43 protein-coding genes and 2 pseudogenes are annotated in these 44,941 nt (G+C 73.5%); 25 read left to right on the forward strand and 20 right to left on the reverse strand.

Annotation, left to right across the window (positions count from 1 at the left end):
- Positions 1 to 283 (forward strand): annotated as a pseudogene (locus AKI01S_RS51850) (heavy metal translocating P-type ATPase); the annotation flags it as partial.
- Positions 280 to 732 carry a copper chaperone PCu(A)C gene (locus AKI01S_RS28240; RefSeq protein WP_067824584.1) on the forward strand — a complete coding sequence of 151 codons (453 nt, stop codon included), beginning with the start codon at positions 280 to 282 and terminating at the stop codon, positions 730 to 732. The pseudogene AKI01S_RS51850 and the gene AKI01S_RS28240, both read left to right, overlap by 4 nt.
- Before the next feature lie 15 nt (positions 733 to 747).
- Here AKI01S_RS28240 and AKI01S_RS28245 read toward each other — a convergent pair whose 3' ends face one another.
- Positions 748 to 1,440, reverse strand: a complete 693-nt coding sequence (locus tag AKI01S_RS28245; RefSeq protein ID WP_067824586.1) for a hypothetical protein — start codon at positions 1,438 to 1,440, stop codon at positions 748 to 750.
- Between the two features lie 213 nt (positions 1,441 to 1,653).
- Positions 1,654 to 2,919, reverse strand: a complete 1,266-nt coding sequence (locus tag AKI01S_RS28250) for a YncE family protein (protein WP_067824588.1) — start codon at positions 2,917 to 2,919, stop codon at positions 1,654 to 1,656.
- A gap of 148 nt (positions 2,920 to 3,067) precedes the next feature.
- On the opposite strand from AKI01S_RS28250, the gene AKI01S_RS28255 reads away from it, so the two are divergent.
- Together AKI01S_RS28255 and AKI01S_RS28260 are read left to right on the forward strand one after the other, a co-directional pair.
- Entirely contained in the window at positions 3,068 to 3,760 is a 693-nt protein-coding gene (locus AKI01S_RS28255) for a TetR/AcrR family transcriptional regulator (protein ID WP_067824590.1), read from the forward strand.
- Between the two features lie 28 nt (positions 3,761 to 3,788).
- On the forward strand, positions 3,789 to 5,072 hold the full coding sequence (locus tag AKI01S_RS28260) for a cation:proton antiporter (RefSeq protein WP_067824592.1): 1,284 nt from the start codon (positions 3,789 to 3,791) through the stop codon (positions 5,070 to 5,072).
- A 240-nt stretch (positions 5,073 to 5,312) separates the two neighbouring features.
- Here the strand turns inward: AKI01S_RS28260 and AKI01S_RS28265 are convergent, their stop codons facing one another.
- Positions 5,313 to 5,771: a MarR family winged helix-turn-helix transcriptional regulator gene (locus AKI01S_RS28265; protein WP_245681813.1), complete on the reverse strand. Its 459-nt coding sequence runs from the start codon at positions 5,769 to 5,771 to the stop codon at positions 5,313 to 5,315.
- 190 nt (positions 5,772 to 5,961) lie between these two features.
- Here AKI01S_RS28265 and AKI01S_RS28270 point away from each other — a divergent pair, with 190 nt between their 5' ends.
- The gene (locus AKI01S_RS28270) at positions 5,962 to 6,306 is read left to right on the forward strand and encodes an MFS transporter (protein WP_067824594.1); all 345 of its coding nucleotides are present in this window, start codon (positions 5,962 to 5,964) and stop codon (positions 6,304 to 6,306) included.
- Here the strand turns inward: AKI01S_RS28270 and AKI01S_RS54720 are convergent.
- On the reverse strand, positions 6,284 to 6,439 hold the full coding sequence (locus tag AKI01S_RS54720) for a hypothetical protein (RefSeq protein WP_369688747.1): 156 nt from the start codon (positions 6,437 to 6,439) through the stop codon (positions 6,284 to 6,286). The genes AKI01S_RS28270 and AKI01S_RS54720 overlap by 23 nt on opposite strands.
- A 21-nt stretch (positions 6,440 to 6,460) precedes the next feature.
- Here AKI01S_RS54720 and AKI01S_RS28275 point away from each other — a divergent pair, with 21 nt between their 5' ends.
- The 9 genes from AKI01S_RS28275 (at position 6,461) to AKI01S_RS28315 (ending at position 14,845) form a co-directional block, all read left to right on the forward strand.
- Positions 6,461 to 7,228 carry an SDR family NAD(P)-dependent oxidoreductase gene (locus AKI01S_RS28275; RefSeq protein WP_067824597.1) on the forward strand — a complete coding sequence of 256 codons (768 nt, stop codon included), beginning with the start codon at positions 6,461 to 6,463 and terminating at the stop codon, positions 7,226 to 7,228.
- Between the two features lie 138 nt (positions 7,229 to 7,366).
- Complete coding sequence (nirB, locus tag AKI01S_RS28280; RefSeq protein WP_084000336.1) at positions 7,367 to 9,919, forward strand: nitrite reductase large subunit NirB; 2,553 nt, start codon at positions 7,367 to 7,369, stop codon at positions 9,917 to 9,919.
- A complete protein-coding gene (gene nirD, locus AKI01S_RS28285) occupies positions 9,916 to 10,311 on the forward strand; it encodes a nitrite reductase small subunit NirD (RefSeq protein ID WP_084000337.1) in 396 nt (131 codons plus the stop codon). Before nirB ends, nirD begins: the two co-directional genes overlap by 4 nt.
- The gene (locus AKI01S_RS28290; RefSeq protein WP_067824600.1) at positions 10,295 to 11,539 is read left to right on the forward strand and encodes a uroporphyrinogen-III synthase; all 1,245 of its coding nucleotides are present in this window, start codon (positions 10,295 to 10,297) and stop codon (positions 11,537 to 11,539) included. Before nirD ends, AKI01S_RS28290 begins: the two co-directional genes overlap by 17 nt.
- Entirely contained in the window at positions 11,532 to 12,263 is a 732-nt protein-coding gene (locus AKI01S_RS28295; RefSeq protein ID WP_245681814.1) for a sirohydrochlorin chelatase, read from the forward strand. The genes AKI01S_RS28290 and AKI01S_RS28295 overlap by 8 nt, the downstream gene beginning before the upstream one ends.
- Positions 12,264 to 12,299: 36 nt before the next feature.
- Positions 12,300 to 12,851, forward strand: coding sequence for a cysteine hydrolase family protein (locus AKI01S_RS28300; protein ID WP_067824602.1), 552 nt, complete (start codon positions 12,300 to 12,302; stop codon positions 12,849 to 12,851).
- Between the two features lie 120 nt (positions 12,852 to 12,971).
- On the forward strand, positions 12,972 to 13,871 hold the full coding sequence (locus AKI01S_RS28305; RefSeq protein ID WP_067824604.1) for a LamG domain-containing protein: 900 nt from the start codon (positions 12,972 to 12,974) through the stop codon (positions 13,869 to 13,871).
- 129 nt (positions 13,872 to 14,000) lie between these two features.
- Entirely contained in the window at positions 14,001 to 14,597 is a 597-nt protein-coding gene (locus AKI01S_RS28310) for a hypothetical protein (protein WP_174567422.1), read from the forward strand.
- 17 nt (positions 14,598 to 14,614) lie between these two features.
- Complete coding sequence (locus tag AKI01S_RS28315; protein ID WP_067824608.1) at positions 14,615 to 14,845, forward strand: hypothetical protein; 231 nt, start codon at positions 14,615 to 14,617, stop codon at positions 14,843 to 14,845.
- A gap of 137 nt (positions 14,846 to 14,982) precedes the next feature.
- Here the strand turns inward: AKI01S_RS28315 and AKI01S_RS28320 are convergent, their stop codons facing one another.
- Entirely contained in the window at positions 14,983 to 15,909 is a 927-nt protein-coding gene (locus AKI01S_RS28320; protein ID WP_067824610.1) for an NAD-dependent epimerase/dehydratase family protein, read from the reverse strand.
- Between the two features lie 64 nt (positions 15,910 to 15,973).
- Here AKI01S_RS28320 and AKI01S_RS28325 point away from each other — a divergent pair, with 64 nt between their 5' ends.
- A complete protein-coding gene (locus AKI01S_RS28325) occupies positions 15,974 to 16,570 on the forward strand; it encodes a TetR/AcrR family transcriptional regulator (RefSeq protein WP_067824612.1) in 597 nt (198 codons plus the stop codon).
- 176 nt (positions 16,571 to 16,746) lie between these two features.
- On the opposite strand, the gene AKI01S_RS28330 is transcribed toward AKI01S_RS28325, so the two are convergent.
- From AKI01S_RS28330 to AKI01S_RS28350, 5 genes are read right to left on the reverse strand one after another with little or no spacing between them, the layout of a single operon-like run.
- Positions 16,747 to 17,334, reverse strand: a complete 588-nt coding sequence (locus tag AKI01S_RS28330; RefSeq protein WP_067824614.1) for a histidine phosphatase family protein — start codon at positions 17,332 to 17,334, stop codon at positions 16,747 to 16,749.
- 30 nt (positions 17,335 to 17,364) lie between these two features.
- A complete protein-coding gene (locus tag AKI01S_RS28335) occupies positions 17,365 to 18,936 on the reverse strand; it encodes a pyruvate, phosphate dikinase (RefSeq protein WP_245681815.1) in 1,572 nt (523 codons plus the stop codon).
- Positions 18,924 to 19,559 carry a transcriptional regulator gene (locus AKI01S_RS28340; RefSeq protein WP_067824616.1) on the reverse strand — a complete coding sequence of 212 codons (636 nt, stop codon included), beginning with the start codon at positions 19,557 to 19,559 and terminating at the stop codon, positions 18,924 to 18,926. The genes AKI01S_RS28335 and AKI01S_RS28340 overlap by 13 nt, the downstream gene beginning before the upstream one ends.
- 43 nt (positions 19,560 to 19,602) lie before the next feature.
- Positions 19,603 to 20,400, reverse strand: coding sequence for an ABC transporter permease (locus AKI01S_RS28345; RefSeq protein ID WP_067824617.1), 798 nt, complete (start codon positions 20,398 to 20,400; stop codon positions 19,603 to 19,605).
- The gene (locus AKI01S_RS28350) at positions 20,397 to 21,353 is read right to left on the reverse strand and encodes an ATP-binding cassette domain-containing protein (RefSeq protein ID WP_067824619.1); all 957 of its coding nucleotides are present in this window, start codon (positions 21,351 to 21,353) and stop codon (positions 20,397 to 20,399) included. The genes AKI01S_RS28345 and AKI01S_RS28350 overlap by 4 nt, the downstream gene beginning before the upstream one ends.
- A 91-nt stretch (positions 21,354 to 21,444) precedes the next feature.
- On the opposite strand from AKI01S_RS28350, the gene AKI01S_RS28355 reads away from it, so the two are divergent.
- The 4 genes from AKI01S_RS28355 to AKI01S_RS28370 all read left to right on the forward strand — a co-directional run bounded on the left by AKI01S_RS28355 (position 21,445) and on the right by AKI01S_RS28370 (position 25,593).
- Positions 21,445 to 22,569 carry a TetR/AcrR family transcriptional regulator gene (locus AKI01S_RS28355; RefSeq protein ID WP_067824622.1) on the forward strand — a complete coding sequence of 375 codons (1,125 nt, stop codon included), beginning with the start codon at positions 21,445 to 21,447 and terminating at the stop codon, positions 22,567 to 22,569.
- A 192-nt stretch (positions 22,570 to 22,761) separates the two neighbouring features.
- Positions 22,762 to 23,361: a hypothetical protein gene (locus AKI01S_RS50915; protein WP_157420204.1), complete on the forward strand. Its 600-nt coding sequence runs from the start codon at positions 22,762 to 22,764 to the stop codon at positions 23,359 to 23,361.
- Between the two features lie 624 nt (positions 23,362 to 23,985).
- Entirely contained in the window at positions 23,986 to 24,711 is a 726-nt protein-coding gene (locus AKI01S_RS28365; protein ID WP_067824627.1) for an HAD family hydrolase, read from the forward strand.
- 561 nt (positions 24,712 to 25,272) lie between these two features.
- The gene (locus AKI01S_RS28370; RefSeq protein ID WP_067824629.1) at positions 25,273 to 25,593 is read left to right on the forward strand and encodes a hypothetical protein; all 321 of its coding nucleotides are present in this window, start codon (positions 25,273 to 25,275) and stop codon (positions 25,591 to 25,593) included.
- Between the two features lie 80 nt (positions 25,594 to 25,673).
- Here the strand turns inward: AKI01S_RS28370 and AKI01S_RS28375 are convergent, their stop codons facing one another.
- The 7 genes and pseudogenes from AKI01S_RS28375 to AKI01S_RS28405 all read right to left on the reverse strand — a co-directional run bounded on the left by AKI01S_RS28375 (position 25,674) and on the right by AKI01S_RS28405 (position 33,608).
- Entirely contained in the window at positions 25,674 to 26,684 is a 1,011-nt protein-coding gene (locus AKI01S_RS28375) for a YVTN family beta-propeller repeat protein (protein WP_157420205.1), read from the reverse strand.
- Between the two features lie 318 nt (positions 26,685 to 27,002).
- A pseudogene (locus tag AKI01S_RS49520) lies at positions 27,003 to 27,473 on the reverse strand (hypothetical protein); the annotation flags it as partial.
- Between the two features lie 496 nt (positions 27,474 to 27,969).
- A complete protein-coding gene (locus tag AKI01S_RS50920) occupies positions 27,970 to 28,245 on the reverse strand; it encodes a hypothetical protein (RefSeq protein WP_067824635.1) in 276 nt (91 codons plus the stop codon).
- 87 nt (positions 28,246 to 28,332) lie between these two features.
- Positions 28,333 to 29,766: an RNA polymerase sigma factor gene (locus AKI01S_RS28390; RefSeq protein WP_067824637.1), complete on the reverse strand. Its 1,434-nt coding sequence runs from the start codon at positions 29,764 to 29,766 to the stop codon at positions 28,333 to 28,335.
- Between the two features lie 227 nt (positions 29,767 to 29,993).
- Complete coding sequence (locus AKI01S_RS28395) at positions 29,994 to 31,160, reverse strand: nucleoside hydrolase (protein WP_084000342.1); 1,167 nt, start codon at positions 31,158 to 31,160, stop codon at positions 29,994 to 29,996.
- 179 nt (positions 31,161 to 31,339) lie between these two features.
- Positions 31,340 to 32,338 (reverse strand): cation diffusion facilitator family transporter, encoded by a 999-nt coding sequence (locus tag AKI01S_RS28400; RefSeq protein WP_067824640.1) that lies wholly within the window; start codon positions 32,336 to 32,338, stop codon positions 31,340 to 31,342.
- Positions 32,339 to 32,435: 97 nt separating this feature from the next.
- Positions 32,436 to 33,608: an AMP-binding protein gene (locus AKI01S_RS28405; protein ID WP_067824642.1), complete on the reverse strand. Its 1,173-nt coding sequence runs from the start codon at positions 33,606 to 33,608 to the stop codon at positions 32,436 to 32,438.
- A 113-nt stretch (positions 33,609 to 33,721) separates the two neighbouring features.
- Here AKI01S_RS28405 and AKI01S_RS28410 point away from each other — a divergent pair, with 113 nt between their 5' ends.
- From AKI01S_RS28410 to menD, 3 genes are read left to right on the forward strand one after another with little or no spacing between them, the layout of a single operon-like run.
- Entirely contained in the window at positions 33,722 to 34,621 is a 900-nt protein-coding gene (locus AKI01S_RS28410; protein WP_067824644.1) for a 1,4-dihydroxy-2-naphthoyl-CoA synthase, read from the forward strand.
- A 31-nt stretch (positions 34,622 to 34,652) separates the two neighbouring features.
- The gene (locus tag AKI01S_RS28415; protein WP_067824646.1) at positions 34,653 to 35,579 is read left to right on the forward strand and encodes an o-succinylbenzoate synthase; all 927 of its coding nucleotides are present in this window, start codon (positions 34,653 to 34,655) and stop codon (positions 35,577 to 35,579) included.
- A 22-nt stretch (positions 35,580 to 35,601) separates the two neighbouring features.
- Positions 35,602 to 37,272, forward strand: a complete 1,671-nt coding sequence (gene menD, locus AKI01S_RS28420; protein WP_067824648.1) for a 2-succinyl-5-enolpyruvyl-6-hydroxy-3-cyclohexene-1-carboxylic-acid synthase — start codon at positions 35,602 to 35,604, stop codon at positions 37,270 to 37,272.
- Positions 37,273 to 37,782: 510 nt separating this feature from the next.
- Here the strand turns inward: menD and AKI01S_RS28425 are convergent.
- Both AKI01S_RS28425 and AKI01S_RS28430 read right to left on the reverse strand, forming a co-directional pair.
- The gene (locus AKI01S_RS28425) at positions 37,783 to 39,303 is read right to left on the reverse strand and encodes a hypothetical protein (RefSeq protein ID WP_067824650.1); all 1,521 of its coding nucleotides are present in this window, start codon (positions 39,301 to 39,303) and stop codon (positions 37,783 to 37,785) included.
- Positions 39,304 to 39,683: 380 nt separating this feature from the next.
- On the reverse strand, positions 39,684 to 40,496 hold the full coding sequence (locus AKI01S_RS28430) for a tyrosine-protein phosphatase (protein ID WP_067824652.1): 813 nt from the start codon (positions 40,494 to 40,496) through the stop codon (positions 39,684 to 39,686).
- A 267-nt stretch (positions 40,497 to 40,763) separates the two neighbouring features.
- On the opposite strand from AKI01S_RS28430, the gene AKI01S_RS28435 reads away from it, so the two are divergent.
- Complete coding sequence (locus AKI01S_RS28435; RefSeq protein ID WP_084000343.1) at positions 40,764 to 41,825, forward strand: fatty acid desaturase family protein; 1,062 nt, start codon at positions 40,764 to 40,766, stop codon at positions 41,823 to 41,825.
- 130 nt (positions 41,826 to 41,955) lie between these two features.
- Here the strand turns inward: AKI01S_RS28435 and AKI01S_RS28440 are convergent, their stop codons facing one another.
- Positions 41,956 to 43,200, reverse strand: a complete 1,245-nt coding sequence (locus AKI01S_RS28440; protein WP_067824654.1) for a M14 family metallopeptidase — start codon at positions 43,198 to 43,200, stop codon at positions 41,956 to 41,958.
- A 463-nt stretch (positions 43,201 to 43,663) separates the two neighbouring features.
- On the opposite strand from AKI01S_RS28440, the gene AKI01S_RS28445 reads away from it, so the two are divergent.
- Together AKI01S_RS28445 and AKI01S_RS28450 are read left to right on the forward strand one after the other, a co-directional pair.
- Complete coding sequence (locus AKI01S_RS28445) at positions 43,664 to 43,963, forward strand: hypothetical protein (RefSeq protein ID WP_067824656.1); 300 nt, start codon at positions 43,664 to 43,666, stop codon at positions 43,961 to 43,963.
- 156 nt (positions 43,964 to 44,119) lie between these two features.
- Entirely contained in the window at positions 44,120 to 44,929 is an 810-nt protein-coding gene (locus tag AKI01S_RS28450) for an Fpg/Nei family DNA glycosylase (protein ID WP_067824659.1), read from the forward strand.
- Positions 44,930 to 44,941: the final 12 nt, after the last annotated feature.

Below are 44,941 nucleotides of genomic sequence, written 5' to 3' on the forward strand. Positions count from 1 at the left end.
CGGCGTCGCGGTCGCGGGCGGCACCGACGCCGCCGCCGCGGCCGCCGACGTCACGCTGGTGCGCCCCGGCGTCGCGGGCCTGGCCGACGCGATCGGCCTGGCCCGGCGCGCCCGGACGACGATCACGACGAACCTGGCGTGGGCGTTCGCCTACAACGCCGTCACGATCCCGGCGGCCGCGCTCGGACGGCTCAACCCCATGCTGGCGGCGGTCGCCATGTCGCTCAGCTCCCTGCTCGTCGCGGGCAACAGCCTGCGCCTGCTCCGCGAGGGGAGACGATGAGCACCGTGCGCGCTTCGCTGGCGGCGGGGGCGGCCGCGCTGGCGCTGCTGACGGCCTGGACGGTCACCGGCCGGGCCGGCCGGCCCGCGCGCCCGCAGGTCACGGACGCGCGGGTGATGGCGCCCACCGCCGCGCGGACCGGCGCCTACTTCACCGTGCGCAACCGCGGCGACCAGCCCGACGAGCTGCTGGCCGTCCGCACCCCGCTCTCCGCCTCGGCCATGCTCTCCCGGCACGTCTACCGGGACGGGGCGGGCCGGATGGAGATGCTGGACCGGCTCGCCGTCCCGTCGCACACCACCGTGCGGATGACCCCCGCCACCGTCAACGTCATGATCCAGCCGCGCGAACCCCTGCGGGCCGGCCGGACCGTGCCGTTCACGCTGGTCTTCCGGCACGGCGGCGAGGTCCGCGTCACCGCGGTCGTCACCCCGCCCGGCGGGGGCTGACCGGCCCTGGAGGGGTCAGGCGCCCGCCACACGCCGGTCGGCGGGATCGGCGGGCGGGCGCCGCCCCTCCTCCTGGGAGGCGGGACGCTTCGGCCCGAAGAGGACACGCCAGAGGCCGATGGCCGTCATCAGCCCCAGGATGAGGAGGAGAGGGACGCCGGCCTCGCGGAAGCGGCCGCTGTCGGGGCCGTGCACGAACGTGCCCCGGTTGTCCGTACCGCCCTTGGGGGAGGAGACCCAGACCTTCTTGCCGACGGCGTGGACCTGCCGGTTGCTGTCGGCCCTCCTCGCGCGCGGACCGGGCTTGTAGACCACCTCGCGCGTCCCCGACGGGCAGGCGACCCGGTACTCCTGCCTGAGCCAGAGCTCCCTCGTCGACTTCAGCTCCGAGACCCGGCACGACTCGACCCGGCTGGTCCGCGCCGGAGTGATCAATGGGAGCAGGACGAGGACGGGGAACGCCGCCCAGAGGGTGAGGATCACCAGGCCCGCCTTGTGGCCGCCACGGTAGTGGACCTTCAACCGGACCAGGCCGACGGCCACGCACACGAAGAACCCGAAGCCGACCACGGCCACCGGCCACCGCCACCAGCCGGCCGTGTCCTCCGTCGCCAGCAGGACGAACAGGACGAGCGGGAACCCCACCCACCCGACCACCACCAGCGACCAGCCCTTGCGCGCGGCGGTCCCCTCCGGAGCCTCGGCCATCGACACATCCCTCCAGCGCCTCGGCAGGAACAGTGCCAGATCGCCCGGCGTCCGCGAAAGCCGACCTCGGACATCGCAGGTCGAACGGAGCACTCGCGGACCCCGTCGTCCGCGCCACCGGGCGACGGGCCGTTCAGCTCATCGCGGCCCCGGGGGACGACGAAGTCGTCCGGTCCGGAGGCGGGCGGGGACGCCTCCGGACCGGACGCGCCGCTAGCGGGTGGACGGGCCCGTCCAGCCCGCCGGGACGTGGGCGAGGCGCACGCGCTGGGGGTGGTCGCCGACGGCGACCGAGGTGATCTTCTGGCCGGTCGCGAAGTCGATCGCGGTGACCCGGTCCGCGCCGCTCTCGGAGACGACGCAGGCGCGGCCGTCGCCGCTGACGGTGGCCCAGTAGGGCTTGGCCGCGGTGACCAGCGGGCCGTTGTCCAGGGTGGCGCGGTCGACGACGGTGGCGTAGTCGTCCATGGTCCCGGCGACGCACAGCTTGGTGCCCGAGGGGTTCATGGAGATGCCGTGGTGGCGGGAGTCGTTGACCCAGGTGGTGCGGTCCTCGCTGGTGCCGGGGTTCTTCGGCAGGGTCTTCACGCGGGTGATCCTGTCGGCGGCGACGTCGTACTCGTAGAAGCCGTTGAAGAACGACACCTGGAAGTACAGCTTCGACTCGTCGGGGGTGAAGGCGACCGGGCGGACCGCGTCGGAGGCCTCGCGGTGGCCGAAGGCGTCCAGCCGCTGCCGCATGTCGATGACCTTGACCTGCCTGAAGGTGGCGGCGTCGGCGACGGTGATGCGGCGGTCGCCCTTGGTCCAGTCCAGCCAGGGGGCGTCCAGGTCGGTGTTGACCTCGCCGATGGACATGTTCCAGATGCGGCCGTCGCGGGTGAAGACGTTCTCGTGCGGCTTGTCGCCGGTGGCGAACGAGCCGACCTGCTGCCCGGTGCGGATGTCCAGCACGTGGACGGTGTTGGAGGTCGAGGCCGACACCGCCACGCGGGTGCCGTCGGGCGAGACCGCCATGTGGTCGGCGCGGTGGCCCGACACCGGGAAGCGCCAGTTGACCCGCCCGGTGGTGACGTCGATGGAGACCACGTCGGCGAAGCTGGGACGCGAGACGACCATGGCGCGGCCGTCGGGGGTGGAGTACATGTCGTCGACGAACTGGTCGTGCCCCTCGCCGACGGTCTCCCGGATGCCCAGGAAGTAGGCCAGGCGGACGGGGTTGGCGTAGATCTCGCGCAGCCGTTCGGCCTTGTCGGGGACGACGTTGACGCGGCCGATCCGGGCGAAGTCGCCCCGCGACCTGATGACGTCGGCGGTGCCCTCCCAGTTGTTGCCGACGAACATCACCTCCTGCAACTGCGGCGCGCTGCGGGCCGTGGCGGGCGCGGCGGTGGCGGGCGCGGCCGTGCCGACCACCGAGGCGGCGACGGCGGCGCACAGCAGGGTCCTGCGGAGCCGGGCGAGGGTGGGGGATCTCATGCTCGTCCTCCAGTGGGGGAGTGCACAGTTTGAAAACGCGGATATTCAGACTGCGGTTACTGGATGGTAGGCAAGGGTGATCCGCGCCACAAGGGCCCGTGCGGGAAAATCGTCGCGTCGCGCACGGAGGGCACGGTCAGGGGGCACGGTGTCGGGCAGGATCACACCACCGGAGGGCCGGTACGGCGGCCGGTCGGCGGCCGAGCGCCGGGCCGAGCGCCGGGAACGGCTGATGGCGGCGGGGCTGGAGCTGTTCGGGGCGGGGCCCGGCTACCGCGCCACCAGGGTCAGCGACGTCAGCCGGGCGGCGGGCCTGTCGACCCGCCAGTTCTACGAGGAGTTCCAGACCCTGGAGGACCTGCTCGCCGAACTCCACCTGCGGGTCAACGACGTCGCCGAACAGGCGGTGCTGGCGGCGCTGCCCGAGGCCGAGGGGATGGAAGCGGTGGAGCGCTGCACCCACCTGTTCCGCGCCTACGCCGCCGGGGCGACCGGCGACCCCCGCCACACCCGGATCGCCTTCGTCGAGATCATCGGGGTGAGTCCGCGTCTGGACCGCCAGCGCCTCACCCGCCGGGCCCGCTGGGTCGACTTCCTGTGCGGCCAGCTGGACGACGCCGCCGACCGCGGCGAGATCGAGCGCCGCGACTTCCGCGTCACCGCCGCCGCGTTCATCGGCTCGGTCAACGGCCTCATGCACGACTGGGCCGTCGGCTGGGTGGACGCGACCCTGGCGGAGGTCGTGGAGGAGCTGCTCCAGATGCTCCTGGGCCGCCTCCAGATGATCGTGCCGGACGGCGCCGCCGCCGAATCTCGTGAGAAACCCGACATCAACGATTGATCGAGGACGAGATGGGCAGCGGGAGGGCGTGGGGGAAACCGATCTTGTCTTCGTGGTCGCGGGCGCGGCGGCGCTGCTGGCGGCGGCGCTGCCCGGGCTGATCGCCCGCCTTCCGGTCTCGCTGCCGGTGTTGTTCCTGGCGAGCGGCGTGGTGCTGTACCTGCTGCCGTTGCCGCTGCCCTCGCCCGACCCGGTGGAGCAGCGGGCGGCCACCGAGCACCTCACCGAGCTGTGCCTGATCGTCTCGCTGATGGGGGCGGGGCTGGCCCTGAACCGCCCGTTCGGCCGCCGCGGCTGGTCGTCCACCGCCCGGCTGCTGGTGGTGGTGCTGCCGGTGACGACGCTGGCGATGGCCGGGGCGGCGCAGTGGATGCTGGGCTGGCCGCTGGCGGCGGCGCTGCTGCTGGGCGCGGTGCTCGCCCCCACCGACCCGGTGCTGGCCTCCGACGTGCAGGTCGGCGAACCCGTCGGGCCCGACGACGAGCACGACGACGAGGAGCACGACGACGACGAGGTCCGCTTCAGCCTCACCTCGGAGGCGGGGCTGAACGACGGGCTGGCGTTCCCGCTGGTGCTGCTGGCGGTCGCCCTGGCCGGTGCGGGCGGCCGGCCGGGGGAGTGGCTGGGGACGTGGCTGGCGGTGGACCTGCTCTACAAGTGCGCCGCCGGGCTGGTCGTCGGGCTGCTGGTGGGGTGGCTGCTGGGGCGGATGTTCTTCCGCGCGCAGCGGACCTCGCTGCGGCTGGCCGAGCGCAACGAGGGGTTCGTGGCGCTGGCCGCCACCCTGCTGGCCTACGGCGTCGCCGAGGCCGCGGGCGGCTACGGCTTCATCGCGGTGTTCACCACGGCCTGCGCGATCCGCGCGGCGGAACGGTCCCACGGCTACCACGGCGTCCTGCACGGCTTCATCGAGCAGATCGAACGCCTGCTCACGGCCTGGCTCCTGCTGCTGCTCGGCGGTTACGTCGCCACCGGCGGCCTGGCCGACCTCACCTGGCAGGGGGCGGCGCTGGGGCTGCTGTTGCTGCTGGTCGTCCGGCCGCTGGTCGGCTGGCTGTCGCTGCACCGGGGCCTGGCCGGACCGCGCGAACGGCGGACCATCGCGTTCTTCGGCGTGCGCGGCATCGGCTCGCTGTTCTACCTGGCCTACGCCCTCGGCCACGCCGACTTCGGCGTCTCCGCGCGGTCGCTGTGGGCGGTGGTGACCTTCACCGTCCTGGTCTCGGTCTGCCTGCACGGCCTCACCTCCACCCCCGTGCTGGCCTGGCTGGACCACCTGCGGAAGGTCCGCGCGACCACTCCCGGACGGTGACGGCCCCGCGCGGGGGGCGTCCAGCCCAGCGGGCGCCGCGGCAGTCGCCTCCATCCGGTGGGGACGCGTCGGCGGGCGGGTGCCGTCGGACGCGGGGCGGCCGGGGGTGCCTGTTCACGGCCGTTCGGTCCTTCCGGGGGAGGGCGCGGGTCCGGGCGGCTTCGTCGCCCGTCGCGGCCACTGTCCCACCCGGGCGGGATCGGCGGAGCCGTCTCCGCCGCGCCTGACCTCATACGGCCGTCAGGGGCGCGGCCAGGGGTGGCCGGTCAGGCGTTCGATGTCGGTGTTGAAGCGCTTGAGGCAGGCGGCGAACGCGGCCACCTCGCCCGCGCTCCAGTCGGCCATCACCCGCTCCAGGCCCCGGATGATCTCCTCGCGGTGCGCGTGGAGACGGCGGTCGCCCTCGACGGTGATCTGGAACTTGCGGGCCAGGCCCCCGTCCGGGTCGGGGATGCGCTCCAGCAGCCCGGCGCGCGTCAGGGCGGCGGTCTGCCGGTTGAGGGTGGAGGGGTCCAGCCCGAACGCCTCGCTGAGCCGGCGGATGGTCATCGGGCCGTCGGCGCGGATCCGGCTGAGCAGGATGTAGGCGCTGCGCTCCAGCCCGCCCGCGCGGGCGGCGCCGGAGGCGACCAGATGGCTGTGCCTGCCGAGCAGCATCGCCTCGTACTCGACCAGGTGCGTCGGCTTGTCCGTGCTCACGGGCCATGCATACCACGCGGGGCGCCCGAGCCGGTGATGTGCATGATGCACAACTTGTGTATGCTGCATATGTATGTAGCGTGCATATAGATGGGCGTCCGGACGGGACAGGAGATCCACGTGGACACAACGGTCCCCGCGCCCGGAGCGCCGCCCGCCGCCGCCCGGCGACCGGCGACCGGGTGGGACCGTGACGGTGCTGGCGGTCGCCGGGATCGTCGCGGCCCTGATGCAGACCCTGGTGGTGCCGCTGATCGGGCGGCTTCCGGTGATCCTGCGCACCCCCGCCGCCAACGCCTCCTGGGTGGCCACCGCCACCCTGCTGGCCGGGGCGGTGACCATCCCGGCGACCGGCAGGCTGGGCGGCCTGTACGGGAAGCGGCGGATGCTGCTGCTGTGCACCGTTCCGCTGGTCGCCGGGTCGGTGCTGTGCGCCGTGGCCGACTCGCTGCCCCCGATGGTGGCCGGCCGGGCCCTGCAGGGCGCGGGCATGGGCCTGATCCCGCTCGGCATCAGCGCGCCTCGATCGCGTTGATCAGCTCCTCGACGGGCATCGACGGCGCGCCCGGCCTGCCACTGTCGGCGGCGGTCGCCCTCGCCCTCCCGTCCCGGCCCGCCGCCCGGCGGGCCGTCCCGCCGGAGCCGTCCGCCGCGCGGACCGGCGCCACGACCGTGAAGGAACCACAGCAGTGAACACCACCAGCGACTTCGCCGGCCGCACGGTCGTCGTCACCGGGGCCGGGTCGGGCATCGGCCGCGCCGCCGCCCTCCAGTTCGCCGCGCGCGGCGCCCGCGTCCTGGTCGCCGACCTGGACGGCGAGTCCGCCGCCGGGACCGTCAAGCTGATCGCGGACGCGGGCGGCACGGCCCGCGCGGTCGTCGGGGACCTCGGCGACCCCGCCGTCGTCCAGCGGGTCGTCGCCACCGCCGTCGAGGACCTGGGCGGCCTGGACGTCCTGGTCGCCAACGCCGGGATCATGGACGACATGTCGGCCGCCGCCGACGTGCGCGACGAGGTCTGGGACCGCGTGCTGCGCGTCAACCTCACCGCGCCGTTCCTGCTGGTGCGCGCCGCGCTGCCGCACATGCTCGCCGCCGGCGGGGGAGCGGTGGTGTTCACCGCCTCCGAGGCCGCGCTGCGCGGCAGCGCCGCCGGGACCGCCTACACCGTCTCCAAGCACGGCATCGTCGGGCTGACCAGGTCCCTGGCCGTCATGTACCGCGACGAGGGCGTCCGCGCCAACGCCATCGCGCCCGGCGGGACCGTCACCAACATCCGCGTCACCGCCGACCCCGACGGGCACGGCCCGGCCGTCCTGGCCTCCTACGCCCGCAACTACGGCAGGCCGTCGGAGGCCGACGAGCAGGCCGCCGCCATCGTGTTCCTGGCCTCCGACGCCGCCAGCAACCTCAACGGCGCTGTCCTCCCGGTCGACAACGGCTGGTCAGCCGTCTGACCTGCCCGTACACCCCTGCCGGCCGGTCCCTGCGCCGGGACCGGCCCGACTTCGGGCGCGTCCTGGAGTGAGCCCCTTTTAACACGGCGGTGACAGAGGGGACGCAACCGCGAAACGGCCCCTTCCGAGGATCGGCGCATGAACCTCGGAGGGGACGTACGGATGAAGGTGGTCGTTGTCGGTCACGGTCCGACCGGACATCGCCTGGTCGAGGCGCTGCGCGCCCGGGACGACACCGGCTCCTGCCGGATCACGGTGATCGGCGAGGAGACCCGGCCCGCCTACGACCGGGTGGCGCTGACCTCCTACCTGACCGAGGACGCCGACCTGGCCTACCCCGCGCACGACGGGGAGGTGGAACTGCTCACCGGCGACCCGGCCGTGGAGATCGACCGCGCGGCCCGGATGGTCCGCACCGGAAGCGGCCGGGAGATCGCCTACGACGCGCTGGTGCTGGCGACCGGCTCCGCGCCGTTCGTGCCGCCGGTCGAGGGCCGCGACCTGCCCGGGGTGTTCGTCTACCGGACGATCGACGACCTGGAGTCCCTCCGCCGCCACTGCGCCGCCCTGGCGGCGTCGCGGCCGGGAGCCGGCGGCGTCGTCGTCGGCGGGGGCCTGCTCGGCCTGGAGGCCGCCCGCGCCCTCCAGGACCTCGGCGTCGACACCCACGTGGTGGAGGTCGCGCCCTGGCTGATGCCGCGCCAGCTCGACGAGGGCGGCGGCGCGATGCTGCGCCGCCACATCGAGGCCCTCGGGATGCGGGTGCACGCCGGGACCCCGATGGCGGGCCTGGAGGCGGGCGGGGACGGCGCGGTCGCGCGGGTCGCGCTGGCCGACGGCTCGGCGATCGACGCCGGGGTCGTGGTCTTCTCGGCCGGGATCCGGCCCCGCGACGAGCTGGCGCGCGCCTGCGGCCTGCCGGTGGGGGAGCGCGGCGGGATCGTCGTGGACGACGCCTGCCGCACCGCCGACCCGGCGATCTGGGCGGTCGGGGAGTGCGCGCTGGTCGACGGGCAGGTCTACGGGCTGGTCGCACCCTGCTTCAGCATGGCCGAGGTGGTCGCCGACCACCTGCTGGCCACGGCGGGCGGAGCCGGCAGCGGCGCCCGCTTCGAGGGCGCCGACCTGTCGACCAAGCTGAAGCTGATGGGCGTGGACGTGGCCAGCTTCGGCGACCCGTTCGCCGGTCCCGACCAGGGCGCGCTGGACATCACCTACACCGACCCGGTCGCCGGGGTCTACAAGAAGCTGGTGGTCAGCGACGACGCCCGCACGCTGGTGGGCGGCGTGCTGGTCGGCGACGCGTCGGCGTACCCGACGCTGCGCGCCTACGTCGGCGCCGAGCTGCCCGGCAGCCCGGAGCAGGCGCTGTTCGGCGGCACCGAGGCGGCCGGCGGGGACCTGCCGGGCGCGACGGTGATCTGCTCGTGCAACAACGTGTCCGCCGAGACGATCCGCTGCGCGATCCGCGACGACGGGCTGCGGGACCTGGCGGAGGTGAAGGGCTGCACCCGGGCCGGGAGCACGTGCGGCAGCTGCGTGCCGCTGGTGAAGAAGCTGCTGGACGCGGAGCTGACGGCGGCCGGGATCGAGGTCAGCCGCGCGCTGTGCGAGCACTTCGACCACAGCCGGGCCGAGCTGTTCGACATCGTGCGGGTGCGGGGGATCACCTCGTTCACGCGGCTCATCGAGGAGCACGGGCGCGGGCGCGGCTGCGACATCTGCAAGCCGGTGGTGGCGTCGATCCTGGCGAGCCTCGGCAACGGCCACATCCTGGACGGCGAGCAGGCCGCGCTGCAGGACACCAACGACCACTTCCTGGCCAACATGCAGAAGAACGGCACCTACTCGGTGGTGCCTCGGATCCCCGGCGGGGAGATCACCCCGGACAAGCTGATCGTGATCGGCGAGGTCGCCCGCGACTTCGGTCTCTACACCAAGATCACCGGCGGGCAGCGGATCGACCTGTTCGGGGCGCGGGTGGAGCAGCTGCCGGAGATCTGGCGGCGGCTGGTGGAGGCGGGCTTCGAGTCCGGGCACGCCTACGGCAAGTCGCTGCGGACGGTGAAGTCGTGCGTGGGCTCCACCTGGTGCCGGTACGGCGTGCAGGACTCGGTGGCGATGGCGATCCGGCTGGAGCTGCGGTACCGGGGGCTGCGCGCCCCCCACAAGCTCAAGTCGGCGGTGTCGGGGTGCGCCCGCGAGTGCGCCGAGGCGCAGAGCAAGGACTTCGGCGTCATCGCCACCGAGAAGGGCTGGAACCTCTACCTGGCCGGCAACGGCGGGATGCGCCCCCGGCACGCCGACCTGTTCGCCTCCGACCTGGACGACGAGACGCTGATCCGGTACATCGACCGGTTCCTGATGTTCTACATCCGCACCGCCGACCGCCTCCAGCGCACCGCCTCGTGGCTGGAGTCGCTGGAGGGCGGGATCGACTACCTGCGCGAGGTGATCGTCGATGACCGGCTGGGCCTGTGCGCCGAGCTGGACGCGGCGATGGACCGCCACGTGGACGGTTACGCCGACGAGTGGCGCGCCACCCTGGAGGACCCCGACAAGCTGCGGCGGTTCGTGTCGTTCGTGAACGCGCCCGACACCCCCGACCCGAGCATCGCCTTCACCCCCGAACGCGAGCAGATCAAGCCGGTCCTGGTCGCCGGCCCCCGCCTGGAGGTCACCACCCGATGACGACCCAGATGACGACCCCGACCCTCGACCAGCGCCCGGCCGGGACCGCGCCGGTCTGGCGGGACGTGTGCCACTACACCGACCTGATCCCCGAACGCGGCGCGTGCGCGCTGGTGGCGGGCGTGCAGGTGGCGGTGTTCCGCACCTTCGAGGGGGACCTGTACGCGCTGGGCAACCTGGACCCCTTCAGCGGCGCCCAGGTGATCTCGCGCGGGATCCTGGGCACGCGCGGGGGCGCGCCGACCGTGGCCTCGCCGATGTACAAGCAGGTGTTCGACCTGCGCACCGGGGTGTGCCTGGACGATCCCGGGGTGGCGCTGCCGACGTTCCCGATCCGCCGGACGGCGGAGGACCGCGTGGAGGTGGCGCTCCCCGATGAGCACCGACCGTGAGCTCGGCACCGACCGTGAGCTCGGCACCGACCGCGAGCCGGGCCCGGACCGGGAGCCGCTGGCCGGGTTCGCCGTCGGGGTGACCGCGGCCCGGCGGCACGAGGAGCTGGCGATGCTGCTGGAGCGGCGGGGCGCGCGGGTGGTGCACGCCCCCGCGATCCGGCTGATCCCGCTGTCGGACGACGTGGAGCTGCTGAACGCCACGCGCGAGTGCCTGTCGGGTCCGCTGGACTTCCTGGTGGTGACGACCGGGATCGGGTTCCGGGCGTGGCTGGAGGCGGCCGACGGCTGGGGCCTGCACGACGATCTGGCCGAGGCGCTGGTCGGGGTGCGGATCCTGGCGCGCGGCCCCAAGGCGCGCGGCGCGATCCGGCAGGCGGGCATGCAGGAGCACTGGTCGCCGGGGTCGGAGAGCTGCGCGGAGGTGCTCAAGCACCTGCTGGAGGAGGACCTGGGCGGGACGCGCATCGCCGTGCAGCTGTACGGCGAGCAGCTTCCCGAGTTCACCGGGGCGCTGCGGGCGGCGGGAGCCGAGGTCGTGGAGATCCCGGTGTACCGGTGGGCGCGGACCGACGACCCGACGCCGCTGCGGCGGCTGGTCGGGCAGGCGGTGGCGGGCACGGTGGACGCGATCGCGTTCACCAGCGCCCCGGCGGTGTCGGCGACGCTGGCGGTGGCGGCCGAGGACGGGCTGGAGGAGGCGTTCCTCCAGGCGCTGCGGACGCACGTGGTGGCGGCGTGCGTGGGGCCGGTGACGGCGCAGCCGCTGACCGAGCGCGACGTGCCGACCGTCCAGCCGGAACGCGCCCGGATCGGCGCGCTGGTCCGGGCGCTGTCGTCGGACCTGCCGCGCCGCCGGGCCCGCCGGATCGAGGTGCGCGGGTCGTCGCTGGAGCTGCGCGGGCACGCGGTGGTGCTGGACGGCCAGCTACGGCCGATCGCGCCCGCGCCGATGGCGATCCTGCGGGCGCTGGCGCGCCGTCCCGGGCACGTGGTGTCGCGGGCCGAGCTGTGCGGGGTCCTGCCCAGCCGGATGGTGGGCGGGGGCGGCGCGTGGTCGCGGGACGCGCGCCCGCAGGCCGACGAGCACGCGGTGGAGATGGCGGTGGCGCGGCTGCGGCGGGGGCTGGGGCGTTCGGGGATCGTGGAGACGGTCGTCAAGCGGGGCTACCGGCTGGCGTGCGACCCGCGCGCCGTCGAGCCGTTGCGGGCGGACGCCCATGGCTGAGTTCACGAGCGGGCCCATGTGCGGGGAGCACGCGCCGACCCTGGTGGCGGTGGCCCACGGCACCCGCCGCCCCGAGGGACCGGAGACGGTCCGGGCGCTGCTGGAGCGGGTGCGGCGGCTGCGTCCCTGGCTGAACGTGGTCGAGGCGTACGCCGAGATCTCCGAGCCGGTCCTGGAGGAGGCGGTCACGGGCCTCGACGGCCCGGTCGTCGCGGTGCCGCTCCTGCTGGCGCGGGGATACCACGCGCTGGTCGACATCCCGGGCCGCCTGGAGCGCGTGCACCCGCACGCGGTCACCGCGCGCCCGCTGGGGCCGCACGCCCTGCTCACCGCGACGCTGGCCGACCACCTGGGGCCGTTGCGGCGTTCGGACGCGGTGGTGCTGGGCGCGGCGGGCTCCTCGGACCCGGCCGGCGTGGCGGACGTCCGCACGGCGGCGCGGCTGCTGGCCCGGCGCCTGCGGCGGCCCGTCCCGTACGGGTTCGTGGCGGCGGAGGGCCCGCGGCTGGCCGAGCTGGTCGCCGAGCGGCGCCGCCGGGGCGCGTCCCGGGTGAAGGTGGCCTCCTACCTGCTGGCCCCCGGCCTGTTCCACGAGCGGATGCTGGAGGCGGGGGCCGACGCGGTGACGCCGCCGCTGGGCGCGCACGACGCGCTGGCCCGGCTGGTCCTGCGCCGGTTCGACGAGGCCCGGCTGCGCCACGCCGCCGCGATCCCGGCCGCCTGACGGTAGCCGCCCGCCGGTGGCGGGGAGACACCCGTCATGGGGAACGCCGTCCTGGTCGTCATCGACATGCAGCGCGGCTTCGTCAACGCCGCGACGGCGCCGGTCGTGCCCACGGTCGTGGACCTGGTCGCGCGCTGGCGGAAGGCGGGCGGGGACGTGGTCCTCACCCGCTTCGTCAACCGCCCGGGCTCGCCCTACGTCCGTCTGCTGCGCTGGTCCCGGTTCATGGGGCCGCCGGAGACCGACCTCGTCGACGGGCTGCGCCCGTACGCCGGGGACGTCCCGGTCATCGACAAGACGAGCTACAGCCTGTTCGCGGCGCCGGCGGGCGCGGAACTGTTCTCCGCGCGCGGCTGGCGCGACGTCTACCTGTGCGGCATCGCGACCAACGCCTGCGTCCTGGCGACGGCGGTGGGCGCGTTCGAACGGGGCCTGACACCGCACCTGGTCGAGGACGCCTGCGCCAGCCACCACGGCCCCGAGGCCCACGCGGCGGGCCTGCTGCTGCTCCGCCACTTCATCGGCGCGGACCAGATGACGACCACCGCGGCCCTCGACCCGGGCCGGGAGGCCGGGGACGGCCCGTGACCCGGGACGCCCCGGCCGTGTGGATCATGAATTGCCGCGCCGGGCAAGAGGGGCAGCCGGAACCGGCCAAGATCATTTCGCGGCTTGTGGCGCGGCCGGCCGCCGTGCGTTCCTCTTCACATGATCGTTTTCTCCCGGCGGCAGGCGCTCGGCCTCCTGGGCGGCGCCGCCCTCGTCCCCCTCACCCCGCGTCCCGCCTCCGCCGCGGAGACCTGGGAGACCGTCCTGCCCGCCTCGTCCTTCGGCGGCTACACGGCGTTCCATGCCAAGTGGAACTACCTGTACCCCTGGGGCGACCAGCACAACGGCGCGGCCCGGATGTACGGGAGCCCCACCGACCACAGCCAGGTCTCCCTGTCGGGCGGCGTCCTGACCCTGACGGCCAACCGGCTCTCCCAGCCGGACGGGAAGAGCACCAGCCACCCCCACGCGCCGCTGTGGTACCGCTCCGGGGCCGTGCACGCCAAGGACCTCATCGTCGTCAACGACCGGTTCCCCGCCTACGAGATCAGGGGCGAGTTCCAGGCCCCGACCGCGCGCGGCTGCTGGCCCGCGTTCTGGCTCACCGGGGCCGACCAGGTCTGGCCGCCCGAGACCGACGTGCTGGAGTACGTCGGCAAACCCGTCAACCTGTTCAACACCTGGTCCGACCACGACGGCAGGCCCGACACCGCGGAGGTCGTGGAGCGCACGCCGGTCGACATGCCCGCGCTGGACAAGGACCCCGGCACCTGGCACACCTACCGCGTCTACATCCAGAAGCTCGACGCCACCGACGTCGCCGTGAACTACTACCTCGACGGGGATTTCTACGGGAACCCCGACTACCACCGCGGCCGCAACTGGGTCGGCGTCCCCATGAACCTCATCATCAACCTGCAGATGGGCTCCTACGCCTCCTTCGAGCAGGACGAGCCCTGGCTGAACGACCCCCAGCAGTGGGCGCGGCAGCCCGGCCCCACCGGCCCGGTGTCGTTGCGGGCGCGCAACGTCACCATCAGCCGCACCCGCGTGTCCTAGAGCGCGCCTGCCGCGCCCGCCTCGGAGAGGCCTCGGAGGGCGAGGGCGTTCGACGCGCCGAGCGCGGACTCGTTAGAGTCCCGCTCCTGGGTGATCATCGTGACCCTGTCGACCGCGCGGGAGCCTTGGATGACGTTTCGGCAGCACATGACGCAGGCCGTCGGCCGCGCCCTGGCGGAGTTCCCGGCCGGGGCCGTGCCGGACATCTACACCGTCACCTTCCGGATCGACTGCGTCGACCAGGACGCCCGGTTCCCCTACCTGGCGATCGGTTACAACACCGAATCCGACGTCGCGCGGGTGCTGGAAGAGGCGGGACCGCTGGACGCGTGGGAGGCCCGCTGGAGCTACGCCTACTTCGCGCCGTCCGGGCTCGAGGGGGTCCGCGTCGCGGGACACGACCCCGAACACGACCCGGTCGGTTCCGGGCTGCACCGCGAGGAGTCGCTGGCACAGGGCCTGTGGTACGAGGACGGGGACGAGCTCTCCGAGCAGGACCGCGACGAGCGCGACGAACGGCTTGAGGAGCGGTTCCACGAACTGTGCGTCGATCTGGCCCGGGACCTCCACGCCGGCGGCCGGATCGTCGAGACCCTCGGGCGCCCCCTGCCTGTGATCTTGTATGACATGTTCGACCCCGACGAGATGTTCACCCTTACCAAGGCCGCCAACCCGGCGGCGTTGGTGGCGGATTTCCTGTCGGCGTACTCGGAGGAGGACGGCTGAGCGGTTGCGGCAGCGACGTGTTCCTTGACGGCCTCCGGGCCCTCGCGGTCAGCGAGAGCGGCCGCGACGAGGTGTTCATCACCAGCAACGGCGTGAAGATCTGGCCGACGACCTCGACCTACGTGTCGATGGCGCAAGGCCAGCGGGTCGAGGTGGACAAGTGCGTCACCATCAGCCGGGACGCGAACCGGGACTACGGGTTCTGCTGCGGCGACGACGGCGGGTACCGGCTCGGGGCCCTCGCCTGATCCGCCCCTCCCGCGCGGCATCGCCTCCGGCCTTCGACCGGCCGGAGGGGGCGCCGCGTTCTCCGGCGACCCGCACACCCACCTGGCGCGGCACCTGACCTCGGCATCCTCCGGGTCTGGTGGGGCGAGGCGCGCTTTCAGGCCGCGTGACGGCGGTACCAGTCGAGCGTCGCGGCCACGCCCTCGGCGTGCGGAGTGACCTTGACGGGCCCGAACGCCTTGCGGAAGGCGGTGTCGTCGGCGACGAACGGGCGCTCGCGCTGGTACCACGTCTCGCCGAGCGCGCGCACCGTGGGGTTGAACAGCCCGATGAGGCGCTGCGCCCCCCGGCCGAGCCCGGCGACCTTGGGTCCGCCTCCCGCCCTGGCCCGCACGAGGTCGAGGAACCGGCGGCCGGTGATCGCCTCGGCGGCCGGCAGATGCCAGGCCCGCCCGTCGGCCTCGGCGCTCTCGCCGAGGGTGACGAGTCCGGCGGCGATGTCGGGGAGGTAGGCGATGGTGTGCGGCTGGTCGAGGTCGCCGACCCAGCGGACGGTCTTTCCGGCGAGGGCGGCGGCGAAGACGTTCGGGCCGATGACGGTGTTGACGCCGCCGGGGCCGTAGTAGTCGGAGGCCCGTCCCAGGGTCGCGCGGATCCGCCCGGACCGGTGGGCGTCGAGGATCATCCCGTCCACCTCGGCGCGGACGCGGCCCTTGGGGTTGGCGGCGGCGTGCGGCAGGTCCTCGGTCATGGGGCCGTCGACGGGTCCGTAGACGTAGAGGTTGTCGGCCATGACCATCTTCGCCCCGGCGGCCTCGACCCCGGCGAGGACCGGGCGGACGAGACCGGGGAACTCCGCGACCCAGCGCTCGTACCTCGGCTGCGCGCACTGGTAGACCACCGCGGCGCCCTCGCAGGCGGCGATGGCGCCCTCGGCGGTGGTGACGTCGGCCTGGAAGCCGTTCGGACCGGTGACCGGGCCGCGGCTGACGGCGCGGACCCGGTGGCCGCGCGCGGTGAGCTCGGCGACGACGGCCGAGCCGATGGCGCCGGTGGCACCGAGGACTACGTGGAGTTCAGACATGGCACCGCTCTCGGAAAGGTTTAGTAACGCTGTTTCGTAACGACGTTACGTTATGATGGTTCGCATGGCAAGACCGAGGAACCGGGACTACGAGGAACTGCGCCGCGAACTCGTCGACGCCGGCGGGCGGCTCCTGGCCGCCGAGGGCCCGGCGGCGTTGAGCACCCGCCGTGTGGCGGGGGAGGCGGGCGTGTCCACCACGGCCGTCTACAACCTCTTCGGCGACAAGGCGGGCCTGGTCCGCGAGATGTTCCTGGCCGGGTTCGAACGTCTCGCCGAGGCGTTCGCCGCCGTGCCCCGCACCGGCGATCCCGTCGCCGACCTGCTCGCGCTCGGCCGTGCCTACCGTGCCAGCGCCCTGGCCAACCCCCACCTCTACGAGCTCATGTTCGGGCGGCCGGTTCCCCAGTTCCAGCCCGACGCCGAGACCGGCGCGCTGATCCGGCCGACCTTCGACACCCTGGTCGCCGCCGTCGCCCGCTGCGTGGAGGAGGGCGCCTTCGCGCCCGCCGAGCCGCATGACGTCGCCGTCAAGATCAACGCCCTGGCGCACGGGCTGTGCAGCCTCGAGCTGCGCGGCGCCCTCGGCGACACCGACGAGGCGCGACGCCACTGGGACAGCGCCTTCGAGATCATGATGCGGGGGCTGGCCGGGCGGTGACGCCGCCCACCGCGTGGGTCCCGGGCCGGACGGCGATGTCGCCGCCTCGACCCGGGGGTGTGCACGCCATCACCGCGTTCCGTGACTGTTCCCGGACGCCCTGCGGTTCGTCCATGCCGATGACTCGCGTGCATGCGGAAGGGCCCGGGAACGCGCGCCGGGCCCGGCCGCCCGCCTCAGGGCCGCACGCCGGCCCCGAACCCCGTCCACCGCAGCTCGGGCGGCAGGTGCCCCATGTCGTTGTACAGCAGCACCGTCGGCGCCGACCCGTCGCGGTACTCGATCACCGTCAGCGCGGTGTTCCCGCAGTTCAGTCCGAGCCAGCGCACCAGGGGCGCGTCGAGGGCGTCCCGGACCAGCCAGGCCACCGGATAGGCGTGGGTGACCAGCACCTCGTGCGTCTCGGTCTCGGCGGGGCGCGCGAACCTGGCGGTCAGGGCGGAGGAGAGGCGCTCGGCCTCCGCGGCCTCCGCGGCGCCGTACCCGTCGAAGAACGGCGCCCAGGACCGCGGCGCCTGCTCCGGTACGTGCGGTACGTGGTCGACCAGCTCGGGCGCCTCCAGCACGGCGGCCTTCGGCAGGCACCTGCCGATGATCTTCGCGGACCGCACCGCCCGGGGCAGGGGCGAGTGCCACACCGTGTCGATCGGAAGGGCGGCCAGGCGCCGTCCGACCAGTTCCGACTGCCGCCGCCCGACGTCGGTCAGCTCACCGAATGGGTCCGCGGCTCCGTGCCGTACCAGGTACACGTGTCGGGTCGCCATCGTCGTTCTCCTCGGGGGTCGGGCCCGCGCTCAACGGTTCGCGCGGTCGGTGGGCGGGTGGCGGCGCAGTACGGCGTGGGCCGCGTCGAGACGCCGCGCCTCGTCGCGTGCGGAGTGGTCGCCCGAGACGTCGTCGGCCCATGCGAGCAGCCGGTGGAGATGGTCGTCGGCCGCGTCCGCGACGACGCGGGGGGTGCCGAGCGCGACCTCGCCGCTCGTCCCGTCGATGGTGATGAGGGTGCCGTCGCCGACGCTGCGGCCGCCGACCGCCACCGAGCCGCTCCCGGCGTCGACGGTGAGGCCGGTGACGCCCACGACCGCGGGCTTGCCCATGGCGCGCGCGACGACCGCGGCGTGGCTGGCCGGCCCGCCCCGCGCGGTGACGATCCCGGCGGCGGCGGCGAGGCCGTGCATGTCGTCGGGCGAGGTCTCCGGCCGCACCAGGATGACCGGGGCGTCCCGGGCCATGAGCACGGCCCCCTCCGCCGTGGTCGCCACCCGGCCGGCCGCGACGCCGGGACAGGCGCCGATCCCCCGGGCGAGAAGATCGGTCCGCTCCGACGGCGCGATCCGCGGCGTACGGACGTGCGGCAGATGCCGCGGTGAGACCCTGAGCAGCGCTTCACGGCGTTCGATGACCCGCTCGTCGACGAGTTCGGTGGCCAGGCGGACGGCGGCCGCGCCGGCGAACCGGCCCGGCCGCACCTGGAGGATCCACAGCTCCCCGGCCTCGAACGTGAACTCGACGTAGCAGGCGTCGCGGTAGTGCCCCTCGATGCGGCGCAGCGCGTCGAGGAGCTCCGCCCACACGCCCGGTTCCCGCGCGGCGAGCTCGCCCAGCGGCCGGGTCGCCGACCTGCCGGAGACGACGTCGTCGCCCTGGCGCCCGAACAGGACCTCGCCGTACGGGACGTTCTCACCGGTGTTGGGGTCGCGGCTGAACGCGACCCCGGTGCCGCTGCGGGCGTCGCGGTTGCCGAACACCATCCTCTGGACGACCACCGCCGTGCCGAGGTCGTGCGGGATGCCGTTCAACGTGCGGTACGTCCGCGCGCGGGGCGTGTCCCACGACGCGAACACGGCCTCCACCGCCCACTCCAGCTGGCGGTTCGCGTCGTCGGGGACCGGCCGGCCGCGGCGTTCCCCCGCGAGGTCCTCGGCCGCCCCCGTCGCGGAGGCGAAGCTCGCCAGGAAGCGCGACCGGGCGTCCAGGGCGAACGGCCGGTCGCCGGTCTCGGCGGCCAGGCCCTCGGTGGCCTCGGTCGTGAGGCCGAGGTTGAGGACGGTGTTCATCATGCCGGGCATCGAGACGCCGGCCCCCGAGCGGACCGACACCGCCAGCGGCCTGCGCGGCCCGCCGAAGACGCGCCCGGTGGAGCGTTCGAGGTCGGCGACGGCCGCCGCGAGCTCCTCGTCGAGCCCTCCGGGACGGCGTCCGTCCCGGAGGAAGGCGCGGCACGCCTCGGTGGTGACGACGAACCCGGCGGGCACCCGCAGCCCGAGGCGGTGCAGCAGGACCAGGCCGTGCGCCTTGCCGCCCAGCGTCTCCGCCGTCTCCTCGACCCGGGCGGAGATCGCGCGGACCCACCTCATCGGGGCCATCGGGGCATCCCGAGGGTGATGAGCAGGTCCTCGTGCAGCTCCGCCCACACGGTGTGGTACGACGCGGTGCTGTCGGTCACGTACTCCAGCTCGCCGGAGGCGGCACGGCCGAGGGCCCCGGCGAGGCGGTCGCGGTACCGGCCGAACCGGGGCAGCGCGGCGGCCAGTTCGGCGCACACGGCGGCGGCGCGCCGGTCGAGGTCGGCGAACCGCTCGAGGACCCGGGCGTCGTAGGCGGGATCGCTGTGGTCGTTGACGCCGGCGACGCCGTCGACGGTGCGGAGCTGCCACGCCGTGCACAGGTCGAGCAGTTCCGGGTTGAGCACGAGGAACCGCTCGTAGGCCGCCGTCACGGCCGCGCGGGCACCGGCCGCCTCCAGCTCGCCGGTGATCCGCTCGATGTCGGCGGCGCGGCCGGCGTCGGTGAGGCTCCAGCCGGGCATGGGGCCGGAGATCCGCGTGACGAGTCCGGCGACGCCGAGGTCGATGAGCTCGGACTCGACGTCGGACTCGTCCAGGCCCGTGGCCAGGCTGAGACGGGCGGGGCCGGTGGCGCCGGTGCAGCGCAGGGCGTGCAGCACCAGCAGGTCGGCGTCCGTGGTGGGGGTTTCGGAGTGGTTCACGTCTCGTCTCTCTGGTCGGTGGGAAGGCTGCGGGACGGCACGGTCACTCCTGACGGCCGTAGGCGCGGACCGCGAGCGGGCAGAAGACGGCGAACAGTGCCGCCGACCACAGCAGCGTGAGGCCGACGCTTCCGGCGGGCGCCGTCCCGTTCAGCAGGGCGCGGCAGGCGTCCATGACGTGGGTGACGGGGTTGACGTCCGCCCACGCCCGGAGCCAGCCGGGCAGGGTCTCGATCGGGGCGGCCAGGCTGCTGCCCAGCTGGAGCGGCAGGAAGGCGACGAAGCCGACCGCCAGCACGGCGTCGGCGCTCTTGACGAGCACCCCGATGTACACCGTGACCCAGCTCAGGCAGAACCCGAACAGGATCGCCAGCCCGGCCGCCCCCAGCGCGTCGAGGACGCCGCCCCGGACGCGGAACCCGAGCAGCGCGCCGAGGCCGAACAGCACCGCGACGGCGACCGTGTAACGGAGGATGTCGGCCATCACGGAGCCGAGCAGCGGAGCCGTACGGCTGATCGGCAGGCTGCGGAACCGGTCGGTGACGCCGTTCTTCAGATCGAGGTTGATGGCCGACCCGGTGGAGATCATGCCGGCCAGTCCGGCGCCCATGACGAGGATGCCGGGGAACAGGTACTGCAGGTAGTCGGCGGTGGTCCCGGCGACCGGGCGGCCGAACAGGTAGAGGAACAGGACCATGAACAGCGCCGGGGTGACGACGCCGTTGACGACCGGGCCCGGGTTGCGGGTGGTCTTGGCGAGGCTGCGCCGGGCGAGCACCGCGCTGTGCCGGAGGGTGGCGAGGCGCCGGGGCCCGGTGGTCCGGGGGAACGTCGTGGTCATGCCGCTTCCTCGGTGTCGGTGGCGGGGGCCCCGGTCAGGGACAGGAAGACCTCGTCGAGGCTGGGCAGGCGGAACGCGAGCTCGCCGACGTCGATGCCGCTTCCGTGGAGCCGGGCGGTGATCTCGAAGAACTCCGCGTCACCGGCGACCGGCGCGACGAGCCCGTGGCGGCGTGACCGGTCGGGCTCCCGTCCCGTGACCCGGGCGACGATCGCCGCGGCGCGGTCGAGGTCGGCGGCGTCGGCCGGCCGGAGCGCGATCGTGTGCCCGCCGACCTCGCGCTTGAGGTCGGCGGGGGTGCCGGACGCGATCACCCGTCCGTGGTCGAGGACGGTGATCTCGTCGGCGAGGGCGTCGGCCTCCTCCAGGTACTGCGTCGTGAGCAGGACCGTGACGCCGTCCCGGGCGAGCCCGCGGATCATCTGCCACAGCTCCTCGCGCCCGCCGGGGTCCAGCCCGACCGAGGGCTCGTCGAGGAAGACGACCTCGGGCCGCCCCACCAGGGCGGCGGCCAGGTCGAGCCGGCGCCGCATCCCGCCCGAGTAGGTGGCGACGGGCCGGTCGGCCGCGTCGTCGAGGCCGAAACGGGACAGCAGCTCGTCGGCGCGGCGGCGGGCGTCCCGCCGCCCGAGGTCGAGCAGCCGGCCGATCATGACCAGGTTGGACCGCCCCGACAGCTCGTCGTCGACGCTCGTGTGCTGCCCCGACAGCGCGATGCGCCGGCGGGCCCGCCCCGGATCCCGCCGCACGTCGATCCCGGCCACGCGCACCTCGCCCGCGTCGGGGCGCAGCAGGGTCGCCAGCACCCGGACGACGGTCGTCTTCCCCGCGCCGTTGGGGCCCAGCAGCCCCAGCACCCGTCCCCGGGGAGCCGCGAGGGTCACCCCGCCGACCGCGGTCGTCCGGCCGAATCTCTTGATCAACTCATTGACCTCGAACCCGTTGTCGTCCATGTCCCATCTCCGATGTTCACGAAATCCCGATGACGCCATCATCTGGATGTTCTGAGTATCATGACACGGCGGGAAAGGGAAAGGGGCACGGATGGCGAGACTGACCCGCGCGCAGCAGCAGGAGCAGACCCGCGCGGCCGTGCTGGTCGCGGCCCGGCAGGAGTTCGCCGAGCACGGCTACGCCGAGGCCAAGGTCGACCGGATCGCCGAGCGCGCCGAACTGACGAGGGGCGCGGTCTACTCCAACTTCACCGGCAAGCGCGCGCTCTACCTCGCGGTGCTCCTCGACACCGCCGAACAGGCCCGGGCCGCCGCCGAGCCGCCGCCGGAGCCACCCGCCACCGCCGGGCGGGCGCTGGGCGCCTTCGCCCGGGTCTGGCTCGAACGGCTGCCGCTCGCCGTCGACACCCCGAGCAGCGGCCATCTCCAACTGCGCTCGCTGTCCGGCGTCGTCGACACCGAACCGGCCCGGGCGGCGCTGGCCGAACTCGTCCGGTTCGAAGCCCTGCTGCTCGCCCGGGCACTCGAACCGCGCGCCGCGCTGCGCACCGGGGCGGTACGGCGGGCCGAACTGGTCCTGACCCTGCTCCAGGGCGCGGCGAGCCTCGCCGAGGACGCCCCCGGGGTCGGTGACCCCTTCGCCCTGGTCCGCGCCGCCGAGCACCTGGCCGACGTCCCCCTCCTCGACGAGGACGCGGACCCGCCCCACCTGCCCTTCGTGGCTCCGGCGCGGCCGGCGCGCGACCCCTGGACCGCCCCCCGCGGACTCCGCGACGAGATCACCGGCCGCCGGACCGACCTCGACGGCGACGGCGTGGTGGTCGTGCTGGGCGTGCGGCGCCTGTCCGCGGCCGAGGAGGCGATGCGCGCGGCGCGGCCGGGCGACGCGCTGACGTTCGTGGTCGTGACCGGCGATCCCGCCGAGACCGGCCGCCTGGCCCGCCTCCGGACCGTCGATCTCATCGCCTGCCTGCGACGGGTGTTCGCGCCCGGGGACCTGCCGCGATTCCGCGTCGTCTTCGACGACGACGGCGCGGTCGCCGCGGCCGTCGGCCGGAACCCGGCCGACGACTTCACCGAGCTCGCGGTCCGCACCCGCGATGGCCTGATCGTGGCCCGCGCGGACGGACGCGGAGCGGGCCACGCGGTGGGAGCCCGCGAAGGCGACCGGCGGCGCGGCGGTACGAGCCCGGGCAGGCCGGCAGGCGAGGGGTGAACCGGGGACCCGGAGGCGCTCGGCGTTCGTCACCGGGCCTCCGGCGACCGTGGAGGCGGAACACGATCGGGACCGGCCGGCACCACCGGACCGGTTGGGAGAATCGCGCGGCAGGACCCATCACGAGGGGGCGCGGTGTTTCGCAGGAGCACACGGAGCCGGACCGAGAAGTTCGGCAGGGAGCTCGACGCGGTGAAGGCCCGTACCGCGGCGGGCCGGTGGCGGGACGCGGTGCTGGCGAGCATGCGGGCGGAGCGGATCGCCACGCGGTCGCAGCGGGCGGAACCGGCCGACCTCGGGCACGTGTGGGTGCTCGGCTCCACGTGCTACGACCAGGCGTTGCTGTGGGACCGGCTGGGCGAGGGACGGCAGGCCGTCAGCGCCGCGCGCAGGGCGTTGTGGGCCTACCACTGGCTGGACCCCGCCAAGGGGGACCCGGGCCGCGTGCGGGAGGGGCTGGCCGGAGACGGATCCGAGGCGGGGGACGGCGCCCCGGCCGCGCCGGCGAAGCTGATGGCCCGCGCCGCGGACGCCCGAGCCCGGCTGGCCCGGTTGCTGGCCAAGTACCAGGAGGAACGCCGCCCCGGCGACACCTCGAACACCGCATCAACAAGCTCAAGCAATGGCGCGGTCTCGCCACCCGCTCTGACAAACTCGCCCGCCACCACCGAGCAGCCGTCACCCTGGTCAGCGCCCTGCTCTGGATCACCACATGATCCACCGGACGCGGGCCAGGTCTTCAGCGAGCCTTCGGGTCGCCGGCAACCGCGTCCCGGTCGCCAGGCGCCCTGACCGCACCGCCTCCCGCAGCGCCCGCTCTGGACCCGTCCGGAGTCCGGCTCCAGATGCAGGTCCGTCCAGGATTGGGCCACCTGTCCACCACGGAATTGGATCTTACTGACGGCCCAATCGTGCCTTTAGCGTCGTCCGGGTGACCATGGTTCGATATCCCGGGACGGTCTCCCGTACGGCTGTCCGGCCGTTCGTCGAAGCCTGCTGCTTGGCCGCCTTCCGCCTGGCCGGCGCCGCCGGAGCACTCGCCGCCCGGTCTGCTCGGCCGCGTCGCCGACCGGGCAGACCGGGTTCGGCTCACCAGGGCAGCCCTGATCCCTGGAGTCGCGTCCTTCGCCGCCCCATGGTCCGGCGGCCATCACCTCGCGTGGCTCCTCATCGGGCTTTTGTCCATGGACGCCGCCGTGAACTCCCTTCATCTGCTGAACATGAGCATCGTCAGCACTAAGGACGCCCCAGCCCCTCTCGCCTTGGTCGACATGACCATCTCCACATTCGGCGGCGCCGCCGGTGCGGCCGCGGGACCGGCTGCTCACGCCAGCGGCGACCAGACCGCGACCTGCCTGTTCGGCGCGGCCTTCCTCGCGACCACCCTCGCCCCGACCTCCCCCGAACGGAGAACCCGTGAAACCCCAGCTGATCATCTTCGACAACGACGGTGTCCTGGTCGACAGCGAGCCCACCGCACACCGCGTCCTGTCCGGATACCTGACGGAACTGGGCTTCCCCTTCACCCTGGAAGAGTCCTACCAGTACTTCCTTGGCAACGCCGCCCGCACCGTCCACACCGTCGTCGCCGACCGATACGGCGGCACACTCCCCGCGGACTTCACCGCACGCTGCCACGAACGGGTCTTCACCGCCTTCCGCAAGGGCCTGGACGCCGTCCAGGGCGCCTCGACCGTCCTCACCGAGCTACAGCGCCGCGGCATCCCCTACTGCCTGGCGTCCTCCTCCGACCACGCCTGGATCGACCTCACCCTCGCCCAGACCGGGCTGCGCCCCCTGCTGCCACCTGACGTGGTCTTCAGCGCCCAAGACGTCGGCGGCATCGGGAAGCCCGCCCCCGACCTGTTCCTCCACGCCGCCACCACGCTCGGCGCCCACCCGCGCGGCTGCCTCGTCATCGAAGACAGCCCCAACGGCGTCCGCGCGGCGAAAGCCGCCGGCATGCCCGTCCTCGGCTACACCGCCCTCACCCCGGCCAGCAGCCTCGTCGGAGCCACATCACTCATTCCTCACCTGACCGCTCTTCTCGACCACCTGGACCCCACCGAGCCGCTGACGCCCGGACCGGAACCGAGAAAATCAGCCACTCCCACGAGGGAGTACGGACGATCACAACTGTGATCAAGGCTGATGCCCGCGTCGGGCACCCCGTGCCCACGCCGCGTCCGTGAGCTCATGACGAAGCACATGTCCACCCGCACAACCCAGGACATAGGTCGACCTCAGCCAGACACCGAGATCCACCGGACACGGCTAGGGCGTGCACTTCCACGCGTTGACCTGCGGCGAGATCGGCGGAGGCGGACGGGCGAAGCGCCAGCGGGACGGCTTCAGGTGGCAGCTGGGAGCTGTGGGTCTCCCGGTGGTGGCCGGTCCTGGGCGGCGGGCTCCGGCGGCGGCGACACACCATCGAGGCCGCCCCTGACCGGGGTCCGGATCCCCGCGGAGGCCGTTCCCGTGTGCGTCATGTGGCGAGGCTGCCCAACGAGACGGAGACCGGCTGTGGCGGACGTTCGACGTCATGCTCATCCGCGAGGACGCCGCGAAGGTTCCATCGGCGCGAGCTCTTTTACCCAACAATGGGTAATCGGCCGGATACACACGGCACCAATCGAGCAGGTAGTCGTCTGAACACGCTCCCAGCGGCTCATCGCCGCTCACCGATCTGCATCGAGGAGTCTCGTGAACAAGCGTCTTTCCATCGTCACCGGCATCGGCGCCCTGAGCGCACTGGCGACGCTGGGCCTGGGGATCTCCCTGGCCGCGGCCGACGAGAGCCGTTCCGGGCGGCCGCCGGTCATGGCGCCGACCCCGAGCACCTCAGCCAACGTGACCCCGACCTGCATCAAGCTCTCCGACATCACCAGCCTGCTGGAGGGCGAGCGGCGCGCGGCCCCCGCGCCGACCTCGAGCGCCAAGCCCGCCCCCGGCTACGTCCCCGTCTGCGTCGAGGGCACCGGCGCCCCGGCCCCGTCCCTGTCCCCGAGCCCGGCGACGCCGTGACGGCGTCGTAGCGGAACCGTCGCGGGGCGGGGGCGTCCGACCGCCTCCCCGCCCCGCCTCCCCGGGATCCGCGCCCGTCCTCAGCGCGGCGCGACGGCCACGCCCTCGGGCTCCTCGCCGACGGGGACGGTGGCGATGACCTTGTTGTCCTGGGCGTCGATGACCGACATCGTGTCCGAGGCGGTGTTGGTCACATAGACCCGGTCGCCGCCGGGTTCGACGGCCACGCCCTCGGGGCGGCGGCCGACCGGGATGGTGGCGGTGACCCGGGCGGTCGGCGCGTGGACGACCGAGACGGTGTTGTCGCGCATGTTGGCCACGTAGACCCACTCGCTGAACGGGGTGGCCCCGACGCCGGTCGGCGTGCGGCCGACGGGGACCGTCACCGGTTCCGCCCCGGGCGCGACGACCGTGACCGAGTGGGAGCCGGTGTTGGCGACGTACACGTGGCCGGCGCGGCCGGGGGCGGCGACGCCGTGGGGGAACAGGCCGGTGCGGTGCGAGGCGATGATCTTGTTGGTGCGGACGTCGATGACCGACAGGCTGCGGCCGCCGTTGTTGGTCAGGAAGACCTGGGTTCCGTCGGGAGAGGCCGCCAGGGTGTGCGGCAGCGGCCCGGCGGGGATGGTCGCCACCGGCCGGCCCTTGTCCGCGTCGATCACCGTGACCGTGTCGGAGCCGTGGTTGGCGACGTAGACGCGGTCCGGGACGGCCACGACGCCGAACGGCACCCGCCCCACCGGGATGGTGGCGACCACTTTCAGGGTGGCGGTGTTGATGACCGAGACGTCGTTGGACAGGGCGTTGGCGACATAGGCCCGGTTGCCGTCCGGGGCGACCGCGGCGGCGACCGGGGCGTCGCCCACCGGCACGGTCGCCCTCACCTCCTCCAGCCGGGTGTCGTAGACGGTCACGGTGTCGGACCCGGTGTTGGTGACGAAGGCCAGGATGCGGGAGGGATGGGATTCGGCGGGCTGGACCGGCGAGAACGCGAACACGACCGTGCAGCCCAGCCCGATCGTCAGGAGCAGCGTTCCCGGGCGTCCCACACGTGCCAGAGGACCGTCCCGCTTCCCCAGTCTCATGATCATGATCACTTAGCGTAACCACAGGTGGAGGGTCGGCGACACTCTAAGTGATCTTCGTTTGTCGTCGTGTCACGCTTCTGAGCAGCGCACATGCGGCTCGGGCGGCATCGCCGACGGGGGCGGGCCGGTGGGGCGTTCCGCCATCCGTCCGGCCGTCGGCGCGTCGGCACGGCTCCCAGGAGTCCGGTGGGGTGGCGGGTGGAAAAATCACTGCCCGGGACTGACGGGTGCTGTGAACAACTGTAAGCGCCCTGTCACTTCCGTCTGACCGAATACGGGGTTACGGTCGATACACCACTTGGTGACCTGGGCAGATGGTTCTCATCCTGCCAAAGGAGGTTGTCGGCCCGGGCACCGGCCAGGGTCCGAGGGGACGGCCGCAGGGCGATCATCCGCCCCGAACTCCCGCTCGGCGGCCGAACGTCCTGGTCGTGGTCCCCGGAAGAGGCGTACCGAACAGCGGGCCGACCCGGCCCAATGCTCGCTCGCACCGGTCTCGGGGCGGGCCCCGGCCGCTCCGCACGGCCCGTCCGGTACTGGCTCCACTCTCTTCCGGGAGGGCGCGGGACGACGCCTCGCTGTCGGCCTCGTCCCGCGCCACGGAGCCCGCCCGCGCGCTCGGTGGAGCAGGGCGAGCTGCCGGGACCGGGCGACCAGGGCGCCCCGGCAGTCCCAGATGTCGCAGCCCTCCTCATGAAAGCCGCCGGTGAGGTGCCGCGTGCCGATCCGGCAGAGCAGCCAGCCGGGCGCGGGCCAGCCGCGGAGGTGGAGGGTCAGCCCGACGGTGAAGACGTCGGGCCGTCCGGGGTCGGCCGGGTGTTCTGGTCGACGAGGTGCTCGGTGCCGGCCATGGCGATCATCGTGCTGAACGGCCGGTCACGCCGGTGATGATCGTTCCCGACGGGGTCCGCCTCGCCTTCTCGGGTGTGGGCCCTTCTGGCGCAGGTGCCGGTCTCGTCGGGGAGTTCCCGCACGCGGCTCCTGTTCACCATATGAAATACCAGGTCAGCGCGTGTGTGGCGTGGTGCTCGCGCCGGCGGGGGCGGGCGGGCAGCATGATCCTGCTCGCAGGAGCCGCACGCCCAGGTCATCTGTGGGGGACTGCCTGGAGGCGACGCGGTGCGGCGGCCCGGACAGACACCGCGGCCGCCGCGCACGGCTCTCGCGAGACCTCTCGCCGCGCCCCGACGGGTGATGTTCCCGGGAACGGGACGCCCGGCCGGAGACGGGGCGCGGCGAGGGGGACCTCCGTGGCGGCCGCCGAACGGCCCGGACCGGGGGCGGCGGCTCAGCAGGCCCCCGGGCCCGGGCCCGGCGAGCCGGGGCGGGCCGACAGCATCGGCTCCCAGAACAGCGCCGCCTCACGGTCGGGGATCCCGCAGCCGCACTCGCGGGAATGGCGGGTGGCCGACGCCGTCCGGCGCACCAGGGCCGAGGCGCGGACCGCCGCGCAGTCGCACGCGTGCGCGGCGACGGGCGATCCGGAACAGTCGCAGAGCGGGGAACCGCGCATCTCCAGCTCGTCGGCGAGCGCGGCGCGTTGAGCGTCGGTGACGGGGGTCATCCGGGCATTGTCGGGGAAAGCCCGCCGAAAACGGTGAAGGCCCGCCGGGGAACCGGCGGGCCAGGGGACGAGGTCAGACGGCGCGGATCAGACCGCGAAGTCCAGCAGCGGCTGGGCGTTGCTGGGGTGCCGCAGCTTGGACAGCGACTCCTTCTCCAGCTGGCGGATCCGCTCGCGGGTCAGGCCCAGCGCCTTGCCGATCTCGTCGAGGGTCCGGGGCGTGCCGTCGTACAGCCCGAACCGCATCGCCATGATCTTGGCCTCGCGGGGGTTGAGGATGTCCAGCGTGCGGCGCAGCTGGTCGGCCATCAGCTGACGGTCCACCAGCTCCGACGCCTCGGGGCTGTCGGTGTCCTCGATCAGGTCGCCGATGCGGGTCTCGCCGTCCTCGCCGATCGTGGAGTCCAGGCTGATCGGCTGGCGGCTGGTGCGCAGCAGCTCGCGGACCTGCTCGGGGCTCTTGTCCAGCTCGACCGCCAGCTCCTCGGGGGTGGGCTCGCGGCCCAGGCGCTGGTGCATGTCGCGCTCGACGCGGCTGAGCTTGCTCAGCATCTCCAGCACGTGGACGGGCAGCCGGATCGTGCGGGCCGAGTCGGCGAAACCGCGCTGGATCGCCTGCCGGATCCACCACATCGCGTAGGTGGAGAACTTGTAGCCCTTGGAGTAGTCGAACTTCTCCACCGCGCGGATCAGGCCGAGGTTGCCCTCCTGCACCACGTCCAGCAGCGACAGGCCGCGGTCGGAGTACTTCTTGGCGACCGACACCACCAGGCGCAGGTTGGCCTCCAGCATGTGGGACTTGGCGCGGCGGCCGTCGGCGGCCACCCACTCCAGGTCCATGCGCGTCTCGTGGGAGAGGCCCGGCTCGTTCTCCAGCTTGTACTCGGCGTACAGGCCCGCCTCGATGCGCTTGGCCAGGTCCACCTCCTGCTCGGCGGTGAGCAGCTGGCGGCGGCCGATCGCCTTGAGGTAGGTGTGCACCGAGTCGCCCATGGCCGTGGAGGTGTCGTCCAGGTCGGCGATCTCGGTGTCGGCCGCGTCGGCGTCCGACAGCTCGAACCCTCCGTCGGCGTCCTCCTCGTCGGCGGGCTCGGGGGCGGCCTTGACCGCGGCCTTCTTGTCGGCGGTCGCGCGGGTCGCGCGCTTCCTGGCCGGGGCCTTGGGGGCGGCGGCCTCGACCGGCTCGGCGGTCTCCTCGACGGCCTGCTCGCCCTCGACGGCCGCGACGGTCTTCTTCGCGGCCCGGACGGGCTTCGCCGCGGGCTTGGCCGTGGCCTTGGTGGCGCTCCTGGAGCGGGTGGCGCGCTTCTTGGGCTCCTCCTCGCTGGCGAGGCTGATGCCGTTCTCCGACAGCTCGCGCAGGATGGAGCGGCCCTGGGCGGGGCTGATACCAGCCGCCTCGAAAGCCCGGCGGACCTCGTCGAGCGAGAGGCGTCCTTGGGCACGGCCACGCTCCAGGAGGTCGCCGAGAGCGGAGCTCGTCGACTCCGTGAGCGGGGTCTCTACGGCGGTTCGTGGCATGGGGACACCCCTCTCCCTTCGTGTGTGTCTGCGACGCGGAGGATGTTTGCTCTGGTGACGCGCGCACTTACGGCAACGTCGCACGGCCGGGCCGTTGTTCCCGGGCCGGTACACCAAGCGTCTCACAACACGCGCCCAGACCCGGCCAAAAGACGCTTTTTACCTGCGGGAACGTCGATGGGCCCGGGTTGGGCGGGGGTGACGCGGCCCACACCGCGCCGCGGGGCTCAGCGGGTCATGCGGTCCACGTACAGGTTCCAGAAGCGCTCCTGGTCGACCTCGAACACGATGGTGGCCCTGCGGGTCCCGGCCGGGTTGCGCGGCGCGGCGAACTCCCGCGTGCCGTAGCCCATCGCGCGCCCGTAGTTGGGGCCCTCGGTGGCGTCCACGTCCACGTACCGCTCCTCCGCGCGCTTGATCACGCCCGGGTCCAGGAAGACGGCCGCGGTGAGGGAGTCCCAGACCGGCGTCGTGTACCGGGGGTTCCTGGCGAACTCGGGCCCGTGCAGGTCCTTGAACATCTTCTTGATCGGCGTCTGCGGCCCGGCGACGATCCGGTCGTACCGCGCCTTGGTGTAGAGGACCTTCATGGCGGCCTCGTTCGGCACGATCGTCTGCTTGCGGAACGGCGTGCGCAGCGCGATCTTGGCCGACTCGGGGTCGAACCACCAGTTGAACTCGGCGGCCGGGGTGGTGTTGCCCGGCTCGTCGAACGCCCCGCCCATGTAGACCACCTCCTTGATCATGGGCACGATCTCGGGGTGGGTGCGCACGGCCAGCGCCAGGTTGGTGGCCGGGCCGATCGCGAACACCGTCACCTGGCCGGGATGGCGCCTGACCTGGTCGACGATGAAGTCGGCGGCGGCGCCGTTCCCCGGCCTGGCCTTGGGATACCCGCCGTAGGGCGGCTTGGGCAGCTTCAGGTACGACGGGGGCCGCTTGGTGTCGAACGCGCCGCCGTAGGGCGACTTGCCGTACAGCGCGTCCTGCCCGGGCAGCCGGGACTGCCGCCAGGCGAACAGCGGCTCCCCGGCGCCGGGGACCACCGGGACGTCCCCGCGCCCGATCAGTTCGAGCTGGCGCAGCGAGTAGGCGGTGCCCGCCTCCACCCAGGTGTTGCCGCTGACGGTGGTGACGCCGAGGACGTGCACGCCCCGGTCCTTGGCCAGCATGAACAGGGTGGCGGCGTCGTCGTTGAGCTCGCCCATGTCCGCGTCGACGATCACCTTGCGGGCGCCGGGCGCGGGCGGGGCGGCCGGGGGAGCGGCCGCCGGGCCGGGGGCGGCGGCCGGTGCCTCGCCCGGTTCGGAGGCGGCGCCGGCGGTGTAGACGGCGACGGGGGCGAGGGCGCAGGCCAGCGCGGCCGCGGCGGTCAGCAGATGGGAGCGTCGCATGGGGGATCCCTTCGGACACGCGTCGCGCGTGTGGATCGTTGGGCCGCACCGGACCCTGCCGCACCGCGCACCCGCCCGCAAGATCACTTCGGACAGTGTCACATGATCGTAATTTTCGGGAGGCGTCCCGATCGCGGCGACGACTGACCTTACTGCGTAAAGACCGCCGCCTGTGGCGGCTACGACGTCGCAGACCCCTTGTGGCCGAGCGCCCCGCCGTAGCGGGCGATGACACGTGCCCGCAGCTCGGGGTCGTCGCGGGGGACCGGCTCCAGGAAGACCTCGTCGATCTCCTCGTGGGCCTCGCGCAGCTCGTGGTCGAGGCGGACGCAGGCGCGTTCCATCTCGGCGGAGGTCAGCACGTCGCGGAAGTCCAGCCGGGCGCACACCAGCACCCGGTCCGCGCCGACGATCATGGTGAGGACGTCCACGACCTGCTCGACCTCGGGGGCGGCGGCGAGCCGGGCGCGGACGTCGGCGACGATGCGGGGGTCGGCCTGGCTGCCGATGAGCAGGTTCAGGTTGATGCGGCCGAGGACCAGCGCGACGGCGGTGAGCAGCACGCCGATCAGCACCGAGCCGACGCCGTCCCAGACGGCCGAGCCGGTGAGCTGGTGCAGGCCCATGCCCGCGAACGCCAGCAGCAGGCCGATCAGCGCGGCCGAGTCCTCCAGCAGGACGCTGATGGAGGTGGGCTCGTCGGTGCGGCGGATGTGGACGATGGTGGACAGGCCCTCGGCGCGGGCGTCGGAGCGGACCTGCCGCAGCGCCTGCTGCCAGGAGATCGCCTCCAGGAGGAAGGAGACGCCGAGCACGACGTAGCCGACCAGCGGGTCGGGCTCGTCGCCGTGGTGGTGGCCGAGCAGGGTCTCCACGCCTTGGTAGAACGCGAACAGCGCGCCCATCCCGAAGATCGCGACGGCGACGAGCAGGGTCCAGATGTAGCGTTCCTTGCCGTAGCCGAACGGGTGGCGGCGGTTGGCCGGGCGGGTGCTGCGGCGCAGTCCGACCAGCAGCAGGACCTCGTTGAAGGTGTCGGCGACCGAGTGGGCGGCCTCGGCGGCCATGGACGCCGATCCGGTGACGACCGCCGCGATGATCTTCGCGACGGCGATTCCGAGATTGGCCCCGAACGCCAGCAGGACCGTCAACGCGCTTTCCGGCTTCTCCTCGGCCATGCACACCCCCCGTGATCAACGCTGTCATTCCCGCCGCCGCGGCGCTGACACGGGACGGCCGACCGGGGGAGCGGGCGGGGGAGCGGGCGGGGCCGGGTCAGGGGCGGCGGAGGCGTTCCAGGTCGGGCTTGCCGGAGGGGAGCAGCGGGATCTCCGGCAGCAGTTCCAGTTCGCGCGGGGCGGCGCAGGCGGGCATGGTCCGCCGGATCCAGTCGCGCAGTTCGGCGAGGGTGGGGGCGTGGTCGCCGGGGACGACGACGGCGGTGACGCGTTCGCCCCACTCGGGGTCGGGGCGGCCGACGACGACGGCGTCGCGGATCTCGGGGTGGCGGGCCAGGGCGGCGGCGACCTCGCCCGCGACGACCTTCTCGCCGCCGGTGTTGATGACGTCGTCGACGCGGCCGCGCACGCGCAGGCGGCCGTTCTCGACGACGCCGAGGTCGCGGGTGACGAACCAGTCGCCGTCGCGGACCGAGGCGGTGAGCCGGGGGCGCAGGCGGTAGCCGGTGAACAGGACGGGCCCGGCGAGGCGGATGCGGCCGTCGGCGTCGATGTCCAGGCGGACGCCGTCCAGGGGGAGGCCGTCGTAGACGCAGCCGCCGCTGGTCTCGCTCATGCCGTAGGTGGTGAGGACCCGTGCGCCGCGTTCGCGGGCGGCGGCGAGCAGGCCGTCGGGGGCGGCGGCGCCGCCGAGCAGGATGGAGCGGAACTTCGACAGGTCGGTCCCGGCGTCCAGCAGGCGGCGCAGCTGGGTGGGCACGACGGCCAGGTGGGCGGCGTCGGCGTCGGCGACGGCGGTGGGGTCGAAGCGGGGCTGGATGACCGGTTCGGTGCCGGCGACCAGGGCGCGGACCAGGACCTGGATACCGGCGATGTGGCTGGTGGGCAGGCAGCACAGCCAGCGGTCGCCGGGTTCGGCGCGCACGCGCTGGAGGGTGGCGGTGGCCGAGGCGCGCAGGGCCGGGGCCGACAGTTCGACGATCTTGGGGGTGCCGGTGGAGCCGGAGGTGGCGATCAGCACGGCGGTGTCGGGCTCGGCGGGGATGCCCGCGATCGGCGCACAGGCGCTGCGGGGCCGGTAGGGGGTGATGCCGTCGGCGGTCTCGACGGCGTGGGGGGCCAGGGCGTCCAGCAGGGCGGTGCGGGCGGGGGCGGGCAGGTCGGGGGAGATCGGGCAGATCGCCGGGCCGGTGCCGTCGAGGGCGGCGGCCAGGGCGGCGAACAGGCGTGGGCCGGGCGGGAGTACGACGGCGTGCAGGCGGCGATCCATGGTCTGTTCAGCGTAGACGACCCCGCTGAACGCGTTCGAATCGGCGAGGCGGTTAGATGGGGGAGGGCCCGGTCGTCGGGTCCGGCCAGGGGATCCGGCAGGGAGAGGGACACATGGTTTCGGAGTTGTTCGACCCGGACGCGTGGAAGGTGGTCGAGGGGTTCGACTTCACCGACATCACCTACCACCGCGCCGTGGACCACGGCACGGTGCGGATCGCGTTCGACCGGCCGGAGGTGCGCAACGCGTTCCGGCCGCACACCGTGGACGAGCTGTACCGGGCGTTGGACCACGCGCGGATGTCCAGCGACGTGGGGTGTGTGATCCTGACCGGCAACGGGCCCTCGCCCCGGGACGGCGGGTGGGCGTTCTGCTCGGGCGGTGACCAGCGCATCCGGGGCAAGGACGGCTACAAGTACGCTGAGGGGGAGACCTCCGACACGATCGACCCGGCGCGGGCGGGGCGGCTGCACATCCTGGAGGTGCAGCGGCTGATCCGGTTCATGGGCAAGGTCGTGATCTGCGTGGTGCCGGGGTGGGCCGCCGGGGGCGGGCACAGCCTGCACGTGGTGTGCGACCTGACGCTGGCCAGCGCCGAGCACGCCCGGTTCAAGCAGACCGACGCGGACGTGGCCAGCTTCGACGGCGGGTTCGGGTCGGCGTACCTGGCGCGGCAGGTGGGGCAGAAGTTCGCGCGGGAGATCTTCTTCCTGGGCGAGACCTACACCGCCGAGGACGCGCACCGGATGGGCATGGTCAACGCGGTCGTGCCGCACGCCGAGCTGGAGAAGACGGCGCTGGAGTGGGCCCGGAAGATCAACGGCAAGAGCCCGACGGCGCAGCGGATGCTGAAGTTCGCCTTCAACCTGATCGACGACGGTCTGGTGGGGCAGCAGGTGTTCGCCGGGGAGGCGACGCGGCTAGCCTACGGGACCGACGAGGCGGCGGAGGGCCGGGACTCGTTCCTGGAGAAGCGCGACCCCGACTGGTCGCGCTACCCGTGGCACTACTAGATCTTCGAGCAGGGCAGGGGGAGCGGTTCGGGTGCGGGTCTACTCGATCCCGATGCGGACGAGGTTCCGCGGCATCACACGGCGGCAGGGCGTGCTGCTGCACGGCCCGGCGGGGTGGGGCGAGTTCTCGCCGTTCGCCGAGTACGGGCCGCCGGAGACCGCGCGCTGGCTGGCGGCGGCCCGGGAGGCCGCCCGTGACGGCTGGCCGGCGCCGGTCCGCGACCGGATCCCGGTGAACGTGACCGTTCCCGCCGTCGGCCCCGAGCGCGCGCACGCGATCGTGCGCGCCTCGGGCTGCCGCACCGCCAAGGTCAAGGTCGCCGAACGCGGCCAGGACGACGCCGACGACATCGCCCGCGTGGAGGCGGTCCGCGACGCCATCGGCCCCGGCGGGCTGGTGCGGATCGACGTCAACGGCGCCTGGGACGTCGACCACGCCGCCCGGATGATCCGCACCCTGGACCGGTTCGGCCTGGAGTACGTCGAGCAGCCGTGCGCGACGCTGGAGGAGCTGGCGCGGGTGCGGCTGCTGGTGGACGTCCCGATCGCCGCCGACGAGTCGATCCGCCGCGCCGAGGACCCGTTGCGGGTGAAGGCGGCCGGGGCCGCCGACGTGGCGGTGCTGAAGGTCCAGCCGCTGGGCGGGGTCGCCGCCGCGCTGCGGGTCGCCGAGGCCACCGGGCTGCCGGTGGTGGTGTCCAGCGCGGTGGAGACCTCGGTGGGGCTGGCGGCGGGCGTGGCGCTGGCCGCCGCGCTGCCGGAGCTGCCGTACGCGTGCGGCCTGGCGACGCTGTCGCTGCTGGAGGGCGATGTGGTGGGCGATCCGCTGGTGGCCGAGGACGGGTTCGTGCCGGTCCGCCGCCCGGAGGTGGACGAGGCCGCCCTGCGCCGTTTCGAGATCGAGGACGAGGGGTGGCGGCGGCGCGTCGCCGACGCCCACGCGTCCCTGGAAGCCTGACCGTGATCGGAGAGCCCCGCCCATGAACCCCGCCACCGCCCTGGCGACCGTCCTGGTGGACGAACTGGTGCGCTGCGGCATGACCGACGCGGTGCTGGCCCCCGGGTCGCGGTCGGCTCCCCTGGCCCTGGCGCTGCACGCCGCCGCGCAGGCCGGGCGGCTGCGGCTGCACGTGCGGGTCGACGAGCGGTCGGCGTCGTTCCTGGGGCTGGGCATGGCCAAGCGGTCGGCCCGGCCGGTGCTGCTGGTGTGCACCTCCGGGACGGCCGCCGCCAACTTCCACCCGGCGGTGATCGAGGCGGGCGAGTCGGGCGTCCCGCTCATCGTGATCACCGCCGACCGGCCGCCCGAGCTGCGCGACACCGGCGCCAACCAGACGATCGACCAGGTCAAGCTGTACGGCACGGCGGTGCGGTGGAGCACCGAGGTCGGGACGCCGGAGAACCGGCCCGGCATGGTCGCCTACTGGCGTTCGCTGGTGGCGCGGGCATGGGGGCTGGCGCAGGCGCCGGTGCCGGGCCCGGTGCACCTGAACGCCGCGTTCCGCGAGCCGCTGATCCCCGACGGCGACGACTCGTGGTGCGAGCCGCTGGACTCCGACACCGGCGGGCCGTGGACGAAGATCCGGGCGGCGACGCCGGGGTCGGTGCTGCACGTCCCGGCGACCCGGCGCGGGCTGCTGGTGGTCGGTGACGGCGCCGCCAACGTCAAGCGGTACGTGGCGGCGGCGTCGATGGCGGGCTGGCCGGTGCTGGCCGAGCCCAACGGCAACGCCCGCTACGGCGACCACGCGCTGTCGGCGCACCACTTCCTGCTGGGGGTGCCCGAGTTCGTCGAGCGGCACCGGCCCGAGGTGGTGGTGACGCTCGGCAAGCCGGGGCTGTCGCGGCCGCTGCTGTCGCTGCTGCGGCGGGCCGACGAGCACATCGTGCTGTCACCGGACCTGGCGCGCTGGCCCGACCCGGTGCGGTCGGCGACCCAGGTCGCCCAGGACGTGGAGATCCCGGTGGTGTCGGGCGACGACGGGTGGCTGAAGTCGTGGCGGGCCGCCGACCTGGCCGCCGCGGCGGCCGTGGACGAGGTCCTGGACGCCCACCCCGAGATCACCGAACCGCGCCTGGCGCGCGACCTGGTGGCGGGCCTGCCGGGCGGGTCGCTGCTGTTCGTGGCGGCGTCCATGCCGATCCGCGACCTGGACCAGGTGATGCGGCCGCGCCGCGGCATCCGGATCATGGCGAACCGGGGGGCGTCGGGCATCGACGGGCTGGTGTCCACGGCGATGGGCGCGGCGCTGGTCCACTCGGGCCGCTCGTACGCGCTGCTGGGGGACCTGTCGTTCCTGCACGACCAGAACGGCCTGATCCTGGGCCCGGAGGACCGGCGTCCCGACCTGGCGATCGTGGTGGTCAACAACTCCGGCGGCGGGATCTTCTCGCTGCTGCCGCAGGCGACGCTGCCGGGGCCGTTCGAGCGGGTCTTCGGCACCCCGCACCAGGTGGACCTGGAGGCGGTCGCGGCCGCGCACCGCATCCCGTACCGGCGCCTGGAGTCGGCGGCCGACCTGCCCAAGGCGGTCGCGGGGGAGGGGCTGCGGATCGTGGAGGCCCGCACCGACCGGGAGGCCAACGCGGCCCTGCACGCCGAACTCCGCCGGGCGGCCCACCAGGCCGTCCGCACCACCCTGGCCGACTGACCGTCAGCGCCGCACCCGAACGGGAAGCCGTGCGCCCCGGAACGGTGACGGCCCGGCCGTCAGGGGCGCGCCGGTGAGTGGAGGCGAACGGGAAGGGCCTGGGGGACACGCTCGACGATCGGTCCAACGGGGTGGTGAGGGCCAGGCCGGGGAAGCGGTCGAAGGGCGCCCGCAGAGCGATGGGGGTTTGGAGACGAACCAACGGCGCGCCGGGACAGAAGCGCCGGCCGTGTCCGAAGCCCACCGGGACGGGTACGGCGAGGAACTCGACCAGCTCGAAGCGGTGCCGCAGGCTGCGGTTGGCCGGCAGCGAAGACCCGTCGCCCGGCGTGGCCAGCGGCCGGGCCGCGTGCGCCGTCCGCGCCAGCGGCGGCGAGGCGAGGCGGGCGGGGGCGCACCGAGAGGCACGCGGGAAGGCCCCAACGACTTGGCGGCCCCGCGGGTGGGCGGGCAGGCCGATGCGCCATCGGTGCCGTGCCGCCACTCGCCGGGCCGCCGTTCGCCGGATCGTCAGGCCGCGGGGACAGGGCTGATCGTCACGGTGGCCTGGGAGGCGGCGGGGTCGGTCGTGTCGACCTTCACCACGGCCTGGTGCGGGGCGGAGCCGATGGTCAGCTCCTGGCCCGGGGTGAGCGCTCCGGCGGGGTGCCAGCCCGCCCCGAGGATCTCGGGACCGTTCTCGCTGTTGCGGGTGTGCACCAGGACGCGGGGGCCGGGCAGCCCGCGATCCCATCGGGTCTGCTCGCGGTACTCCAGGTAGTGGACCTGGGAGGAGGCGGGCGCCTGGAGGCGGGCGGCCAGGTGGCCGTCGGTCCCCGGGCTGTTCAGGGCCGCCAGGGTGATGGTCCGCGGGGCGGCCGGCCACGAGCGCCAGACGCGGGAGCGGTGCAGCCAGCCCAGGTTCTCCAGGTTGATCGCGGCGGCGCCGGGGCCCGCGGCGCGGTTCTCGGAGTCGGTGAACGTCCAGACGTTCATCGCGCTCATGATGTCGAAGCGGTCGCCGTAGACGCCGTCGCCCTGTGAGGAGGAGTGACCGAGGCCGAGGGCGTGGCCGATCTCGTGGGCCATGAACGTGGGCTCGAACGCGCGGTTCTCGGAGTAGGCGAGCACGACCGAGTGACCGCCGACCGAGCCGTGGTCGGCGTCGATGTTGTAGCCGAACACGACCTGGGTGAAGGGGCCCAGGGAGATCCCTGCCCCGGCGGCCGCCTCGCGGCCCCACTCGGCGAGCTTGGCGCGCTGCTGCTGCCCGGAGTACTTGTCGATCTCGTTCCGGGTGCGGCCGATGTCGAGCCAGTCGAAGACCCTGCTTCCGCCGGCGTCGTACTGGCCGTAGGACAGTTCCGCCCAGTACGCGGCCCCGTTGGAGGGGTCCTGGCCGCCCGGCAGGAAGAAGTCCGCCCAGCGCCGGCGTGATCCGGCGGGCACGTCGGTGGGGCGGCACAGGACCACGGCGAGGGGCGTGGCGGGGTCGGAGTACCTGCGCAGCAGGTCGGCGGGGACGTCGCGCCAGGTCACGGTGTCGCGGGGGAAGAGGTGCAGCCCGAAGACCAGCCCCTTGCCGTAGTCGGTCTGGTGGAAGGTCGGGAAGGCGGCGGCGTAGCCGTTGCGGGCGGCGTAGTCGCTGGCGGCCCGCATCATGGCGGGCACCTGGGTGCGGTCGCACACCCCGAGCTCGGCGGCCCGGACGTCCCGGAACTCGGCCTTGCCCGGTTTGATGAGGAAGGTCCCGTAGACCACGCCGGAGCCGTGGTCGGCCTGGTGGAAGGTGGGCAGCCCGGCCGCGTAGCCGTTGCGGGCCGCGTAGTCGTTCGCGCCGCGGAACATCGCCCCGACGTCCTCGATGTCGTGGACGCCGTACTCGTCGCGGGGAACGTCTTCGAAGTCGGCGGTCGTGTCGGGGACGAGGTGTGTCCCGTAGACCATGCCGTCGCCGTAGTCGGCCTCGTGGAAGTTCGGCCAGGCCGCCGCGTGACCGTGGTGGTGCGCGTAGTCGTTCGCCTCACGGAAACGCCTGTCCCGGTCGCCCATGGTGATCCCCCAGAGGGTGTCGAGTTCGCATCTGTCTCACCACGACCCTCGGGGGTGGAGCGGCTCGGCACCACCACCCGACATTGGGGATTGACCACGCGACCCAGGCGTCACCCGCGGCAGCCGGTGGAGGAAGGGGCGGACCGGGAACCTCCGGACAGTGCAGGTCCCGGCGCTGGTCCCGCCCGAAAACACACCACGCTGGTCGTGCTCGCCGACGCCAGGACCTTCACCTGGCGTGCAACCTGAAGATCAGCACCATGGACTTCCACGAGTGCATCGCCCACATGGACACCGAGCCGTGGCGGGAGGGCGCCTGGGCGGGCGCTCGGCGCTGTGTGCTTGCCCGAGCGCCAGCGCAGAAGCCGGGCGGCGCGGGGTCAGTCGAGCAGGCGGCTGCGCAGGGCGGCGGTGTCCTCGTCGGTCCAGCCGTGCTGGGCGAGCCAGGGGAGGGTGCCGCCGTGCTCCTCGTCGAGGCGGGTGAGGAACTTGTCCATGATGGCGGCGTGGGGCTGGTGGCTGTCGGCGGGACGTGAGTCCAGGTCGGCGGCGTAGGTGGGGCTGTTGCGCAGCCGGGTGAGGACGGCGTGGAGGCGTTCGCCGGTCTGGGCGTAGTCGGTGACGATGGCCTCGCGGGTGACGCCGACGACGTCCAGGGCCAGGGCGCAGACGACGCCGGTGCGGTCCTTTCCGGCGGCGCAGTGGACGAGGGCGGCGCCGTCGGTGCGGGCCATGACGCGCAGGGCGGCGACGATGGAGTCGGCGCGGTCGCGAAGATAGCCGTGGTAGTGGCCGATGGAGCGTTCCTGTTCGGGACCGTCCTGGTGGGGGCGTTGCTGCCAGGGAAGGACCTGGTCGAGGTCGACGCCGCCGGGGGCGGTGTCGGCCGCGACGTCGGTGTGGCGGCCGCCTTCGGCGAACAGGGACAGGTGGTGGATGGTGACGGAGGGGGTGCGGGTGAGGGGGCCGGGGCCCTCCAGCCGGACCTCGGGGTGGCTGCGCAGGTCGATGACGTTCTTGAGGGCGTAGTCGTCGAGGAGGACGCGGAGGTCGGCGACGGTGAGGTCCTGGAGGTTGTCGGCGCGTAGGACCCGTCCCCGTCGCGTCTCTTGTCCGTCGGCCGTGGGAAGGCCGCCCAGGTCGCGGGCGTTGACCGCGCCTTCGAGTTGGATCCACCGCGTGCGCTCGCTCATGGTTGGTGACTTTATCGGGCGGTCGTGACGTTTGTTTTACGCAGGGGGGGTTACTCCCCCCTGCGCGGGGGTGGGGGTGGGTCCCCCCGGAAATGGGGTGCTAGCCCTCCTGCGGTGGAGATGGGGGAGGGGCGAGGCTGGTCGCGTTCTCGACCGCCGGTCGCGGACGGGACCTGAGAGCCAGATGGGGGTTGGCTCTGTGGTGGGGCGACCGTTCGGTCCGGTGGTTGGGAGTGTTCAGGCACCGGATCGCTGGATGGAGGGTTTGTGAGCGTGACTGTGGAGACCGCGGTGGAGACCGTGGCCGGGGACACGGCCGGGAGCACGGGTGGGCGGGCCGTCGGCGGCGATTTCGGGCCGTTGGTGCGGCGGGTGCGCGCGGCGGGGCTGCTGGAACGGCGGCGGGGGTACTACGCGCGCGCGGCGGCCGGGAACGTGGCCGCGACGGTGGGGCTGTGGGCGGCGGTCGCATGGTGGGGGGCGTCGTGGTGGGTGCTGGCGCTGGCGGTGCCGATGGCGCTGGTGTCGGGGCGCACGGGGTTCCTGGGGCATGACTCGGGACACCGGCAGATCGCGGCGTCGCACCGCGTGAACCGGGCGCTGGGGCTGGTGCTGGGCAACCTGCTGCTGGGGATGGGGCGCGGGTGGTGGAACGACAAGCACAACCGGCATCACGCCAATCCGAACCACGTGGGCAAGGACCCGGACGTGGGGGAGGGCGTGCTGGCGTGGACGCACGAGCAGGCGGCGCGGAGCCGGGGCGCGCTGCGGTGGGTGCAGCGGCACCAGGCGGCGCTGTTCTTCCCGCTGCTGCTGCTGGAGGGGTTCAACCTGAAGGTGGGGAGCCTGCGGTTCCTGCGGGGGCGTCCGCGGCGCGAGCAGCTGCTCGAGGGGACGTTGCTGACGGCCCACATGGTCGGGTACGTGGGGCTGGTCTTCACGCTGCTGTCGCCGGGGAAGGCGGTGGCGTTCATGCTGCTGCACCACGGGCTGTTCGGGGTGCACCTGGGGTCGGTGTTCGCGCCGAACCACAAGGGGATGGCGATGCCGGGGCCCGAGGACCGCTGGGACCACATGCGGCGGCAGGTGCTGACGTCGCGGAACGTGCGGGGCAACGTGGTGGTCGACTGGCTGATGGGCGGGTTGAACTACCAGATCGAGCACCACCTGTTCCCGGGGATGCCGCGGTGCAACCTGCGGCGGGCGCGGCCGCTGGTGCGTGAGCACTGCGCGGCGGTGGGGCTGCCGTACACCGAGACGGGACTGGTGGAGTCGTACCGGCTGGCGCTGGGCCACCTGCACGAGGCGGGGGCGCCGCTGCGGAAGTAGCGGCCGCACATCGGGTACCTCGCGGCCTTCGAACGAGTGATCCCCCCGGGACCTGGGGTCCCGAGGGGATCGGGTGCGTCGGGCCCTGCCGATCCGGGGCGGACCGGGGAACCCGCTCACCTGGTGGCCGTCAGGCCGCGCAGTACTGGCCCTGCTTGCCGATCGCGCGGTAGGGGCAGTCGGCGTACTCGGTCAGGAGCAGCAGCGAGTCGCGGACGCCGCCCACCAGCGAGTCGATGCGGGACGGCGACGGGTAGAAGCCGCCACCGCCGAGCTCGAAGGTGAACGAGAAGATGCGCTGGTCACCCCAGGTCCAGTCGTCGGTCGACCCGTCGGTGATGTAGAGGTCGCTGGCCTGCTGCGGGGTGAACCCGTTGCTGGCGGCCAGCTGCCTGCCGATGGTGCGGTGCGTGGCCTCCTCGTCGGCCGACATCGCGCCGGGAACGGTGTTGCTGTAGGTGTAGCCGAACGGCCACAGCACCAGGTTGCCGTAGGAGTGGATGTCCAGGAACAGCTTGATCTGCTGCTGGCCGCCGACGATCCGGCTCCTGACGAAGTTGGTCAGCACCCTGGTCTCCGGCGCGGACTCGGGGCTCGGGCCGCGGTAGGTCTCGCTGGACACGTTGCCGGACGAGCCGCCGCAGCACCCCCACTTGTAGGGGAAGTTGCGGTTCAGGTCGGTCGGGGCGGGCTGCCGGTTCTTGCGCCACATCCGGCCCGGCTGGGTGTCGGACGTCATGTCGTACACCTGGCCGTCGGGGTTGACGATCGGGAAGATCCACATCTCCCGGGAGTTCACCAGGTTCGTGACCCGGGTGTTGGAGCCGTAGCCCCGGGTGAGGGTCCCGATCAGGTCCAGGGCCTGCTCGGCCGTGAGCCGCTCGCGGGCGTGGATGTTGGCGATGTAGAGGGTCTCGGGCTCGTTCTCGTCGGTCGCCACGTTGTCGCTGATCTTCACGCCGACGATGTCGCGGCCCTGGTAGGACTTGCCGATGGCGACCTTCCGCGCGATCTGGGGGTAGGCCGCGACGACCGCGTCCAGCTCGGCCAGCGTCTCGGCGAAGGTGTGGTACGAGGTCGCCGAGCGCGGATAGGCCGTCGGCGACGGCAGTGCCGTCACCGTGTAGCCGAGCTTCCTGATCTCCTTCAGCTCGGACGGGATGGCGCTGACCTCCAGCGACCCGTCCGCGCGCACGGTGTCGATCGCGGCGCCGGTACGGGCGACCTGGCTGCGCTGCTGGGTCGTCTTGGGCCCGCTGACCAGGTACCGCTGGGACGTGGGCTCGGGGGCCGCGGCCCGGGCCGGGGCCGTTGCCGTCAGGACGAGGAGGAATGTCGACAGGACGGCGACGAGCAATTTCGGGAGCTTCGCCATGGGCGGGGACACCTGCCATTCGGAAAGGCGCTCGTGGTGCCGTCACGATGACCTCTCGTGAGGCGTCCGACAATGGGCGCCCCGATGCCCCTCCGCCATCTCCGGAATGGTGTAGGTCCAGCTCAGAGAGCCTTTATCGGCCTGCCGTCCAGTCCGGATCAAAGTTCCGTCGAAATTTCACCGCCGCCGGTCGATAAGCGAATTCGGTGCGGGGCGACGGCCGGGCGCCGCACGGCCACCGGCCGCCGGGCCGGACGTTCCGGTGGCGCGCCGGCATCGCTCCGGAGCGGTGCGCCCGCCTTCATGGCTCGGCAATCCAACGTGGCGAGGGCGGTTTTCACGTGGGCCTTTCCGGTTCGGCCGCGACTTTCACGATGGCAAGGGCCGCGGCCCCGCCCGCATGAGGCCAAGGTCTTGAAGGTCCGCGAACACGGATCGTGCGGACGGTCGTCCGGAGGCGGGCATGGCGAACCGGCGGGACCGGCTGTGGGCCGTGGCGGCACTCGGTGTCGTGGTGCCGGGCACCGCGCTCATGATGGCCTGGCGGGTGGACGGCGGACCGCCGGAGAGACCGCCGGGCTGGCATGTGCAGGTCAGCAGCACGACCGACCCTCCGCCAGAGGGGAGCACACCGCGGTTCACGGACTTCGCGTCCGCGCGCGGACCGCTGACCGGCGCGCCGGGGAAGCTGACCAGCCCGAACCACCGGCTGCGGCGGTGGAGCAACGCGACGTCGACGCGGGTGCCGCTCACCTTCCGCTGACACCGGCCCGGACGCCGGGACCGGCGCGCCCGATCCCCCCGACGGCCGGGCTCGACCACGCGGGTTGGAGCGCGCCCGGAAGGGGCCGTAGCGTAGGCGCGGCGCCCCCGAGCAGGTCGTCGTCCCGTCACGTGAGATCAGAGGGTTGTAACGCGCATGCCTGAAGGACACACCATCCACCGGTTGGCCGCCGAGCATCGTCGGATGTTCGAGGGGCGCGTCGTGCGGGCCGAGAGCCCGCAGGGACGGTTCGCCGAGGGCGCCGCGCTGATCGACGGACGGACGCTGGTCGGGGCGGGCGCCGCCGGGAAGCACCTGATGCTGGACTTCGGCGACGACCAGCGGTTGCACGTGCACCTGGGGATCTACGGCAAGTACGCGTTCGGGCCGCCGCCCGCGCCCGCGCCGACGGGTGCGGTGCGGCTGCGGCTGGTGGGCGAGGAGGGCTACGCCGACCTGCGCGGTCCCAACACGTGCGAGCTGCTGGAGCCGGGCGAGGTGAAGCGGCTGTATGACCGGCTGGGGCCGGACCCGTTGCGGCCGGACGCCGATCCGGACCGGGCGTGGCGGGCGATCTCGCGGAGCCGCACCTCGATCGCGGCGCTGCTGATGGACCAGTCGGTGGTGGCGGGGCCGGGCAACATCTACCGGGCGGAGGTGCTGTTCCGGCAGGGCGTCCGCCCGGACCTGCCGGGCCGGGAGCTGTCGCGGGAACGCTGGGAGGCGATCTGGGCCGACCTGGTGGAGCTGATGGCCGAGGGGGTGCGGACGGGGCGGATCGACACGGTGCGGCCCGAGCACACGCCCGAGGCCATGGGGCGTCCGCCACGCGTGGACGACCACGGGGGCGAGGTGTACGTGTACCGGCGGGCGGGGCTGCCGTGCCTGGTGTGCGGCGCGCCGGTGCGGACGGAGGTGCTGGTGGGGCGGAACCTGTTCTGGTGCCCGGGGTGCCAGCGGGACTGACCCCGCGGGGGG

The organism is Actinomadura kijaniata NBRC 14229 (genome assembly GCF_001552175.1).
GTDB lineage: Bacteria > Actinomycetota > Actinomycetes > Streptosporangiales > Streptosporangiaceae > Spirillospora > Spirillospora kijaniata.

Excerpts from the sequence above, each read along its gene's own strand:
- AKI01S_RS28240 (WP_067824584.1), top strand. The coding sequence starts at position 280 with ATGAGCACCGTGCGCGCTTCGCTGGCGGCGGGGGCGGCCGCGCTGGCG.
- AKI01S_RS28245 (WP_067824586.1), bottom strand. The coding sequence starts at position 1,440 with ATGGCCGAGGCTCCGGAGGGGACCGCCGCGCGCAAGGGCTGGTCGCTG.
- AKI01S_RS28250 (WP_067824588.1), bottom strand. The coding sequence starts at position 2,919 with ATGAGATCCCCCACCCTCGCCCGGCTCCGCAGGACCCTGCTGTGCGCC.
- nirB (WP_084000336.1), top strand. The coding sequence starts at position 7,367 with ATGAACCTCGGAGGGGACGTACGGATGAAGGTGGTCGTTGTCGGTCAC.
- nirD (WP_084000337.1), top strand. The coding sequence starts at position 9,916 with ATGACGACCCAGATGACGACCCCGACCCTCGACCAGCGCCCGGCCGGG.
- AKI01S_RS28290 (WP_067824600.1), top strand. The coding sequence starts at position 10,295 with ATGAGCACCGACCGTGAGCTCGGCACCGACCGTGAGCTCGGCACCGAC.
- AKI01S_RS28295 (WP_245681814.1), top strand. The coding sequence starts at position 11,532 with ATGGCTGAGTTCACGAGCGGGCCCATGTGCGGGGAGCACGCGCCGACC.
- AKI01S_RS28300 (WP_067824602.1), top strand. The coding sequence starts at position 12,300 with ATGGGGAACGCCGTCCTGGTCGTCATCGACATGCAGCGCGGCTTCGTC.
- AKI01S_RS28305 (WP_067824604.1), top strand. The coding sequence starts at position 12,972 with ATGATCGTTTTCTCCCGGCGGCAGGCGCTCGGCCTCCTGGGCGGCGCC.
- AKI01S_RS28310 (WP_174567422.1), top strand. The coding sequence starts at position 14,001 with ATGACGTTTCGGCAGCACATGACGCAGGCCGTCGGCCGCGCCCTGGCG.
- AKI01S_RS28320 (WP_067824610.1), bottom strand. The coding sequence starts at position 15,909 with ATGTCTGAACTCCACGTAGTCCTCGGTGCCACCGGCGCCATCGGCTCG.
- AKI01S_RS28325 (WP_067824612.1), top strand. The coding sequence starts at position 15,974 with ATGGCAAGACCGAGGAACCGGGACTACGAGGAACTGCGCCGCGAACTC.
- AKI01S_RS28330 (WP_067824614.1), bottom strand. The coding sequence starts at position 17,334 with ATGGCGACCCGACACGTGTACCTGGTACGGCACGGAGCCGCGGACCCA.
- AKI01S_RS28335 (WP_245681815.1), bottom strand. The coding sequence starts at position 18,936 with ATGGCCCCGATGAGGTGGGTCCGCGCGATCTCCGCCCGGGTCGAGGAG.
- AKI01S_RS28345 (WP_067824617.1), bottom strand. The coding sequence starts at position 20,400 with ATGACCACGACGTTCCCCCGGACCACCGGGCCCCGGCGCCTCGCCACC.
- AKI01S_RS28350 (WP_067824619.1), bottom strand. The coding sequence starts at position 21,353 with ATGGACGACAACGGGTTCGAGGTCAATGAGTTGATCAAGAGATTCGGC.
- AKI01S_RS28355 (WP_067824622.1), top strand. The coding sequence starts at position 21,445 with ATGGCGAGACTGACCCGCGCGCAGCAGCAGGAGCAGACCCGCGCGGCC.
- AKI01S_RS28375 (WP_157420205.1), bottom strand. The coding sequence starts at position 26,684 with ATGATCATGAGACTGGGGAAGCGGGACGGTCCTCTGGCACGTGTGGGA.
- AKI01S_RS50920 (WP_067824635.1), bottom strand. The coding sequence starts at position 28,245 with ATGACCCCCGTCACCGACGCTCAACGCGCCGCGCTCGCCGACGAGCTG.
- AKI01S_RS28390 (WP_067824637.1), bottom strand. The coding sequence starts at position 29,766 with ATGCCACGAACCGCCGTAGAGACCCCGCTCACGGAGTCGACGAGCTCC.
- AKI01S_RS28395 (WP_084000342.1), bottom strand. The coding sequence starts at position 31,160 with ATGCGACGCTCCCATCTGCTGACCGCCGCGGCCGCGCTGGCCTGCGCC.
- AKI01S_RS28400 (WP_067824640.1), bottom strand. The coding sequence starts at position 32,338 with ATGGCCGAGGAGAAGCCGGAAAGCGCGTTGACGGTCCTGCTGGCGTTC.
- AKI01S_RS28405 (WP_067824642.1), bottom strand. The coding sequence starts at position 33,608 with ATGGATCGCCGCCTGCACGCCGTCGTACTCCCGCCCGGCCCACGCCTG.
- AKI01S_RS28410 (WP_067824644.1), top strand. The coding sequence starts at position 33,722 with ATGGTTTCGGAGTTGTTCGACCCGGACGCGTGGAAGGTGGTCGAGGGG.
- menD (WP_067824648.1), top strand. The coding sequence starts at position 35,602 with ATGAACCCCGCCACCGCCCTGGCGACCGTCCTGGTGGACGAACTGGTG.
- AKI01S_RS28425 (WP_067824650.1), bottom strand. The coding sequence starts at position 39,303 with ATGGGCGACCGGGACAGGCGTTTCCGTGAGGCGAACGACTACGCGCAC.
- AKI01S_RS28430 (WP_067824652.1), bottom strand. The coding sequence starts at position 40,496 with ATGAGCGAGCGCACGCGGTGGATCCAACTCGAAGGCGCGGTCAACGCC.
- AKI01S_RS28440 (WP_067824654.1), bottom strand. The coding sequence starts at position 43,200 with ATGGCGAAGCTCCCGAAATTGCTCGTCGCCGTCCTGTCGACATTCCTC.
- AKI01S_RS28445 (WP_067824656.1), top strand. The coding sequence starts at position 43,664 with ATGGCGAACCGGCGGGACCGGCTGTGGGCCGTGGCGGCACTCGGTGTC.
- AKI01S_RS28450 (WP_067824659.1), top strand. The coding sequence starts at position 44,120 with ATGCCTGAAGGACACACCATCCACCGGTTGGCCGCCGAGCATCGTCGG.